Genomic DNA, 57671 nt, shown 5'->3' with positions numbered 1-57671 from the left:
AGGGATGGGTACATCAGTGTAAAGAAAGGATGCACGGCGCGGAAAGTATCCCAGAAACCGTTGTCAGTAAACATATAACCGGGCAATGTTTGACCATTGAACGGACTGTAATGCACTATTTCATTTTTTGCATTGATTTCATAGAACTTGCGCGGGAAAAGCATTACACGATACAAAGAAGAATAGAAAGTGCTTACCTGTTCAACAGAACCACCTTCCACAGCCAATCTGCCGAGTTCTTTATTCCAGATATCTTTTGCTTTTTTGCAGGTTACATCAAACGCATCTTTTCCTATTTCGCGTTGCAGGTTTAATTCCGCCTGTTCAAAGCTGATGAAGGAAGACGCAGTTTTGATACCTACCTGCTCACCCTTTTTAGTTTTAAAACCTACGATGGCGCCCGTGTGATTAGCCTGTAGTTCCAGCTTTCCGTTTACCAGTACGGAATCATGCCAGGTACTGGCTACTGTAAAGGCTTTATCAAAAGTGATGATGAAATAATTTTTGAAGTTGGATGGTACGCCACCACTGTTTTTGGTAGTATAGCCAATGATCTTCTTTTCTTCCGGTAATATTTTAATGTAGGACCCATTATCAAAAGCATCTACCACTATATATGCACTATCCGTAGCAGGATAGGTGAAACGCAGTTGTGCAGCTCTTTCCGTAGGTGTGATTTCTGTGGTCACATCCGGATCGGCGAGGTATACACTATAATAATATGGTTTAGCTATTTCTGATTTATGCGAAAACCAGCTGGCACGTTTGTTTTGGTCAAACTTGATAGCGCCTGTTACCGGCATAACGGCAAACTGGCCATAGTCGTTGATCCACGGAGAGGGCTGGTGCGTTTGCTTAAATCCCCTGATTTTATCAGCGGTGTATTGATAGGCCCAGCCATTACCCATGGTATTGGTTTGGGGCATCCAGAAATTCATTCCCCAGGGCAGGGCTATTGCAGGATAGGTGTTACCGTTAGAAAGGCTCATTTTTGAATCGGAGCCCATCAATGTATTTACCCATTCCGCTGGTTCAGCTACTTTATTCACCGTCTGGCTCTGTGCACCATGCAGGCATAATAAAGCTGCTGCTAACAATCCAACTTTTTTCATGATTTACTATTATAAAAAAATAAAAAGGGAGTTTCTCGCAAAGGCGCAAAGCAGCAAAGGCACAAAGGTATATTTTTATATTTTCAGCAAAATCTCTTTGCGCCTTTGCGCCTTTGCGCCTTTGCTGCTTTGCGCCTTTGCGAGAAACGCTTATATAAGAAAATTTTACAAAATCGATTTAGCATAGGTACCGAAAAAAAAGATTCTAAGAATCCTTTCTCTTACTATCTCTCACTAAGCTGATTCTAAAAGTATAAATATTTTCCCATCATTTGCAAGTATTTGAATGTTTTTTTGAAACCAGCTGTCCCTACGGGAAAACCGGATTTATGCAGACCCTCTTAAAATAAACCTGCCAGGCAGTTGTATAGCGGGCTTTTTAATGGGACCATTGTTTTTGTCCAGCTGATGCATCAACAGATCTATGGCCGCTTTGGCAATACCTTCAATCGGTTGCTCTATTACAGATATGCCGGGTGGATACAACCGGAAGATGTCATGATCATCAAAACAGATCACAGACAGGTCCTGTGGCATCTTTAATCCAAGCCTGGCGATAACTTCCAGTCCGAGGATACCCAGGTAGTTGGTGGCAAAAAAGACGGCATCAATCTCAGGGTTCTTTTCTATAAACTCCTGCAGCTCATTCAGGGAATCTTCCCGTTGTTTATGGTATTTCAGGTGCAGTACATGTTTCTTTTTCAGTGGTATACGGTGGTCTTTCAGCGTTGTTACATAACCACGCAGCCGCTCTTCCAGCTGTATCAGCTTCACATCTACCGTTACAAAAGCAATTTTTGTGAGTCCTTTTTTGATGAGATGTTCCATGCCTTGCTGTACCCCATCAAAGTTATTGATCAGTACATATGGGGTTTTGATAGCCGGAAAGTAGCTATCCATCAGTACCACGGGCTTATGTTGTTGTAACAGCTGCTGAATTTCCTTTTCCATGCCGGGTGCGGGTGTAATCAGGTAACCATCTACCATCTGCCGGCCCAGCATGCGGATCAGCTCTCCGCCTTTCTGTGCATTATTTTCTGTACTGCAATAAACTACATTGTAGCCCCTCCGCTCTGCTTCGGTTTCAATAGTCTTTGCCAGGCTCGCAAAAAAACTACCGGAAATACTTTCAACAATAAGTCCCAGGGTTTTAGACTGACCCGTACGCAGGTTCACCGCCATGCGGTGCGGTTCATAGCCCGATTTCTCTACTACCTGCATAATCTTCCTGGCTACTTCATCGCGGATACGCATCTGCTTCCCCTTGCCATTCAACACGAATGAAACTGTAGAAGGTGCCACTCCGGCCATTTTCGCAACATCTTTAAGGGTTAGTCTCTTCATTTATAATGATTGGTTTTGGCTTGATTTTCCTGCACCCCGTATTATTACTGGCTCTCCTCAGCGTTCCGGGGATGGAAATTACAAAATAACCTGTAATTACTGACTAAGAAGAAATAAATGGTTACCTTTCAGTCAGCGACATAACCGACGCAATACATTTCTGTAGCATGCGTTTTATGCTTATAGCACATTGTCCGTTCACAACTGGTTGTAACTAATATACACTGGCGTATGAAGCATCTTTCCCAGCTTACTGATCCTGTTTTTGTAAAGCCAATAAAAGAAACGGCTCTTGATCGCCTTTTTAAAGGATGGATCAGAGATGAGCGCGATCTGCCTTTTGTATACCTGACATTTAAGATCACCCTCACCCTCTGGCCATTGGCCATCATTATGTACCTGCCGGGTGTAAATAACTGGCTTTGGTGGGGCGCCGCAATTGCTTACCAGTTCCTCAATAACCTTACATTTAAAGGACCCTTTGGTCTGATGCTGCATTGCACAAGCCATCGCGTTTTATTTGAAAAAAAATATCAATTCTGGAATCATTATCTCCCCTGGGCCATCGGTCCATTGTTTGGACAAACACCGGAATCTTACTATGCACATCATATTGGTATGCACCATCCGGAAAATAATATGCCGGAAGATGATAGCAGTACGATGCGGTATCAGCGCGACTCTTCACGCGACTTTGCACTATATCTCTGGAATTTCGTGACATTGGGCGTATATGATACGGCCCGTTATCATCTCCGTAAAAAACGTAATAAACTATTTGTACGCCTGGTAAGAGGTGAGCTGGTATTTATTGCTGCCTGTGTAGGTTTATCATTTATCAACTTCCCGGCCACCTTCGTGGTGTTCATTCTCCCTTTCCTCATCTCCCGCGTAATCATGATGGTAGGCAATTGGGCACAACATGCTTTTATCAGCACAGAAGAACCCGAAAACTCTTATAAAAACAGTATCACCTGTATCAATACTAAATACAACCATAAATGCTGGAATGATGGCTATCATATCAGTCATCATGTCAAACCCAGTATGCACTGGACAGAACACCCGGTATACTTCCGCCAGACACTGGACGAGTACATTACCAACGATGCTATTGTATTTGATGGCATCCACTTTCTGCATGTATGGGCCTACCTGATGGCCAAGCGTTATGATTTGCTCGCAAAAAATTTTGTGAACATCGGCGACCGCTTCCAAACAGATGCTGAAATTATTTCCTTCTTAAAGCAACGTACCCGCAAAATTGTGCTGGCGCCTGTACCCGCACCGGTAACAGCAGCAAGCTGCTGAAAATTGTCTTTCCCGGGATTAGGCTGATTTTGATGATTACCCCGATTTTGATTTTTTTTGATTAAAAAAGATGAGGGGAGATAAGAGCGGGTATATCTGCTTTATCTCCCCTCATCTTTTTTAAAATCAGTAAATGGAAATCGGGATAATCATCAAAATCAGCCTGATCCTGGGAAAGACAACTGTCAGATAGTTAGCTGAAAAACGCGAAAAACAGCCTCCACACAGCTTTTCAAAGCAAAACATTCAAAGTTATATTATATTATCTTAATGAATATGCTTAATCATAACAATGATTAACTAAATTTGCGCTCTAACTTTTTTTATTAAAGTAAAAAATATGCGTACTGTTACACTGAAAAGGGTTGTGGTTACCGGCTTGGGAGCATTAACACCTATCGGGAATGATGTAAATACTTTTTGGAACAATATGAAGGCAGGCGTGAGTGGCGCCGGTCCCATCACTAAATTTGACACCACAGAGTTCAAAACAAAGTTCGCCTGTGAGGTTAAAGGGTTTGAGGTGGAAAAATATATGGAAAAGAAGGAAGCCCGCAAGATGGATTGTTTCACACAGTACGCCATGGTGGCTGCTCAGGAAGCCGTTATTGATGCAGGTTTAGATAAAGAAGGTATTGATAAAACTAAAATAGGCGTGATCTGGGCTTCCGGCAATGGCGGGATGCTTACGTTCGAAGAACAGATAGTTGAATTTACGCAAGCTAACTTTGTCCCTAAATTCAATCCGTTCTTTATTCCTAAATTAATCTGTGATATTGCTGCCGGCCAGATTGCTATGAAATATGGCTTCATGGGCGTCAACTTCTGTACTGTTTCCGCCTGTGCTTCTTCTACAAGTGCACTGGTAGATGCGTTCAACTACATCCGTCTTGGTAAAGCCAATGCTATCGTAGCCGGTGGTTCTGAAGCTCCCGTTACCCGTGCAGGTATTGCCGGATTCAACGCGTTAAAAGCATTATCTACCCGCAATGAAGATCATACCTCGGCTTCCCGTCCTTTTGATGTGGACCGTGATGGATTTGTTATGGGCGAAGGTGCAGGTGCTATTATCCTGGAAGAATACGAACACGCTATCGCCAGAGGTGCTACCATCTACGGCGAAATGATTGGCGGTGCTATGACCTGCGATGCCTACCACCTCACTGCTACCCATCCGGAAGGCATGGGCGCAAGATTAGGCATGGAACAGGCATTGGAAGATGCTGAAATTGCTACGACCGATGTAGATTACATCAATTCACACACCACTTCTACACCTGTAGGTGATCTGAGTGAGCTGAAAGCGATCGTAACTGCCTTTGGTGATCATGCACAAAAACTCAATATCAGCGCTACCAAATCCATGACAGGTCACCTGTTAGGTGCTGCCGGTGCTATTGAAGCCATTGCATGTATCAAAGCAACACAGGAAGATATCATTCCACCTACTATCAACACTACTGTACTGGGCGAAGGTATTCCAACTAACCTGAACCTGACTTTAGGTAAAGCACAACACCGTACTGTAAATGTTGCGATGAGCAATACTTTTGGCTTCGGTGGTCACAACGCAATTGTGATATTCAAGAAATACAAAACAAACTAAAAAAGGAATAAGCAACGTTTGTCTTTCCCAGGATTAGACTGATTATGCTGATTACCCTGATTTTATTTTGATTTATAAAGATTTAAAAAGATTAGCGAAGATCGGAGCGGACATACTCGCTTTAATCTTCGCTAATCTTTTTAAATAAAAAAATAAAATCAGGGTAATCAGCATAATCAGTCTAATCCTGGGAAAGACAAAGGCCGAAAGCCTTCCGTATTTCGCAATTATGCCGTAGCTTAGTAGTTTAATATTATGGCAAAGAAAAAAGAGAATGTACCCGCAACCTCCGTCGCGCAAGCCCCGACAGATGAACAGATAGCCATCTTTGGCGCACGGGAGCATAACCTGAAAAACCTGGACCTGCAGTTGCCCAAAAATAAACTGGTAGTCATCACCGGCATCAGTGGAAGTGGTAAATCATCACTGGCCTTTGATACTATTTATGCGGAAGGACAACGCCGTTACATGGAAAGCTTTTCTGCTTATGCCCGACAGTTTATTGGTGATATGGAAAGACCTGATGTGGACAAAATCACCGGTCTGTCTCCCGTTATTTCTATAGAACAAAAAACCACCAATAAAAACCCACGCTCTACTGTAGGCACCATCACAGAGATATACGACTTCCTGCGTTTATTATACGCACGCGCCGGTACTGCCTATTCTTACAATACCAATAAGCGCATGACGCGCTTCTCGGAAGAAGAAATACTGGCACATCTCTTCAAAAATTATAATAAGAAAAAACTGGTCATACTGGCACCATTGGTGCGTGGTCGTAAAGGTCACTACCGGGAACTGTTTGAACAGGTACGCAAACAAGGCTACCTCAAAGTACGCGTGGACGGAGAAGTACAGGACCTGAAAGAAAGAATGCAGGTAGACCGTTACAAGATCCACGATATTGAACTGGTGATAGACCGCATCCAGGTACAGGAAGATGCCCGTGCCCGCATTAGCCAGAGCGTGCAAAAAGCCCTCACCATGGGCAAAGGATTGTTGTTTGTAATGGATCACGATACCAACAAGGTAAACCAGTACAGCAAACAGCTGATGTGTGAAGAAACCGGTCTTTCGTATGAAGAACCCAGTCCCAACACCTTCTCCTTTAACTCGCCCTATGGTGCCTGCCCACGCTGTAAAGGACTGGGTAGCATCTACCAGATCAATATGGACGAGGTGATCCCAGACCATAACATATCTATTAATGAAGGTGGCCTGAAACCTCTTGGTGAAGCCCGCGATACCTTCACCTTTAAACAGGTGCAGCAACTCGCTAAAAAATATAAATTCTCTTTAACGGCGCCTATTTCCGGTATCCCGCAAAAAGCAATGAACGTATTATTGTTCGGCGATGAAAACGGTAAACTGGAAGTGGATATGGCCTATGAAGAAGGTGGCAGCACAGAATATGCCACTGAATATGAAGGTGTGGTAAACATGGTACGCCGTTATTTCAACGATACCTCATCCGATCACGTACGCAGCTGGGCAGAAGGCTTTATGCAACTCAGCACCTGTCCGGAATGTAACGGCGCACGTTTAAAAAAGGAAAGTTTATTTTTTAAGATAGATGAGAAAAATATTTCCGAACTCGGAAACATGGACCTCGATAAACTCCTGGCCTGGTTTGGAAATATAGAAACCAGACTGGAAAGTAAACAGAACGCTATTGCGAAAGATATTCTGAAAGAAATACGCGAGCGACTGGGATTCCTCCTCAATGTAGGCCTGAATTACCTGACCTTAAATCGCCCTACGCGAAGCCTCAGCGGAGGCGAATCACAGCGTATCCGCCTGGCTACCCAGATAGGATCACAACTGATGGGGATCACTTATATCCTCGATGAGCCCAGCATAGGACTGCATCAGCGCGACAACATGCAACTGATTGCAGCACTGCGCAACCTCAAGGAAATGGGCAACACCGTCATTGTTGTAGAGCATGACAAAGACATTATGCTCCACGCAGATCACCTGGTGGATATTGGTCCGGGTGCCGGTAAACACGGTGGCCAGATCATTGCACAAGGCACACCTGCAGCCATACTGAAACTTAACACACCTACTGCCGGCTACCTCAATGGTAAAACGGCAACAGAAATACCTGCCGAACGCCGCAAAGGCAACGGCAACTCCTTAGAGCTGAAAGGCGCTACCGGCAACAACCTGAAGAATGTAAACCTGAAACTGCCACTGGGCACTTTCATCTGCGTAACCGGCGTTTCCGGCAGCGGTAAATCTACCCTGATCAACGAAACGCTGTACCCCATTCTTTCTAAACATGCCTACGACTCCAAGATGGTGCCCATGCCTTACAAGAGCATCAAAGGACTGGAGTTTATTGATAAAGTGATTGAAATTGATCAGTCGCCCATAGGCCGCACCCCCCGCAGCAATCCGGCTACTTACTGCGGTTTTTTCACAGATATAAGAACCCTTTTTGCATCGGTACCGGAAGCCAAGATCAGGGGCTACAACGCCGGCCGTTTCTCCTTCAACGTAAAAACCGGCCGCTGTGACGTTTGTGAAGGCGGTGGTATGCGTGTAATAGAAATGAATTTCCTCCCGGATGTATATGTGCATTGCGAAAAGTGTAACGGTCGCCGTTACAACCGCGAAACACTGGAAATCCGCTATAAAGGAAAGGGCATCTCCGATGTGCTGGATATGACAGTAGATGAGGCCGTAGAATTTTTTCAGCCGGTACCATGGATTTACCGGAAGATAAAAACCTTGCAGGACGTTGGTTTGGGATACATCACCCTCGGACAGTCAGCAGTCACCTTATCAGGAGGAGAAGCCCAAAGGGTAAAACTGGCCACTGAATTGTCTAAGAAAGATACCGGGAAAACCATCTACATCCTCGATGAACCCACTACCGGGCTGCATTTCCAGGATATACAGCTGCTGTTAAAGGTGCTGAATAAACTGGTAGACCGCGGCAATACGATACTGGTGATAGAACATAACCTGGATGTGATCAAGATGTCCGACTACATAGTAGATCTGGGCCCAGAAGGCGGCGGTGGCGGTGGTAATATCTTATGCACTGGTACCCCTGAAAAGGTAAGTACCTGCAAAGACAGTCATACAGCCATATTTCTCAAAAAGGAACTGGGAATTTAATATATTGCCAACTGTAAACAAGGAATGAAAAGCATCTATCAAATATTACTCATCGGTTCATTACTAGCTGGCATCGCTGCCTGCGAAAATGAAACAAAGGTATGTGACCAGACGTTGAGCACAAATCTGCATATCAATTTCAAGCGCGATAGTGCGGGTATTGTACGGGACACGATCATGCCTAAAGTAACGGCATTCGCACTGGGACATGATTCTATCTACAAGGTTCAGCCACTGAGTAATGTATTTTTTCAGCTCTCACCGGTAGCGGATACCAGTAGGTTTTATCTGAAAGTAGACTCTACACTCACTCCCGACACACTAACGTTCAGGTATAAACGTACAACACATTTTATATCAGCCGGTTGCGGCTTCGGTACCTACTTTTTACTGGATACCGTTATCGCTACCAGGCATACAATTGATTCCGTTCAGATTAATATTAAGTCAGTAACTACCAGTAATGACACGCATCTTACTTTGTATTTTTTTAATCAGTAGTATTTTGTTCAGCGTAGCTGCCACCGCTCAGGTAAAGCCCGCAGCCGCTAAAACAGATATCATACATAAAAAAGCCCCTGTTGATACAACAGTGGCAATAGCTATTCCACATAAGGACAGTATCCTGCTGCTTCCTGGTGGAATAAGGATAGGAGTGGATCTTAGCCGCATCGTTTCCGCCATCTATTATCCTTACAGAAAAGAGATCACGGTAGTGGCTGATGCCCGTATTAATGCTGACCTCTACCTCGCATTTGAAGGCGGTTATGCTAACACGCCCTACAGCGATAGCAACTATACCTATAAAGGCAATGGTGCATTTGTAACTTTGGGACTGGATTATAATTTTCTGAAAAGACAATATCCGTCTGAAAAAAATATGTTCTACGGTGGCTTCCGTTACGGTTTTTCACACTTCAACTACGCGGTACCCTCTTACACTATCAAAAATCCCTATTGGGGAGATCATCTTACCAGCAGCATTCCTAAAACCAATGTTAACGCACATTGGATAGAACTCATGCTTGGCTTAAAGGCTGAAGTCTTCAAAAACTTCTTTATGGGCTGGAATGTACGGGAGCGCTTTTTGATCAACAACGTTAAAACAGATGCCATAACACCACTCGTCATCCCCGGCTATGGCAATGGCGGCAAAAGAACGGTACTGGACGTGCAATACACCGTTTCCTATGTGATTCCTTTTTATCACGTAAAAGAACGTATAGCAGGAACGGAAGTTAAAAAGAAAAAGATACCGAAGCGATAAAAAAGGCCTTCGGCCTTCATCAAAACTCATAGCCACTAATTATTTCCTCACCATCTCAATATGAGGAATCCCATCTTCCAGGTATGTATCGCTCGTCTGCTCAAAACCAAGTGAAGTATAAAACCGCTGCAAATATTGCTGCGCACCAATCTTAATAGGTCCTTTACCATAATGTACCTGCAACATGGCAATAGACTGCTCCATTAACTCCTTGCCGGCACCCGTACCCCGCGCCAGCGAAGAGGTGATCACACGACCAATAGAAGCTTCTGTAAATTTAATTCCCGGCGCAAAAATACGGGTATAAGCCAGTAGCTTTCCTGCATCATCGGTTCCCATTAAATGCAAGGCTTTCTGGTCTGAATAATCCATATCCTGGTACACACAATTTTGCTCCACTACAAATACTTCACTCCGCAAATGCAGTATAGCATAGAGTTCCGACGTAGTTAATTCATCAAACGCTTTTATCTTCCAATGCATATAGGCAGCTTTGATGTAAATTTACTGGAAGCTTTCAAGAATACTGCTAATTTTATAGCCGATAGATGAATATTTAGCCCAATCGTGCATATTATGGCAGACAAACAAACACCGTTCCTCTCATTGGAACATATTACCGTAAGGTATCTCGACAAAACATTATTCAATACCCTCAGCTGGCAGATCACAAAAGGAGAACAGTGGGCTATCACCGGCCCCAGTGGCGCAGGTAAGACAGCCCTCCTGAATACCATCCTCGGTAAATTCAATATTATCAACGGTAGCATTCATCATCATTTTTATGACGAATGGCGCCAGCATAATATTACTACAGATCCCTATTTCAACTACCGTAACCTGGTGGCTATGGTAGGCCATCATCATACCTTCCGCAACCTCTCCAATACCACCACCGACTTCTATTACCAGCAGCGCTTCAACAGCATGGACGCTGAAAATTCTCCCACAGTAATGGAATACCTGGAGATAAAAGATGTGCCGGCACTGGTATCGCCCCTGCGTATAGCACCGCTTATGGAGAAACGGCTCATCAAATTATCCAATGGCGAAACACGCCGCGTAATGATTGCGCGCGCCCTCCTCCAAAGGCCACAGCTGCTGATGCTGGACAACCCCTACATTGGCTTGGATATACAGGCCCGTAAGGACTTCAGCCATATGATCAATGAAATCATTGCCGGCGGCACCACGGTATTACTGGCCACCGCTCCCCATGAAATTCCTGATCATATTACACATGTACTCACACTGGAAGATGGCGCTATAACTGGCAAGCATACACGCAGCGAATTTGCAAAGCTACCCTTGCCGGTACAACCTGATATTGTGTTACCGGAAATAGAAACAGATAAAATTGCGGCACTGGTGCAAAATAGTACCCACACTCATTTTGACAACATTGTGTGCATGGAAGATATCCATGTAAAATATGGCGAAAACACTATTCTGCAAGGCATCAACTGGACCATTCAGCCAAATGAAAAATGGGCACTACTGGGCCCCAATGGCGCTGGTAAATCTACCTTACTCAGTTTAATCAACGGAGATAACCCACAGGCATATGCCAACAAACTATGGCTATTCGGCCGCAAACGTGGTAGCGGAGAAAGCATCTGGGATATCAAGAAAAAGATAGGGTTTGTATCTCCCGAATTACATCAATACTTCACTTCCCGCGATAACTGTTTACAGGTAGTATGTTCCGGCTTCTCCGACATCATAGGCAGCACACGCCCGGCCACACCGGAGCAGCAACAGGTAGCCAAAGACTGGATGAGCATCCTGGGCGTTGCCGCACACGAACAAACACCTTTTAAACAGGTACCTGAAAGCGCTCAACGCCTTACACTACTGGCCCGTGCCCTGGTTAAAAATCCGCCACTGCTCATCTTTGATGAACCTTGCCAGGGACTCGATGCGCAACAAAAACTACATTTCAAAAAAGTAATAGAACAGCTGTGTGACCATATGCCCGTTACACTTATCTATGTAACACATTACGAAGAAGAACTCCCTGATTGCGTTAATAAGTTTATTCGATTGAGTAAAGGGCAAATGGTATAAGTGTATGCGATGGCCTTCGGCCATTGTCTTTCACAGGATTATGCTGATTAAGATGATTATCCTGATTTTATTTTTCTTTACTAAAGATGCTTATCTGATTTTAATATGGTTATTGAAATCGGATTTGAATCTATCTATGAAGAAAATAAAATCAGCATAATCATCTTAATCAGCATAATCCTGAGAAAGACAAAATCGGCCGAAGGCCGCCCAACACAGTTCAGAAATTTTCCCGACATTCGCACTTAATAGTTAATCACCCTAATCTTCTTTCCTAATGCACCTAACAAAACGGCTTTTTGCTGTAGCAGCATTAATTGTTTGTCTGGCCGCCCTGTCGATATTCAGCGGTTGCCGCACCACAAAAAAAGAAATGAACCCCCAATTTGCCAAATACATTGAGGCATATACGGCGGGTATCATCTCCAAACAAAGCGCTATCCGTGTTCACCTTAACGGACAGGTTAACGTAACACATACGCAGAATGAAGCACTGGAAAAAGAAGTGTTCGAATTTTCTCCGTCTATAAAAGGGAAATCATTTTGGGTAGATGCCACTACCATTGAATTCAGACCTGATGAAAACCTACAGCCCGGTAAAACCTACGAGGCTACCTTTAAGCTGGGTAAAATCATGGAAGTGCCCAAAGAACTTAAATCATTTGATTTTGAGTTCAAGATCATCAAGCCTTCCTTCTCTGTAGATAATTTCGGCCTGAAAGCCAGCACCAATACTACACTGGATCGCATGACCTACACCGGCGCTATTTATACCGCTGATGTGGAAAATCCCCAGGCCATCGAAAAAATACTGACGGCACAATACGGCGGTAACAACATTCCCATTACCTGGCAGCACAATGCAGCTGAACGTACATCTAAATTTACAGTCGCCAATATTGTGCGCAACACTGCTTCCCGCAACCTGGAACTGAGCTGGAACGGCGACGCACTAAATGTGAATAATTCCGGTAAAAAAACGATAGAAGTGCCCGCAGTAGGGGATTTCAAAGTACTGGATGTTAAAGCCATGTCAGATCCGGAACAACACCTGCTGGTACAATTCTCTGATCCCGTGAGTATGGCGCAAACACTGGAAGGCCTGATCGGCATCAGCGGACAAAGCGATCTGCGCTATACCGTAGATGGCAGCGAAGTAAAAGTATATACCCCCACCAGACTGGAAGGAAGTTTTACCGCCATCGTAAATGAAGGTGTTATAAACATCACGGATAAGCGCCTGGGCAAAACATTCAGCGCTAACGTAAATTTTGAAAACACCCTGCCAGCTGTAAATATTCCCGGCAAAGGTGTGATCCTGCCGGAAAGCAACAAACTGGTAATGCCGTTTGAAGCCGTCAATCTGAACGCAGTAGATGTTACCATCATTAAAATATACGAAAACAATGTACCGCAATACCTGCAGCGCAACGACCTGGACGGTAACCAGGAATTACGGCGTGTAGGCAGCCCCGTAGTAGAAAAAACAATCCGGCTGGATACCGATAAATCGGTGAACCTGCACAAGAAAAATCGTTTCTTTCTCGACCTCGACAAACTGTTGCGTACCGAACCAGGCGCTATCTATCGCATTACTATCGGCTTCCGTAAAGCATATGCTATGACTGCCTGTGCCGCCGATACCACTAAAGATGGCGAATCAACAGCAAGTGCGGGTGAAGAAGGAGATGAGGAAGGATATTATGGCGGAGATAAGATAGATAGCGATGATGCCTTCTGGCAGCGCTACGACAGCTACTATCCATATGGATACAACTGGGATCGCCGCAATGACGCCTGCTCTAACTCTTACTATAACAAGGATAAATGGGCTTCCCGCAACGTCATCTCATCCAACATTGGCCTCATTGCCAAAAGAGGAAATGATAACAGCATGCTGGTAGCGGTAACGGATATACGCGATACCAAACCATTAATAGGTGTGGATCTTGAATTACTCGATTATCAGAACCAGGTGATCCTGAAAATTAAAAGTGATGGCGATGGCCTTGCTAACTTCGACCTGAAACGCAAGCCCTATCTGCTCATCGCTAAAAAAGGAAATGAAAGGGGATACCTCAAACTGGATGATGGTAGTTCCCTGCCATTGAGTCGTTTTGATGTAAAAGGAGAAGAAGTACAAAATGGTATCAAAGGCTTCCTGTACGGAGAACGCGGCGTATGGCGCCCCGGCGATTCTGTTTACCTTACTTTTATTTTGGAAGATAAAGAGAAAAAATTACCTCCGGACCATCCGGTTTCACTGGAATTATATAATCCAAAAGGACAGTTATACAAACGTATTAATCAGCATGAAAGCCTGAATGGCTTTTACAGCTTTGCTACCGCTACAGCCCCTGATGATCCTACCGGCAGCTGGGTAGCCAAAGTAAAAGTTGGTGGTGCTACGTTTCAGAAAAACGTGCGCATTGAAACAGTGAAGCCTAACCGCTTAAAAATAAAAATGGATTTTGGCAGCAATACTTCTTTGTCCAAAGGCAGCTCCACAGGCAACTTATCTGCCATGTGGCTGTTTGGCGCCACTGCACAGCATTTGAAAGCCAAAGTAGATATATCATTGGTACAGCAAAGCACCAGCTTCAAAAACTTTGCAGACTACTCCTTTGATGATCCGGTAACACATTTTGATGCGGAAAATAAAACCATCTTCGAAGGTGCGTTAAACGACAATGGTACTGCTCCCGTGAATGCCGACATTCAACTGGGCAAAGTAGCACCGGGACAACTGAAAGCTAATTTTGAGGTGAAAGTATTTGAACCCGGTGGCGATTTCAGCATTGATCATTTCTCCATGCCTTACAATCCTTTCACCTCCTATGCAGGCTTACGCATGCCGCAGGGTGATCGCACTACCGGCATGTTGCTCACGGATAAACCACATACCATTGACCTCGTAGATGTAGATGATAATGGCAACCTGACCAAAGGCAGCCGCGAAGTACAGGTAGAACTGTACAAAATAAAATGGAGATGGTGGTGGGATGATGGTGAAAACAACGACTACTCCAACTTCACACAGGATAGTTATAACCAGCTGCTGCGCAAGGAAACCGTAACGCTGCAGAATGGTAAAGGCAGCTGGAATCTGCAAATTAATTCTCCCGACTGGGGCAGATACCTCGTACGTGTAAAAGACCTGCAAAGTGGCCATACCGCTGGTAAAGCAGTGTATATCGACTGGCCGGGATGGGCAGAGAGAATGCAGAAAGATAACCCTGCAGAAGCGGCCATGCTGGTATTTACCTCAGATAAACAGCAATATAAAACAGGCGACGATATCACCCTCACTATCCCCAGCAGCGCCGGTGGACGCGGGCTGGTGAGTATTGAATCCGGCAGCAAAGTGTTAAAAACCTTCTGGGTTAGTACCAAACAAGGTCAAACCACTTTTAAGTTCAAGGCAGAGAAAAACATGACGCCTAATATATACGTCAACGTTAGTTTGCTGCAACCACACGCACAAACGCTCAACGATTTGCCTATCCGCATGTATGGTACCATTCCTATCTCTATAGAAGATCCCGGTACCATCCTGAAACCTGTTATCACCATGGCAGAAAAGCTGAAGCCGGAAACAGAGGCCAGCATCACCGTGAGTGAAAGCAACGGCAAACCCATGACCTATACAGTGGCGATTGTAGATGAAGGCTTACTGGATCTTACCCGTTTTAAAACGCCGGACCCACACAGTTCTTTCTATGCACGTGAAGCATTGGGAGTAAAAACATGGGATCTGTTTGATTATGTAATAGGCGCATGGGGCGCAGATATGGATCGTATCCTGAGCATTGGTGGTGATGAAGGATTAAATAAAAACGCGGGTAATGCCAAAGCCAATCGCTTTAAGCCGGTAGTAAAATACATGGGACCTTTTTACCTGAAGAGCGGACAAAAACAAACACATAAATTTAAGCTACCTCCATACATCGGTTCTGTAAAAGCCATGGTAGTAGCGGGTCAGGAGGGAGCATACGGCTTTACTGAAAAAGCGGTAGCCGTGAAAAAACCGCTGATGCTGCTCACTACAGCACCACGTGTGCTTGGGCCATCTGAAACAATCCAGTTACCGGTAACAGTATTCGGGCTCGAACCCAATATCCGCTCTGCTAACGTAACGCTCAGCACCAGTTCATTGCTGGAGATAGTAGGTGAGCATACCAAAACGGTTACCTTCTCTCAACCAGGAGAACAGATTATATACTTCGATGTAAAAGTAAAACCACAGACAGGTGTAGCTAAAATCAAGGTGGTAGCTACCAGCGGCAGCGAGAAAGCAGAAGAAGATGTAGAACTGAATGTACGTAATCCGAATCCGGTGATCACTAACGTGATCGAATATACGCTGGATGGCGGTAAAAGCTGGAACTCACCATACAGCCCGGTAGGCATGGCAGGCACCAACTCCGGTGTACTGGAAGTATCCACCATTCCTTCGCTGAATCTGGGTAAACGACTGAAGTTCCTCATAGAATATCCGCACGGATGTATTGAGCAAACCACTTCCGGCGTGTTCCCTCAACTGGTACTGAATCAGCTGATGGACCTGAAAGAAAGCCAGCTGGCCGAAGTAGACCGCAATGTAAAAGCTGGTATCAATCGCCTGAAAAGCTTCCAGACTTCTGATGGAGGCTTCAGCTACTGGCCGGGCCAGGGCAATTCAGATGAGTGGGGTACCAACTATGGCGGTAATTTCCTCATAGAAGCACAGGCCCATGGCTATACCCTGCCACCAGGCGTACTGGATCAGTGGAAAAAATACCAGCGTAATAAAGCCGGTACCTGGGCTCCCAGCACACTTAACTTCTACGGCAGCGATCTTACACAGGCTTATCGTTTATACCTGCTGGCACTGGCAAAAGTACCGGAATTAGGTGCCATGAACAGACTGAAGGAATTCAAGTATTTATCTGTTCCCGCCAAATGGCGACTGGCAGCAGCTTACAAACTATCCGGCCAACCGGAAGTAGCCAATTCCCTGGTACATAATTTAAGTACAGAAGTAAAAGCATACAATCAAATGAGCGGCACCTTTGGTTCCGACCTGCGTGATAAGGCCATGATACTGGAAACATTCACCATCCTGGGGCAGCGTAACCAGGCCAATGAATTAGTGAAACAGATTGCAGCACAGCTCTCACAAAACGACCAGTGGTACAGTACACAAACAACGGCCTATTCACTGATTGCAATCGCCAAATATTGCGGCAACAATAAAGGCAGTAGTAAGATGAATTTCTCTTATACATTAAACGGGGTTAAAGGCAATGTAAACGGGCAGTCTTTTGTTACGCAGGTACCAATAACCTTCAACAGCAATACGGGCAATGTAAGCCTTCAGAATAACGGACAAAATGTATTATATGTTCGTCTCATTCTGCAAGGCCAACCGGATGCCGGACAGGAACCTGTTGCCAGCAACAATCCTGATGTACTGGGCATGCAGGTAAGTTACAGTACCCGCGATGGCAAAACTGTTGATCCCGCTACACTGAAACAGGGCAGCGATTTTATGGCAACCGTTACCATCAACAATCCGGGCAAACGGGGCTATTACGAACAAATGGCGCTCTCCCAGATCTTCCCTTCAGGCTGGGAAATTATCAATACAAGATTGATGGAAAACGATAGTGCCTTCCATTCATCACCGGCTACGTATATGGATATACGTGATGACAGGGTTTATACTTACTTCAATATTGAAGAAAACAAAAAACGTACTTATAACGTGTTGCTGAATGCAGCTTACCTGGGCAGGTATTACCTGCCGGCCACTTCCTGTGAAGCGATGTATGACAATACCATACATGCTTTCACACCGGGCAAATGGGTAGAAGTAATAAAGTAACAGATAAGACATAACAAAGAGGTTGGTATCAGATCTGATACCAACCTCTTTTATTTTAACAGTATTTAATAATGTCTATTTAGACAGCTTTGCAAAATATTGCACCGTACGCACCAGCTGAGATACATAGCTCATTTCATTATCATACCAGCTCACTACCCTTACTATTTGTTGGCCTCCGGCAGATAACACCTTTGTTTGCGTAGCATCAAATAAAGATCCGTACGCCATACCTATTACATCGCTGCTTACAATTTCATCTTCATTATATCCGAAACTTTCATTGGCAGCTGCATTCATGGCTGCATTCACCTGATCCACCGTCACCTCTTTATTTAAAGTAACCGTTAATTCTGTCAGCGAGCCGGCAATAACAGGTACTCTTTGTGAAGTACCATCCAGCTTACCTTTCAGGTTTGGCAATACTAAACCGATTGCTTTTGCAGCGCCGGTGCTGGTAGGAATAATGTTTTGTGCAGCGGCTCTTGCACGCCTCAAATCACCTTTGGCATGTGGCGCATCCTGGATATTCTGATCATTCGTATAGGCGTGAATGGTAGTCATTAAACCTGTAGCAATACCAAATGAATCGTCCAGCACCTGCGCCATCGGTGCTAAACAATTGGTGGTGCAGGAGGCACAGCTGATGATACTTTCTGTGCCATCCAGTATGGCGTGATTCACATTAAACACAATCGTTTTCAAATCGCCTGTAGCAGGTGCAGATATCACTACTTTTTTAGCACCGGCTTGTAAATGCGCCGCTGCAGTGGATTTGTCTGTGAAAAAACCGGTGCTTTCCAACACCACATCTATCGCATGTGCTCCCCATGGTATTTCAGCAGGATTTCTTTTTGCGTAAATTTTTATTTCTTTCCCGTTTACTATAATGGCATCCGCAGTAGCTTTTATAGCTGCATCAAATCGTCCCTGCGCGGTATCATATTTCAGCAGATGCGCCAGTACTGCCGGACTTGTTAAATCGTTAATAGCTATAACTTCTATCTCCTGTTGATTAAAGATCTCGCGAAAAAATAATCTTCCTATCCGACCAAAACCATTGATGGCAATCTTAGTGTTAGACATAGTTTATATTTTTATAGCTGCAAATATTGTATGGTGTTAAAATCAAAATCTGTTTAAAAAATCGTCTATTAAAGCAGCTACCGGCTGGTGATATTCTTCCAGCATAAAATGACCGCCATTAAATAGATGTACTTCTGCATTCTTCAGATCTTTTTTATAAGCCTCTCCACCGGGGCCTGTAAAGATCCGGTCGTTTTTTCCCCATACAATTAAAGCGGGTGGCTGATGGGTTTTCAGGTACTGCTGCCATTCAGGATATTTTGGGAAATTAGTGCCATAATTTTGGAATAAGGCAACCTGGATCTCTTTAATACCGGGCCTTGCCACGTAAAAATGAGCCAGCTGGTAGCTATCAGGGCTCACCCTTTCCTCATTTTCAGCGCCAAAGAGATGTTCCCCTTTTATGCTTTCCAAGGAGAGTTTATGCTCAATGGCGGCAAGCAAAGCATTTTCGTCTCCTGCTTTTTGCAGTTCACCTATCCTTTGTACATCAGGGCCCAATCCTTCTACATATACGTTGGCATTCTGAATAATAAGTGCTCTTACCAGTTCCGGTCTTTTGCCTATGATCCTGAAACCAATAGGACCGCCATAGTCCTGCAGGTACCAGGTGAATTTTGTGAGCCCCAGTTTATCAATGAATTGTTCCATGATGATAGCCAGGTTATCAAATGTATAATCAAATGCAGTGAGCGCCGGGCTACTACTCAACCCAAATCCTGGATAATCCGGTGCTATCACGTGGTATTTACCTGCCAGATCAGTAATGAGGTCCCTGTACATATGAGAAGAGGAAGGAAAACCATGCAGCAGCAATATTACCGGTGCATCTTTTGGGCCAGCTTCGCGATAAAAGATATCGAGGTTGTTGATAGCAACTGTTTTAAATAAAACCTGGGTGGAGGATGTTTTCATGCTTCTTTATTTTAATTTTATACTGTACCAATTAGTACATAATATGATAAAAAAATCAGATTTCATATTACAGGCTGGTTAAAGCACTGTAGATTTTTACTTGTTGTCCTCAAAGACGCCCTTGTTTTGTTTGCCATTTGAGTGGTTTGTGATGTAAATATATATACTTTACTGATTGGTACAAAATTATTTTTTAGAATAAAGGAGATAGGGATAAAAAGATGAACGAACAATGCCAAATTGTGCCATCACCGATGGCACAATTATATCTAACTGATCATCAATATCTTCTGTTTCCCATTTCATAAAAATCAGTCAAAAAAGATATACGTTTATGAAATTATTTCATTCTACACAAAAATCCGCACTACATAATATGTGCCTACAGCATATTATATTTTACCACTAAGCCCCCAATAATATATTACGATTTGCTGATAAGCTGTAAATAAGATAACGCTATCTTTGAGCCCATAATAATCACAATCTTTATCTTAAATTGTATCATCAGCAAGGATACAATTTCAATTACCCGAACTCCCTGATGAAGCTATATACACTTAAGCAATGGTGCATAAAAAAGAAATGGTGGCTATCTGCACTATGCGTTGTTGTTATCGCCTATTATTTTTGTTTGCCCAAACAACTCTTTACCAGTCCGACTTCCTTTGTTTTAGAAGATAGTAACGGCGACTTACTCAACGCCAGCATTGCGCCCGATGGACAGTGGCGGTTTCCATACAGTGCCCATGTACCGGAGAAATTTGAAAAATGTATTGTAGCATATGAAGACAAGCGTTTCTATTACCACTGGGGCATAGACCCGGTAGCAATTGGTCGCGCTGTCAATCAGAATCTACGCGGCAAAAAAGTGGTGAGTGGCGGCAGCACCCTTACTATGCAGGTGATCCGTTTGTCCCGCAACCAGCCGCGCAATATATGGCAGAAGATGGTAGAAGCGGTACTGGCTACCCGCCTGGAATTTGCCGCTTCCAAAAAGAAGATCATTGCCTTATATGCAGCCAATGCACCGTTTGGTGGCAACGTGGTAGGACTGGAAGCCGCCTCCTGGCGGTATTACGGCCGCAAAGCAGATCAGCTTTCCTGGGGCGAAATGGCTGCACTGGCCGTTTTACCTAACAGTCCGGCGTTAGTACACCCCGGCCGTAACAGGATAACGTTAATGACTAAACGTAATCAGCTGCTCAATAGATTATATCGTCAACATGTTATTGATAGCATTACCTGTCAGCTAGCCAGGCTGGAACCCTTACCAGATCAACCTTTGCCGCTGCCACAGGATGCACCGCATTTACTGGACCTGTTCCATCGTGATTACCAGCAACAAAAATCAGATGGCCCCACCCGCATCAAAACTACCGTGGTGGCAGATCTGCAACGCAACGCCGCCGCCATAGCAGAAAGATATAACAGTGCATACAAAGCCAACGGTATCAACAATGCGGCGGTGCTGGTACTGGACGTGGAAACTGGTAACACCCTGGCTTATGTAGGCAACATTTACAAGCCTTCAGATCCGGAGCTGGAAAGCCACGTAGATATTATCCAGGCGAGAAGAAGTCCGGGCAGTACACTAAAGCCTGTCCTATACGCCGCCATGCTGAACGATGGCCTCATACTGCCCAATACACTGATACCAGACATCCCCACTCAGATTGCCGGCTACTCGCCGCAAAACTTTGACCTCGGCTATGATGGCGCTGTACCCGCCTCCCGTGCGCTGGCACGATCACTCAACATACCGGCAGTACGCATGCTGCAGCAATATCGCTATGAACGCTTTCATACGCTGCTGCAAAAAATGGGCATCACTACACTCAATAAACCAGCCGACCATTACGGTCTTTCGCTTATCCTGGGCGGTGGTGAAACCACGCTGTGGGACATATGCGGCATGTATGCCAGCATGGCCCGTACCCTGGTACATATGGAGCAATACAAAGGGAAATACGATATGGATGATATTCATCCGCCTAACTATCAGCTCAATATTCAACGGCCTTCTCAATATGGGTTAAGCAAAGAAGGGCTGCTGGACGCAGGTGCTATCTGGTATGCCTTCCAGGCAATGACAGAAGTGATGCGCCCCGGAGAAGAATTATTGTGGCAGCAGTTTTCATCTTCCCAGCGTATAGCCTGGAAAACAGGTACCAGCTTTGGTTTCCGGGATGGATGGGCTATAGGTGTAACACCTCAATATATTGTAGGCGTATGGGTGGGCAATGCCGACGGCGAAGGCCGGCCCGGCCTGATAGGAGTAGCTACAGCGGCGCCCATTCTGTTTGATGTATTTCGTTTACTGCATACCAATAGCTGGTTTAACACACCTTATGCCCAACTTAAAAAAATAGAAGTATGCCGTAAAAGTGGCTTCCGTGCGGGTGAACTGTGCGACGAAAAAGATTCTATTTATGTTCCGGCAGCAGGTATCAGGGCTGGCGTTTGTCCGTATCACCAGTTAATCCACCTGGACAGAACCGGTCAGTGGCGCGTAACGGAGAGCTGCGAATCACCACAATTCATGCAGCATAAATCATGGTTTGTATTACCACCATCACAGGAATATTATTACCGCAGCAAAAACTATTATCAGCAACTTCCGCCCTACAAACCGGAATGCCTGGCGTCTTTGGGGCAGGACAAAGCCCCTATGGAATTGATTTATCCGCGTCCCAATGCGCGTATATTCGTTCCCGTAGAAATCGACGGTAAACCCGGGCAAACCATTTTCACAGCTACTCACCGCAACAACGCAACAAAAATCTTCTGGCACCTGGATAATAATTTCATCGGTACTACTGCTGAATTTCATCAAATGGCATTGCATCCGCCTCCCGGAAAACATACCATTACATTAGTAGATGAAAATGGAGAAAGGATAGAGCAGACGTTCGAAATTTTATCTAAAGAACGCGAGTAGAAGTCTTTCTCAGGATTAGACTGATTATGCTGATTACCCTGATTTTTTTACTGATTATAAAAAGATTAGCGAAGATTAAAGCAAATATATCTGCTTCGATCTTCGCTAATCTTTTTTAATCTTTCAAAATCAAAAGAATAAAATCGGGGTAATCAGCATAATCAGTCTAATCCTGGGAAAGACAAAATCTTAATAGTTATACTTCTCCTTCCACAAATTCTTCAGATACCGCCGCAGCTCATCTTCCCGCGGATTATTCCCCGGATTGTACAATTTAGTTCCTTTAATCGCATCCGGTAAAAATTCCTGCATAACAAAGTTATTCTCATAATCATGCGCATATCCATATCCTTTGCTATATCCCATTTCTTTCATCATTTTCGTAGGGGCGTTCCTGATATGCATAGGTACCGGAAGATCGCCGGTTTGGGCTACAATAGACTGTGCTGTATTGATAGCCATATAAGATGCATTGCTCTTGGCAGAAGAAGCCAGGTAAGTAACGCATTGCGACAAAATAATTCTTGATTCCGGATAACCGATCAGGTTCACTGCCTGAAAACAATTGGTGGCCAGTAATAATGCATTGGGATTGGCATTACCAATATCTTCCGAAGCTAATATGACCAGGCGGCGTGCAATGAATTTCACATCTTCCCCACCATCAATCATACGTGCCAGCCAGTATACAGCGGCATTGGGATCGCTCCCGCGAATGGATTTGATAAAAGCAGAAATGATATCATAATGTTGTTCACCACTTTTATCGTAAATGGCTACACGCTGTTGGGCTATGTCCATTACTTTCTGATCAGTGATCATAATAGGATCTTCCTGTAAAGTAGTCACTACCAGTTCAAACAGGTTGAGCAACTTACGGGCATCTCCTCCGGAAATATTAAACAGGGCAGTTGTTTCTTTTAATTCAATATTTTTGGTGCGTAGCCATTCATCCCGCTCCATTGCCTGCCGCAGTAACTGCATGAGCTCATCGTTACCAAGTGGCTTCAATACATATACCTGGCTGCGCGACAATACCGCCGCATTCACTTCAAAAGAAGGATTTTCTGTGGTAGCGCCTATCAGGGTAATAATACCTTTTTCAACCGCGCCTAACAACGCATCCTGTTGTGATTTATTAAAACGATGAATTTCATCTATAAACAATACCGCATGATGCTGACGCCTCGCCATCTCTATCACTTCCCGTACTTCTTTTACACCGGCCGAAATAGCACTGAGGGTGTAAAAAGGTACCTGCAGTGTATGCGCAATGATATTGGCAATGGTGGTTTTACCAACGCCGGGAGGCCCCCACAAAATCATAGAAGGGATCATACCCTTCTCTATCGCTTTTCGTAAAATACTGTCTTTACCGGTAAGATGTTCCTGCCCCACCAGTTCATCTAACGTTACCGGTCTTAACCGCTCTGCTAATGGTTGCATATGATTAATTTACTGGTCATTGCCCGGGTTAACGAGCGGGATATTTTTATCAGGACCAGGGTGATTGATCTGATTCATTTTCAGCGCCATAATTCCCTTGATGGACCTGGCGCGGGTAACCGCCAGTGTGGCTTTTTCACCGGTGAAATGTTCACCTACAGTAGCCTCAAACAGCTGCAGCCACCTGTCAAAATATTCGGGTTGTAAAGGTATCAGCTTGTTCAGCCGGAAGTGCGGATCCATGGCATTTCGGCCATAGCTGCCGGTATCCAGCAGAAGGTTTTCCCAGAAGTCATACATTATTGGCAAATGCTGCGGCCAGTCTACTTTGGCTACATCATTAAAAATAAAGCCGATCAGCTCATCTTCCTTTACCTTCTCATAGAAACTATCCACCAGGAGGGCGATATCATTTCTGTTGGCAATCTCCTGCTTTTCCATCACCAGATATTTTTATTCTTCTTTATGGTTCTCTTCCTGTTGCTGCTGCTGCCATTGGCGCAGGAAGCGGAAAGATAAATTAGCATTCAGTGTTAACACGATACCTATCAACAAACAGATAGCCCCCATAGATTTGAGTATGGTTGGGTTAATCACAGTTTGTTGATCTGCCGGCATTTGTTTGATTACTTCTGTAATCATTTCCGGCGTTGCTGCCACCAGCAGTAATCCCACAAAAAGCATCAACATAGAAAATACCATAACAATAGTACCCATAATACGGATACCGCCTGGCGTACTCTCTTTTAACGGGATAGCGGGTGCCAGTATACTACGTTGCAGATATAATGATAAAATGCTATGAATAAAACAGGCTCCCCAGGCCATGAGAGATATTATCACCATCAGGTTTATCCCCATAAACAACACCGTTGATAAGCCTATAAACGTGAAGACGCCTGATATCACTAGGGCTAATGCTGTGATTAGCCTGTACAATTTAAACCTGAAATTCATCAATATGTTGTTTTACGAAGCACAAACCTACCTAATTATTTAGAGATTAAAGGATTTGATCAGAAGGGGGATGTCGCTGAACTTGCCGCTCATAAAAAACCTTTTACGCAACATGACCCGTTTTCCATAACTTTAAATACTAAACCTGTTTTATATATGAACAAAACCAATGCGGTAAAACTACCGTTGCTGGCTGCCATGGTTACGTTTGCAGCCTGCAATTCAAACAGTTCCTCGCAGCAGGCGGCGGCAGATACGAGCAAGGTACCAGCCTTCAATCTGAAAGATATTGACTCCGCTCACAAAGCCTGCGACGACTTTGACAATTTTGTCAATGGCGACTGGAAAAAGCACAACCCTATCCCATCTACTGAAAGCCGCTGGGGAGCTTTCAACATCCTCGACAAAGAAAACAAAGAAGTTCGCCTCAAAGGAATCATTGCTGAAATTACCAGCAAAAAAGAGCTGAAAAAAGGTACTGAAGAACAACAGATCGCCGATTACTACACCTCTTATCTTGATTCGGCTACTGTTGAACAACGCGGTATTACCCCACTGCAACCTTACCTCGATAAGATCAACGGCATCAAAACACTGGCTGATTGGGCCGGCGTTAACGGTGAGCTGCAAAAGGTAGGCGTATCTTCCTTCACCGGTTTTGGTGCGGATGCAGATGCGAAAGACAGCAAAATGAATGTACTGTACCAGGGTCAGAGCGGTCTGAGTCTTGGTGAAAAAAGTTATTACGAAAGAGAGGATTCTGCCACTAAAAATGTACGCAGCGAATTTGTTACGCACGTAGATAAAATGTTTAGCCTGGCCGGTTTCCCGGATGCTACACCAGGTAAAACCATCCTCGATTTTGAAACCAAACTCGCTAAAATTCAGTTGTCAAATGTAGAACTGCGTGATCCTGTTAAAAACTACAACAGAGCCGCTTTCTCTGAACTGAAAAAACTGTCGCCTGATTTCGACTGGGATGCTTTCGCACAGAAACAGGATATCAAAACAGATACTATCATCATCCAGAACAAACCATACCTTACTAATGCCAACACGTTGCTGAAAGGTACTCCGCTGGAAACACTGAAAACATACACCAAATGGCAGTTGCTGACCCAATTCGCCGGCTATTTACCTAAATCATTTGACGTAGAAAATTTCCATTTCTTCGGCACTGTAATGACCGGTAAAAAAACACAGAAAACCCGTGCAGAACGCGCTATCCGTTCTACCGATGGTAAACTGGGTATGCCACTGGGCAAACTGTTTGCAAAAAAATTCTTCCCGGAAAGCAGCAAGCAGAAAGTTTCCGAGATGATCGAAAACGTGCGTAAAGTATATGGCGAAAGAATCGATAAGCTCACCTGGATGGGCGATTCTACCAAACAAATGGCACACAAAAAACTGGCTTCCTTTACTTATAAGATCGGGTATCCAAACAAATGGAAAGACTATTCTTCTATTAATATTGAAAAAGGCAAATTGCTGGAAAATGCAGTAGCAGCCAGCCTCTATGAGCACAAAGAAAATATTGATAAAATAGGTAAACCGGTAGATAAAACCGAATGGGGCATGACACCTCAAACAGTGAATGCCTACTACAACCCGTTAAACAACGAAGTAGTATTCCCTGCAGGTATCCTCCAGCCACCATTCTACAACCCTAATGCAGATGATGCTATCAACTACGGCGGTATCATTGCTGTAATTGGTCACGAATTCACACATGGCTTCGATGATCAGGGTTCTCAGTTCGATGCAGATGGTAACCTGAAAAACTGGTGGACCAAAGCCGATCGCGCAAACTTCGATAAGCTCACCAAACGTTACATCGATTACTTCAGTACCCTGGAAGCACTTCCTGGTTTCAAAATCAATGGTGCACTCACTATTGGTGAAAACGTGGCTGATCTGGGTGGTTTAACACTGGCCTATCATGCACTCGTTAAATCTTTCGCAGGTAAAGGCGAACCAAAACCTATCGATGGATATACCTGGCAGCAACGTTTCTTCCTGGGCTGGGCACAGGTATGGCACGGTAACATCACCGATGCTGCACTGCGCAATCAGATCCAGACAGATCCGCACTCTCCGGCAAGATTCCGTATTAACGGACCACTCCCTCACCTGCAGGAATTCCAGGCAGCATGGGGTTGTACTCCCGGTAGTAAAATGGTATTGCCGGAAGCTGAACGTGTAGTCATCTGGTAAAATTTATATAGATTAGAAGGCCTTCGGCCTTTGTCTTTTCTTTAGCATGATTAGACTGATTTAAATGATTTTTCTGATTTTATTTTCTTTTTAAAATTATCTATATCGTTTTATAATATCCTTTTATAAAATCAGTATGGAGTATTAATTAGAAAGAAATGAAATCAGAAAAATCATGATTAATCATCAAAATCATGGTAAAGAAAAGACAAAGGCCGAAGGCCTTCTTATTCGCTTTTACCCCCAATGCCTTAACTTTGCACCCAAAAATTTCATGAAACATATATTCATAGCATGTAGCGCACTCTTTATACTTTCCTGTAACCAGGCTAGCAAGCCGGCAGAAAAGCAGGAAATGCCCGTTGTTAAGGAAACTCCGGTAGGCGCTGTCAGTGATAAATTACCGGATCCTGTATGCAGAATGCCGTATGATACCAGCTATAAAGAATGGATAGTGTACCAGAAAGATACATTACACTTTTGCTCTGTTACCTGTAAGGAAGTGTTCGCAAAAGCACCGGAGAAGTATATGGCGAAGTTAAAAAAGTAGACTAACCTAAACGGTTAAACGAAAACATACATCAAACAACTTACCACATATTCTGTTGTGGCGACTGACGATTGTTATTCATCAGCATATCGAGTGATATATCCAGCTGATAATTACGGTCGTCTTTCCTGTCTGTAGGCGGACAGGCTATCTGAAACAAGTGCTGGCTCTTGTTCATAAACGGTTTGTTATCCTTGTTGCATAGTTCCAGCGAAAAATTGAAGCGCTCTTCTACCTCTTCCTCAAATTCACGCAAGCTCAACGTTTCATCTATCGGAAATTCGATCAGCACCTCCTGCTCAAAACCGGCATCCTGTAACGTATCAAAAGCATTTGCCAGGGAACTGCGTACATACACAGCTACATTGCAAAAGAGCAAACGCTGTATCTGCATTTGCAACAGGGATATCGTCATTAAAGGATGCAACTTCAGTACTTTCATCAGCTGTTTTTCTTCATTTCCAAATGTGTCAATATCGTCACACTTTACTATTACTCTGGCAAACTTAACAGTCTACCTTTAATTTAATATTAAGCGCTTGTTATGATTTTGTGAAAATAATATTAAAATATTAATACATGCAAATTAATTACATACAAAAAAGGGAAATAGCGGCTCAGGAACCAGGGAAAGTAATAATTCTGGCAGCATCCCAGTCGGGAGATGCATCGTCATCATCTTCTGCCAGTACAATTTTTGTTTTGGTAACAGGGTGTTGGTATAGGCTCCATTGCTGATTAGTATATTCGAGAGATGTGAGGCTTTCCACCCAATCGCCCGAGTTTAAATAAGTCACCGTTTTTTCACCCACCTTCATTTCCTTGATCAGCGGCTGGTGGATATGTCCGCAGCACACTACATCAAATTGCTTGTCTACCGCTATTTCCGCTACGGTTTGTTCAAAGTCGGATATAAACTTCACCGCCGACTTCACCCCTTGCTTCACCTTTTTGGAAAAAGACATCTTCTCCCGTCCAAAGCTTTCCAGCACATTATTCACCAATCTGTTTAAAATAATGAGCAGATCATACCCTTTACCCCCCAGTTTGGCCAGCCATTTGGAATTTTTCATGGTCACATCGTACACATCTCCATGGAAAAACCAATGTTTCTTCCCATCTACCTCCAGCACCAGTTTATTATCAATCGTAAAGTTTCCCAGTTCAAAACCGGCGTACTTGCGCAGGGCTTCGTCGTGGTTACCCGTGAGATAATATACCTCGGTACCCTTGCCGATCATCTTCAAAATCTTCCGGATTACTTTGGTATGGGCCTTGGGGAAGTATCGCTTGCTAAACTGCCAGATATCGATAATATCTCCGTTCAGTATAAGGATGCGGGGGTCAATACTATCCAGATATTGTATCAGTTCTTTGGCGTGACAGCCGTATATCCCCAAATGTACATCGGAGATGACGACTATATCTAATGGGCGTTTGTCGGACATTAATAGCTAAGTATGTACAGGTTGTAGGCAGCCTGTTTATGAGTATAATTTTCTATGCAAAGGAAAAATCGCTATATTACTTTTATATTAATCCAGTGTTAAGGAATTATTAATTCGTGTTTTTTACTGGCTGGGATAGATTCTGAAAGCTAATTTTGCGGCAAATTATAAACATCAAACGTATGGGAGGCTTCAATTCTTTTGTTAAACTATTCATGCCGAAAGACCGGGTATTTTATTCTTTGTTTGAAGATGTGGCTTCCAATCTTGTAGAAATGGCAACTGTGCTTAATGAGCTGGTAGCCACTACTGATCTGGCTGTGAGGAAAGATAAAGTGCATCTGATAGAAAGACTGGAACACAAAAACGACGATTATACACACCGCATATTTGTAGAACTCGGACAAAACTTCATCACTCCGTTTGACCGCGAAGACATTCACTACCTGGCTGCTACACTGGATGATGTAGCCGATTATATCCATGGTTCTGCTAAAAGAATGGATCTCTACAAAGTTCATTACATCAACGACAGCATCCGCAAGCTGGCTGAATTGATCCACCTCGGCGTACTGGAACTGGCTAAAGCTATCCCTGAACTGCGTAATATGCAAAATATGCGCATCATCACTGATGCCTGTGTAAAGATCAATAGCCTGGAAAACCACGCTGATGATATTTATGATATGGCCATCGCTGACCTGTTCGACACAGAACAAAATGCAGCAGAACTGATTAAAATGCGTGAAATTTACCAGGCCCTGGAAATCGCTACAGACAAGTGCGAAGACTGCGCCAACGTTATAGAAACCATTATAATCAAGTACTCCTGATAAAGGGGAATCCTGTTCTGAACGCATAATTCTCCCGACATCATGACTTTATTAGTTGTAATTATCATACTGGCCTTCATCTTTGACTATATCAATGGTTTTCATGATGCCGCCAACTCTATCGCCACAATTGTGTCGACCAAAGTACTAACGCCGTTCCAGGCAGTACTATGGGCCGCAGTTTTCAACTTTGCGGCTTTTTTTATTGCCAAATACATCATTGGCGAATTTAAAGTAGCTAACTCCGTTGCCAGCTCTGTATTGCCACAATTTATTACACTGAAAGTGATCCTTTGCGGTCTGGTAGCCGCCATCACCTGGAACCTGTTCACCTGGTGGCTGGGTATCCCTTCCAGCTCTTCCCATACCCTTATCGGTGGCTTCATCGGAGCAGCGGTTACCGCCTCCGGCAGCCTGGAAGTAATTAACTATCACAAAGTATTACCTATTGTGTACTTTATCGTACTGGCCCCGCTGATAGGTATGGTGGTGGCCTTCATTATTACACTCATCATTGTAAATATCTGCAGAAAAGCCAATCCTTATCGCGCAGAAAGCTGGTTTAAACGCCTGCAGCTGGCATCATCAGCTGCATTGAGCCTTGGCCACGGCAGTAACGATGCCCAAAAAGTAATGGGTATCATCTCCGCTGCCATGGTATCTGCCCACTACATCGACAATATCAAAGCCATGCCGGATTGGGTGCCACTGGCCTGCTTTACCTGCATCGCACTCGGTACAATGAGTGGTGGCTGGAAGATCGTTAAAACCATGGGTACCCGTATCACCAAAGTAACACCCCTGGAAGGTGTGGCTGCAGAAACCTCCGGTGCTATCACCCTGTTCCTCACAGAACACCTGGGTATACCAGCCAGTACCACCCACGTTATTACGGGTGCTATTATGGGGGTAGGTGCTACTAAAAGGTTATCTGCCGTTCGTTGGGGCGTTACCGTAAGCCTGTTATGGGCATGGGTACTCACTATTCCCATCAGCGGTCTGCTCGCAGCACTCACGTATTTTATCGTGAATCTTTTTATCTAAAAAAATGATAATACCTGATATTGCAAAAGCGCTCCGTTCATGACGGAGCGCTTTTTTTTGTAAAAAAAGAATGCCATATGAAAGAGAGCCACTATTTTTGTGCGATTTTCATATAATTGAGAAGATAAACTAGTGTCCATCAAAACTTGATTTGACAAATGAAAGGAATTATCCTCGCCGGCGGCTCCGGTACCCGATTACACCCCATTACGTATGCTATCAGCAAACAGATAATGCCAGTATATGATAAGCCGATGATCTATTATCCGCTGTCTACACTGATGTTGGCCGGTATTAAAGATATTCTGATTATTTCTACACCACACGATCTGCCTTCTTTTCAACGCTTGTTCGGAAACGGCAGCCAACTTGGATTAAATCTCAGTTATGCAGAACAGCCCCTTCCCAACGGTTTGGCACAGGCATTTGTAATTGGGGAAGAATTTATTGGCAAGGATAGTGTAGCCCTCGTTTTGGGAGATAATATATTTTATGGCGCCGGCTTAGGTACACAACTGGCCAACAATGCAGCCCCGGATGGCGGTATCGTATATGCTTACCAGGTATCTGACCCGGAAAGATATGGTGTAGTGGAATTTGCACCGGATATGAAAGTATTATCTATAGAAGAGAAACCCCTGCAGCCTAAATCAAACTTCGCTGTACCGGGACTTTACTTTTACGATAACAGCGTGGTGGAAATAGCAAAAAATCTGCAACCAAGCCCACGTGGTGAATATGAAATCACTGATGTGAATAAAGAATATTTGCGCCGCGGAAAATTAAAAGTTTCTATCTTACCTCGCGGAACCGCATGGCTGGATACCGGTACTTTTGACTCCCTGATGCAGGCATCACAATTTGTTCAGGTAATTGAACAACGGCAGGGAATCAAAATCGCCTGTATCGAGGAAATAGCCTACCGTAAAGGTTTTATAAGTGCAGACCAACTCAAAGAATTGGCTAAACCGTTGCTGAAAAGTGGCTACGGGGAGTACCTGGAAACAGTACTCAATCAAAAAACAATCGACAATAACATATAATTGTAAATCTGAAATATCATGAAGGTTCTTGTTACGGGTGGTTGTGGCTACATTGGCGCCCATACTATTGTAGATCTAATCAATCATGGATTTGATGTAGTGTCTGTAGACAGCAACATCAGAAGCACCACTCAATTATTGGATGGGGTAGAAAAAATTACCGGGAAAAAGATACGCAACTACAAAGTAGACCTTTGTAACCTGGAAGATACCAACGCGGTATTTCACGAAAACAGGGACATTGTGGGCGTGATACATTTTGCAGCACTGAAAGCAGTGGGTGAATCTGTAAACGAGCCATTGATGTATTTCCAGAACAACCTGACTTCGCTTATCAATGTATTGAAATGTGTAAAAGAGTATAATGTACCTAACCTGGTATTTTCTTCTTCCTGCTCTGTTTATGGTAATGCCAAAGACTTACCGGTAGTGGAAGAAACACCACTGGGTGAAGCTCAGTCGCCTTACGCACGTACCAAACAAATGGGTGAGCAGATCATTGAAGACTACAGCCGGGTAAATGATACACAGTCTATCCTGCTGCGTTATTTCAACCCGGTAGGTGCGCACCCTTCCGCACTGATCGGTGAACTGCCATTAGGCAAACCAGATAACCTGGTTCCGGTGATCACACAAACTGCGATCGGAAAAATTCCTAAAATGACCGTTTTCGGTGCTGATTATGATACCCGCGATGGTTCCTGCATTCGCGATTACATCCACGTAACAGATATCGCCAGCGCACATACGAAAGCATTGCAATACCTCATTGAACATCGTAATGCCAGCAACTGCGAGGTTTTTAACCTGGGTACCGGCAACGGCGTAACCGTATTGGAAGCGATCAAAGCATTCGAAAAAATTTCCGGCATTAAGCTGAATTATGTGATGGGCCCTGGCCGTGAAGGTGATGTAATCGCCATTTATGCCAATAATACCCGTGCAAAAGAAAAGCTGCAATGGGAGCCTAAAATAGGCATCGAAGATTGCATGCGCACCGCGTGGCAGTGGGAAGTAAGCCTCCGCAATAAAGTGCTGAGCAACTAGGATCATCGCTTTAAATGTTTACTTTTACGCTTCAATTTTAAAAAACCACTATGGTAAAAGATATTCAACCACTGAACGAAAAAGAAACCCGTGGTGGGTTTGGTGAGGGCATACTGGAGGTGGGTCGTAAGAACCCTAATGTAGTTGCACTGACGGCTGATTTGCTCGGCTCTATGAAACTGAATGCATTTATTAAAGAATTTCCCGACCGTTTTGTACAGGTAGGTATTGCAGAAGCAAATATGATGGGCATTGCAGCCGGATTAACCATCGGTGGCAAAATACCTTATACTACTACTTTTGCAAACTTCTCTACCGGAAGAGTATACGACCAGATTCGTCAGTCTATTGCCTATTCCAACAAAAACGTAAAAATATGCGCTTCCCACGCAGGACTTACCCTGGGTGAAGATGGTGCTACCCACCAGATCCTGGAAGATATCGGTATGATGAAAATGTTGCCTGGTATGACAGTTATCGTGCCTTGCGATTTCAATCAAACCAAAGCTGCTACCATCGCTATTGCTGATTACGAAGGACCGGTATACCTCCGTTTTGGCCGTCCGAAATGGCCTAACTTCACTGCAGAAGACCAAAAATTTGTAGTAGGTAAAGCGCAGATCCTTCATGAAGGAACAGATATTACTTTATTCGCCTGCGGCCACCTGGTGTGGATTGCAGTAGAAGCTGGTAAGATCCTAGAAGAAAAAGGTTACAGTGTGGAAATCATCAATATCCACACCATTAAACCACTGGACGAAGCTGCTGTGATTGCATCGCTCACTAAAACCGGTTGTGCCGTTACTGCTGAAGAGCATAACGTACTGGGCGGTTTAGGCGACAGTATTGCACAGGTAGCTGCACGTCATATTCCTGTTCCTATTGAATATGTAGGCACCAATGATACTTTTGGAGAAAGTGGTAAACCACTGGACCTGCTGAAAAAATATGGCCTGGATGCAGATCATATTGTTGCAGCAGCAGAAAAAGCAATCAGCCGCAAAAAGTAACGTTTGTCTTTCCCAGGATTAGGCTGATTATGCTGATTACCCTGATTTTATTTTTAATTTAAAAAGGATTAGCGAAGATCGAAGCGGATATAACGCTTTAATTTTCGCTAATCCTTTTTAAATTAAAAATAAAATCAGGGTAATCAGCATAATCAGCCTAATCCTGGGAAAAAAAAGACAAAGGCCAAAGGCCTTCCATTAAACTTTTCAGGATATAGTATGTCTTATTAAAGGGTTTTTATATAATTATATTTGAATAAAACCTGTCAAGAACCATTTAACCTATGGCCGTTTCACAGGACGATAAAGCATTATTAGCACTATACCGTTTACCCGATACCAGGGAAAAAGGATTTACCTTGATAATCCAGAAGTACCAGGAACGGCTATACTGGCACATTCGCAGATTGGTGGTTGATCATGAAGATGCAAATGATGTGCTGCAGAATGTATTCATTAAAGTGTGGAAAAACCTGGAAGGTTTCCGGGAAGACGCTCAATTGTACACCTGGATGTACAAGATTGCAACCAATGAGAGCCTCACTTTTCTGGAACAACAAAAACGCAAACAGTCTGTTTCCCTTTCAGATGTAGAATCTGGTTTAAGCAACAGGCTCAGAGCCGACCCGCAGTTTGATCCCAATAAACTGGAATGGAAACTGCAAAGGGCGATCCTCAGTTTGCCGGATAAACAACGAATTGTTTTTAACCTGCGCTATTATGATGAGATGCCCTATGAAGAAATGAGCAGGGTATTGGATACTTCAGAAGGAGCGTTAAAAGCCTCTTACCACCACGCAGTTAAAAAGATTGAGGACTTTATTAGAAACGGTTAAAATATAATTTTACTAATATTCATTTTAAGCCGTTTTTAAAGAATTTTGCCAAAAGATTAAAATCCCATTAAACTATTAAACTACCTGGCTGTCTAAAAAGCAGTATATGAAAAAGCAAACCGACATAACAAACGAATTAATGCAGATAGCACCAGCCGCCAACTGGCCTGCTGACGCGCCTTTTACGGTGCCGGCAGGTTATTTTGACCAGCTGCCTGCTGCTATAATAACGCAGATTCGCTTGCAGGAACACCGTTCCGAAAATCCGGTTGCCCACAATAATCCTTTTACTACTCCATCCGGCTATTTTGACCAGCTGCCACAAACCATCCTGCAGCGGATCAAAGCGATGGATGTTAACCCTGTTCAGGAAGAGCTGGCATCGCTGTCTCCTTTTATGGCTGCTATACCACGGCAGGTACCCTTTTCGGTACCGGAAGGATATTTTGATGCCCTGCAGGCGACTATACCTGTTCCGGCAGCACCACTAAAAGTGGCCTATCGGAGTAGTGTGAGCCGGTGGATGAAATGGACAGTAGCCGCTTGTTTAACCGCATTTATGGGAACCAGCGCCTTGCTGTTCCTGGCCAATACCCACAATAACAACATAGAAAGACAACTGGAAAGCTTAAGCGACCAGGATATTGTTAATTACCTCTCAACCCATACAGATGCCTTTGATAATGACGCCATTTTTGCCACAGCAGCCAATGCAGAAGCAGCCCCCGGGGAACAAAGCCAGCTAAACGAAGCTGTGCCTTTGGAAGCCATCGAAAAATACCTGCAACAAACAGATTTATCAAAAGAGGTATTACCTAATAAGTGATGATGAAACGTTATAGCATTATATGGATCGCCCTGTTTACCCTGCTCACCACCGCCAGTGTTAGTAGCGCGCAACAAGGATCCGATGACGCAACAGAAAAAATTAAAGCCATTCAGATACAATATCTGGCCAAAAAACTCGATCTCTCACCGGAAGAAGCACAAAAGTTCTGGCCTGTATATAATAACTATACCCAGGAAGTAGAACAACTGATCGCAGAACGCCATCAAAAGAAAGAGCTGGAAAAATTACCAACAGCCAATCCGGACGATGTGGCCAAAAAAAATATGGATAAGGAACTGGGCTATGAAAAAAGAATGCTCGACATCCGTTCCCGCTATACCACCGAATTTCAACGGGTACTTCCCGGTAGAAAAGCAGGCATGGTATTTAAAAGTGAAAGAGAATTCCGCACAATAATGATTAATCATTTGAATACACAGCGGATGAATAGAATGGGACAGGGTGGAGGACCCAAAAGAAGACCTTGATAAACAATTACGAATTGCGAATTACGTCTACAAGCGTAGATCACGCTGTTTCGTAATTCGCAATTCGTAATTCGTAATTATTTGTAATGTGCCCTCACTTCTGTCACCAACCCCTTTTCATTTAGCACCATCATCTCAGTGCTTAACATGTCATTCACGCTTTTATAATACAACACCACAGAATTTACGCCTTCCAGAATATGATACAGCTCAAAATGCAGCTCGGGATAAGCTATGAGCGCTTTGCTGAAATAAGCCCTTAATGCTTCTTTACCATGTATACATCCCCCCGGATCATTATTAATTCTCCTGATAACCGGGGAATAAAACACCACATCCTTATCATAATGCGATAAAATTTCTTCCAGATCGTGGGCGTTCCAGGCCTGTAGCCATGCCTGCGCAAAGTTTGTCATGCTTTCCATTTTTTTCCACAATGTATGGTTTTGTAACGGGTGGTTATTTGCTGAAAAGCTCAGTTTCTGCCTTCCGCCATTGCAGCGGAGTAACGTGAAAGCTTTTGCGGAACTGTCGATAAAAATGTGTCAGGTTCTCAAATCCTGTACTATAGGCGATTTCAGGGATTGGTTGTGCGGTGGTACGCAACAGAAAACAGGCCATCTGCAAACGTTTCTCCCAGATCCAGTGCATAGGACTGCACTGATATACCTCCCGGAAACGGCGTTTCAGTGTGGCTGTACTCATATGCCCCATGGCAGCTACTTCCTCCAGCAGCCGCACTTCATGTAAATCTGTACACAACGTTTCCATCACCTGCGGTAACGGATATTTCACCGTTTTGTGCAACATGGCACTTATGTGTTCATTTTTATTAACTAAGTCTAATGTTTGGGAGATAATATCATAATAATCGGGAGGCCTTGTTTCGCCAACCGCAAAATGCTGTAAGAGCAATTGTGCAAAAGTATGCCAGCGCTCGTCCCGGGGCAATGTTACTGCTGATTTCGTATAGGCAGCCACGTTATTTTTAACTGCTTTACGATCAGCCAGGATCATATCATCAGGTAAAACCAGGTTGATACTGCGGTAATCCTTTTGCGGACGGAGAATTTCAGAGCAAAGCAATGATCCCGCCGGAATCAGCAGTACATCACCTGCATAAAGGTGATGTACCCGGCTGCCGTCATACATACGTTTTTCTCCCTGTATCACCAGGTTCAGTACTGTATGCGGTATATATAGTTCATGCACTGCCTGCTGACGGTAACGGCTATACGCAGCCCAGTCGCGGCCTTGCTGTTGCCACGTTTCAATATGGTGCTGCCCCTGTAAAGCAAAACTATTGTACAACGTATACATAGCTAATCTACTAATCAGAACTTAGCAAATGGTTCTTTGGTATCATGATAAAAGAGGAATGTCCAGCCTTCCTGCTTGCCCCGCTCCAGGAACTCCTGGCGAAGCTCCATACTGCGTTTGCCATCATAATCATACTTGGCGGCAAAGCGGCTTTTCATCTGTGATATCTGCGGTGCTACATCTCCCCCAAAAAATACTTTATCTTCTCCGTCATCTACCAGGAATACCTGGTGATATGGACAATGGCCCCCGGTTACTTCATAATGAATATACCCGTCGATAGTACCGTTGCCGGTAGTAAAAACCACATTATCACGTTGCCCTAATAACACAATATCTTCAGAATGATATGATTTGCCGGCATGCTCCATAGCATATACCATCTCTTCATTATTCACATAATAAGTAGCATTGGGAAAGGTGAGGGTGCGCTCGCCGGTAATCGGATCAACAGCAGTTACACCGCCGGAATGATCCTTATGCAGATGGCTCATCAGCACTTTAGTGATCTCCATAGGATTAATCCCGTTGTTTATCAGGTGCTGATGTATTTGCAATACGCCATCGGAATTACGAAATCCCAAACCAGTGTCAAATAAAATATAATCACGATCCGTGATCACCAGGAACGGCTGTATTTCTACAAGCAATGAACCATGCGGACGATCCTGCATATGGTCTGTTCCCACTTTAAAAGGAGAAAATTTCTTGGTCCCGTCTACGGTAAATGACCCTTCTGATAATGGAATAATACGTGCCATTTTGCAAAGATAAGCGATTCGGGCTTTTAGCTTTTAGGCAAATGCAGCGAAGATGATCAATACGCTGCATTTACCTAAAAGCTAATTGCTAAAAACTAAAAGCTTATCTCAATACCATTTGCCTGTCTGCATCCAACCGGAGCAGGATAAATATCAGCATGGTAAATGTCATCAGGGAAGATCCCCCGTAACTCACCAATGGCAACGGGATACCGATTACTGGCGCCAAACCGATGGTCATGGCCACATTAATTGATAAGTGGAAAAAGATGACGCCGGCTACCCCATAGGCATAGACTCGCGTAAATGTCGATCGCTGTCGCTCCGCCACAAATATGATCCGGAAGAGCAACGCTACATAAATGCCCAGGAAGATCACACTGCCAAAGAAGCCGAAGTCTTCCCCTATAGTACAAAAGATAAAGTCAGTACTCTGTTCAGGTACAAAATCATAACGGGTTTGAGTACCTTTCAGATAACCTTTGCCCCAAAAGCCACCAGAACCAATAGCAATCATACTTTGGCGGGTATTGTAAGTAGCTTTGGGATCATTTTCTTTACCCAGCATTACTTCAATACGACGCACCTGGTAATCTTTCAGCACTTTGGTAAAGGCAAAAGGCACAATAAACATCACGAACAATCCGCAAAAAGCATACACCCCAAGGATGATGGCCAGTCTCGATCGCTTTCGTTTTATTTCGCGCCGGCTAAAGTATATGACCAGTGCAGTGATTACGGTGAATATGATAAAGAGTATCGTTCGGTCTACTAACAAGGCAGATAATACCAACACAATACCGGAGAAGGCAATCACCAGCAATACACCGGGTAATCCTTCGCGATACATCACCAGGAAGAAAGAGAAATAAACCAATGCCAGTCCGGTTTCAGACTGCAAAATGATGATCCCGGCAGGAACGAGCGCAATCGCTGCTGCAATCAGCCGCGATCGGAGTTTGGTAAAATCTGTTTCCTGCGAGGATATATATTTGGCCAAAGCCAGGTTGGTACACAGCTTCGTCAGCTCTGCGGGCTGAAACTGGAAGCTTCCTACCATCAGCCAGGAATGCGATCCCTTCACATCTTTACCTATCCCTAACACCAATAGTAGCAATAATAAGCCTCCCACATACAGTAGATTGGCGGTGGCTGTAAAAAGCTTACTGTCTGTAAGCCATATTACAGAAGCCAGCACCAGGGATGCACTAAACCAGATCAACTGCCGTGAATAGTTTTTGCCGGGATGTATAATATCCATCCAGACATTATCATCTCCCCGATATTCCGCAGCAAAAATGGACATAATGCCGATGATCACCAATGCGAGGTAAAGACCTACAATAGGCCAGTCTATCCCTTGTGTCAGTTTGGCTTGCGAGCGGTTCATTATAAATTTATCGGTTTATTCGATGATTGGTTAAGGCTTCTTTTTCTTTATGACGGCATTGTTATTCAGGGAATCCAGGTGCGACTTAGCCAGCATGGATGCGTCTAATGTCACCGTTTCCATTACTGATTTCAGCAAAGGCTGACGTTTGGTAGAGATAGTGTCTTTCAGATACTTCTCTATCATTAAGCTGGCAATTGGTGCCGCATACTTGGCGCCAAAACCAGAATTCTCCACTATAACGGCCAGGGCTATACGTGCATGTTCGGCAGGTGCAAAAGCAATAAATATAGCATGGTTCTTCAGTTTGGTCCTTACCCCGTTCACAAAACCATAGTTCTCTGCTGTACCTGTTTTACCACCTATAGTAATGCCTTCAATCTGGGCTATCCGTCCTGTACCACTCTCCACCACATCCGTCATACCGTGGATTACCGCGCTGTAAGCCGTATCAGAGATATGGGCTACATCGTGTTTCACTTTATATTTATCCAACAGATGTGTATTGTCATTATCAATGCTGCTCACAAAGTGGGGAATATAATAAGAGCCCCGGTTGGCTACAATACACATGGCATTGGCCATTTGCAGCGGAGTTAAGAGCAATTCACCCTGTCCTATACCCAGGAATACTGATGTACAGGAGTTCCAGCTGCCTTTATACCTGGCATCATAGTATTTCGTGTCTGGTACCAGTCCTCTGCCTTCACTGGGAATATCAACACCTATTTTATGACCGAAGCCAAAGTTGTTCATATAGTCCGCCCATTTTTGCATACCACCTACCTTAATACCGCCAAACTTGGCCGCATCCACGCTCAAACGATAGACGTGTGAAAAATAGGAGTTACAGGAGTGCGACAGTGCCAGTCTTAGATTGGCCGCATGGCCCGGATCATGGTGCTCACATTTGATAGGTCTGGTACAGCCATAATAGGCTCCTGAGCAGGGATAACCAAAACTTGGTGTGATAACCCCTTCATCCAGTCCCACCAGTGCAATCATAGGCTTAAAAGTAGAGCCCGGAGGATACGTAGCCTGAATAGCACGGTTAAAGAGCGGCTTAGTGGTGTCTGTATATAACTTACTGAAATTTGCACTTCTGTTGGAACCGGTCAGTAGATTCGGGTCAAAACTGGGACCGCTCACCATGGCCAGAATGCCGCCTGTTTGCGGATCTATGGCCACAATACTGCCCGACTTACCTTTCAATAATTTTTCACCCAGTACCTGCAATTCTATATCCAGCGAGAGACGCAGGTTTTTACCTGCTACTGCCGCACTGTCAAATTCACCATTTTCGTAGGCCCCTTGCGGTCTGTTCAGGTTATCTTTTACCAGGTATTGAATACCCCGTTGTCCCATTAAAACAGGTTCATACGTCTTTTCCAAACCTGTAAAACCAAGATAATCACCGGAGCTGTAAGAAGAGTAAACACCTGTATCTTTTAACATGGCAGGAGATATCTCCGCGATATAACCCAATATATTGGCAGCTGCAGAATATGGATAAGAGCGGATTTGCCGGGGTACCAGTTCAAAGCCAGGCTGGAAAAGATACATGCTCTCCTGTAACTTTCCGAATATTTCGGGTGCCAGCAGGGGAGCAAAAACAGATTGTCGCACACGACCATTCTTCACAATCGCAGTGAGGATACGTTTCCGGAATTCTTCTTTATCTATGTTTAAAATATTACAGAGGTAGGCAGTATCAATATTTTTAGCACTGGCAGGTGTTACCACCAGGTCATACAATACGTCATTACCAAGGATACTGCGGTTCTGGCGATCGTAGATGATACCACGACTGGGATATACTACCTTTCTGAGCACAGCATTGGCATCCGCCAGCTTGGCGTATTTCTTTTCTACTATCTGTAAAAAAAATAACCTTGTGATGATCAGAATTACCATCCCAAGTATTATCATCTGTATTACTCTTTTCCTGGGCTGATTAAATACTGACATGCTATTAAGGACGGATATATTTTAAGTTACAAACCTACATGAAAAAGCTAAGAATTATTTCTTCGAGAAGAACAGTAATTCATAAAGCACAATCAGGAATAAGCTGGCGAGTGTAGACGAAACAATCTTCATTATCACATATAACGGATTCCCCATGCCAAACACTTCCAGCGTAAAAAATACGGTGTGATGCAGGAATACCAGGATAGCAGCATAGATCAGAAATTGCGATACGCCCATACTGGTCATAGATGGCGTTTTCTGCGTTGTTTCAAAACCTCCCTGCGGCGATAGGATATTGATAATAAAAGGGCGCAGGTAAGCTATAAACACACAGGCTGCAGCATGCATCCCCGGTGTATTCATAAACATATCCAGCGACAGCCCCATGAATAAACCAAGTAACATCAATACCGGACGAGGCAGGTTAAAAGGTAGCGCCAGTATAAAAAGCATGTAGAGATATGGGCTCACCAACTGGTGCAACAATATTTCATTGAGCACAAATACCTGTATCAGTAACAGGAGCACAAAGCGGATTATATTTCTTAACAGTATACTCATTTAATCAACTTATACGTTGAATCTTCCAATCGTTGTTGTTCGTCTTTCAACAGGTTTTCTATCACGTACACATATTGCAGGTTAAAGAAATTGGTAGCCAATTTCAAACGGATAGTAAACGAGGTGCTGGCTTTATCTCCTACGGCAATGTTTTCCACATAACCAATAGGAATGTTTTCCGGAAACAGGGCAGAAAAGCCACTGGTTACCACGGTATCTCCTTTATTTACTTTGGCACTTTTAGGTACATCCTTTAACAGGGCATATCCCGGATCTTCCCCATCCCAATGTACGGAGCCCATTTCCTTCCCCTGTCCCAGGCGGGCACTGATGGATACGGAATTGGATTTGGAGAGCATCGACAGTACTACTGAATAGTTATCACTCACACTCCTTACTACCCCCACCACGCCGCTGCTGCTGATCACGCCCATATTAGGCCGGATTCCCTGCAGTTTGCCACGGTGAATAGTAATATAATTGACAGGTTTGTTCAGTGAGTTGTTGATCACCTTAGCAGCAAAGTATTCATAATGGCGAATCTGCGTACTGATTACTTTGTGCGCGGTATCATCGCTATACTGGCGGAGGGTGTCTGTTTTTGTACCGTTGGTAGTCACCATGCTATCGTAACTCGTGCGCAATGCATTGTGCAACCGCATGTTTTCGAGCACCAGGCTGTCATTTGTAGATTTCAGGTGAAAGTAATACTGTACGTTGTTATACTTGTCGTATAACTTACCGCTCACATTGTTGGCGGAGCTGAGGTAGGCTGTTCGCTGAAAGTCGTTACGCTGGAATACCCATACCATACAAATCACTTCCAGCAGCAGAAATAAGAAGAAGTTAAAGTATCGCCTAAAGAAAATGATTAAATTTCGCACAAGCGCGCATTGTTTAGAGATGTGAATATTTAGATATTTTGTTATTTGTCAAAATGCAGGCAAGTTGTTGAATAACAAAATATCTAAATCACAAAATAGGTTTATTGCATCAGGAAAGGATACTTACCAACATGCTTTAATGCAATACCCGTACCTCTCACTACCGCGCGCAACGGATCATCTGCTACATGAACAGGCAGTTTGATTTTTTGGGTAAGACGCTTATCCAGTCCACGCAGCAATGCACCGCCACCTGTCAGGTATAAACCTCTGCGATAAATATCTGATGCCAGTTCCGGAGGCGTTGTTTCCAGCGCTTTCAGGATGGCTTCCTCAATTTTAAAAATAGATTTGTCAAGAGCTTCCGCAATTTCCTGGTAAGATACCATGATTTGCTTAGGGATACCGGTAACCAGATCCCTTCCGTTTACCGGAATATCATCTGGCGGGTTATCCAGTTCTTTCAGGGCAGATCCGATGTGTATCTTGATCTGTTCTGCTGTTCTTTCACCGATCAGTAAGCTATGATAACGACGCAGTGCTTCCATGATATCAGCAGTGAATTCATCACCGGCGATACGGATACTCTGGTCGCATACAATACCGGCCAGTGCTATTACCGAAATACCGGTAGTACCACCGCCAATGTCAATGATCATGTTACCCACTGGTTCTTCCACATCAATACCAATACCGAGGGCAGCAGCCATAGGTTCATGTATCAGATATACCTCTTTGGCACCAGCCTGCTCAGCAGAGTCACGTACTGCTCTCTTTTCCACTTCCGTAATACTGGAAGGGATGCAGATCACCATACGCCAGCTTGGAGCAAACAGCGGTTTTTTGGGGTAAATCATTTTTATGAGTTCCCTGATCATTCCTTCAGCGGCATTAAAGTCCGCTATCACGCCATCTTTCAGGGGACGTATAGTACGAAGATATTCGTGTGTTTTTTCGTGCATCATCATGGCCTTCTTTCCAACTGCCACAATTTTGCCACTAGCCCGTTCTATCGCTACAATGGAAGGCTCGTCCACTACCACCTGGTCATTATGAATTATCAGCGTGTTCGCTGTACCAAGATCAATCGCGATTTCCTGCGTTAAAAAATTAAAAAATCCCATTGTTGATACGGTCAAAAATTAGAATGCAAAAATGAATAATTCCAACGAATATACGATGCAAAAAATGGATATTCTTGCAATAATACGGCTAAATATTAAAAAAACTTATTTGTTGTATAAACGGCATAGTAACTGCTCTCTTTATGCTCCGACCAGATGAACGGAATTAACCCGTTTTAATTGTTCCTGACGCTAAAAATTACGCCTTACAAGTCCCGCTTTTCAATTGTCCTGTACCAGTCCTCCCCACTGTAGCTGTTAGCAATTAGCTTTTAGCCCTTAAACCTTAGCGGTTTAAACTTTTATCTGTTAGCAGTTAACCCGCTAAGTTCTAAAAGTTAAACACTAATAGCTAAATGCTAAATGAATTCATATCCGATATCACGACGATACACTTTACCGTCAAACGCAATCTGCTCAGCTGTTTGCACCGAATGTGCCAAAGCCAGCGACAGATCAGCTGCCAGTGAAGTAATCGACAGTACACGACCTCCATTGCTCAACACATCATTGCCGTCCTGTTTGGTACCTGCATGAAATACGATCTGGTCGCGTGTCGGAGCCGGAATGCCGGTAATTACTTTGTTCTTTTCATATGCTTCAGGATATCCTTTTGATACCAGCATCATGGTTGCAGCTACACGTGCATCTGCATAAATAGTTTGTTCGTTCAGTTTCCCCTGTGCAACAGCAGTAAACAATTCCAACAGATCATTTTGTAAACGGGGCATGACAACTTCCGTTTCCGGATCACCCATACGACAATTATACTCAATCACGAAAGGCTCCCCAGCTACATTAATCAGGCCAAAAAAGACAAATCCGTAATACACAATCCCTTCTTTTGATAAGCCGGCAATAGTCGGACGGATAATCTGATCTTCTACTTTGGTCATGAATGCCGCATCTGCAAAGGGAACAGGAGATACAGCCCCCATACCACCCGTGTTAAGACCCGTATCTCCTTCACCAATTCTTTTATAATCTTTTGCTTCAGGTAATATTTTATAAGAATGACCATCTGTGATAGCGAAAACAGATAACTCAATACCTGTCAGAAACTCCTCTACTACAACGGTTTTGCTGGCATCACCAAATTTGGCTGACTTAATCATCTGCTCAAATTCTTCCAATGCATCTTCATGATTGGCAACTATTACTACTCCTTTACCAGCTGCCAGTCCATCTGCTTTCAAAACAATTGGTAAGGAGTGCTGCTGAAGATAAGCTATTCCTTCTTCATAATTTTTTTCATTAAACTCGCGATAAGCAGCAGTAGGAATATTATTACGTTGCATAAACAACTTGGCGTAAGCCTTGCTGCCCTCCAGCTGTGCACCTTCCTGCGAAGGTCCCATTACCGGAATATGTTGCAAAGCCGCATCCTTACTGAAAAAATCATAAATACCATTCACCAGCGCTTCTTCAGAACCCGGTACAACAAGGTCTATGGCATGTTCCAGGCAAAAGGTTTTTATCTTTTCAAAATCACTTACACCCATGTTCACATTCTTACCGCATTGTGCGGTACCGGCATTACCAGGGGCAATAAACAATTGACCACACTGTGTGCTTTGCGACATTTTAAGAGCCAGTGCGTGTTCCCGGCCACCACTTCCAAGTAATAATATGTTCATATGATTTGCCTAATAAATGCAGATGCGAAAGAAAGTGCAAAGAAAGAGCAAAAAAGCACAAAAAGTGAGCATTCCCACCATTTTTTTACGCAGATTACCGATTTTATTTAACTTGCCACATTTAGAGGTTAACAAAATCTTAAAACAACTATTGCTAAAACTAACCAATTTATGATGCAAACTGCTGTTGCACAAGAGTCCCCTATTGCCTCGCAGACGGGCCACCCTAAAGGGCTCAGAGTGTTATTTGCCACAGAAATGTGGGAACGATTTAACTTTTATGGAATGAGGGCGTTATTAACGCTCTTCCTGGTAAATGCACTTTCTTTCTCTGAAGCAGATTCTTCTTATATCTATGGCGGTTTCCTCGGGCTTTGCTATCTGACCCCTATGCTGGGTGGATATATTGCTGATCGGTACCTGGGCAACAGAAACTGTATCATATTAGGTGGTTTTGTAATGGGCATCGGGCAGCTATTAATGGTGTTCAGTGCTACTATCTACGCCTCCAACGTAGAACTGGCCAAAACAATCGTATGGGTCGCCCTCCTGGTGATCATCTTCGGTAATGGCTTTTTCAAACCCAATATCTCTTCCATGGTAGGCCAGCTATATCCTAAAAACGACGGCCGCCTGGATTCTGCTTTCACCATCTTTTATATGGGTATCAATATGGGCGCATTCCTCGGTATGCTCATTTGCCCTATCCTGGGTGATAAAGTAGATTTAAACGGCTTCAGAATGGTAAGCGCCTTCAAATGGGGCTTCCTGGCTGCCGGCCTGGCTATGTTCACGGGAACGATACTCTTCTACTTCCTGAAAGATAAATATGTGGTTACCCCCGAAGGCAAGGCCATCGGCGCTAAACCAGACTTCAGCAAACCATCTTCCATCGAAGGGGAATCAGATAAAGCCAAATTCACTCCCGGCGCTATCCTGGGTGTACTGGTATTAATGGTGGTGTTATTCATCGGCATCCACTACCTGTCACTGGATCCCAATCCTATTAAAGCATGGCTGTATCCTTTCATCTATGCAGCTGGTATCAGCCTCGGTGTGTTGATCCTGACAGATAAATCTATTACCAAAGTAGAAAGACAAAGAATTATCGTGCTATACTTTGTAGCCTTCTTTGTTATCTTCTTCTGGGCTTGTTTTGAGCAGGCTGGTTCTTCCCTCACGTTTATTGCGGACTACCAGACAGATCGTCGCCTCCTCGGCTGGAACATGCCGCCAAGCTTCGTACAAAACGCTAACTCCATCTTCATCATCGTATTTGCATTGCCTTTCAGCTGGTTATGGCTGAAATTGCAGCAACGTAACCTGGAGCCTATCTCCCCGGTTAAACAATCATTAGGCCTGGCATTGTTAGCCTTAGGATTTTTCATCATCGCTATACAGATGAAGAACCTCGGCCCTAACGAAAAACTGGGTGTAAGCTGGTTGATCCTGATGTATCTGTTCCATACACTGGGCGAATTATGTTTATCACCAATCGGTTTATCCCTGGTGGCTAAACTGGCGCCACGCCGCTTTTCTTCTTTACTGATGGGCGTATGGTTCCTGGCTAATGCTGCAGGATATGCACTGGCAGGTACTTTGGGGGCTTTACTGCCGCCAACTATCGATAAATATGAACTGGCATCTAAAAATGGCATTAACCTGAAAGGGGTATTGGATGGTACTATTAGCGCTACCGCCCAGCAACTGGATAAATTGAAGGAACTGAAACTGGCTACTCATTATCCAACTTTTGCAGGGTTCACCATTCACAACCTCTATGAGTTCTTCATGGTGTTTGTAATCTTACCAGGAACTGCTGCTGTAATATTATTCCTGCTCTCCGGTTTCCTGAAAAAATGGATGCACGGCGTTAGATAAAATAATTACGAATTACGAATTGTCAATTACGAACGAAAGCGAGTGAATGAAGCGGGTATTATACGCTTACATCACTCGCTTTCGTTCGTAATTCATAATTATTTCTACTTATATTTAATCTACACCAAATTTAATCTGCATCCTGTAATACAAACTTATGTCTGACAACAATTTCAAACCATTTGTTCCACCCGGCGTACAAATGAAGGAGTTTACCCTCAAATCCATTTTACTCGGTTGTATCTTCGGTATTATCTTTGGCGCCGCTACCGTATACCTGGCGCTGAAAGCAGGTCTTACCGTTTCTGCGTCTATCCCTATTGCCGTTATTGCTATTACTTTGGGTAGAAAGTTTTTCAAGACAACTATCCTGGAAAACAACATCATTCAAACCACCGGCTCTGCAGGTGAATCAATTGCTGCCGGTGTGGTATTTACGTTACCAGGCTTTTTATTCCTCAGCGATGGTGGCGGAACACAGTTCTTCAACTACTTCACGATCCTGATCCTGGCCATCTTTGGTGGTATCCTGGGTACACTGATGATGATCCCCCTAAGAAAATCATTGATTGTAAAGGAACACAAAACCCTGCCATACCCGGAAGGTACGGCCTGCGGCGATGTACTCATAGCTGGTGAGAAAGGGGGCGATTTTGCTAAGACTGCCTTCTACGGACTGGGCTTTGCCTTTTCCTATGCTATCCTGCAGAAGATCCTGCATGTGATTGCGGAAACACCGGAATACATGACCAAACAAGCCAGTAAATTTTTCCCTTCTGCCAAGATCAGTGCCGACATAACGCCGGAATATATGGGCGTAGGTTACATCATAGGCCCCCGTATTGCGGGCGTACTGGTGGCAGGCGGAGTATTATCCTGGCTGGCGCTCATTCCGTTGCTGGCCTCTTTGTTACCAGCAGATACCATTGCCACACAACTGGTGAAAATAGGATACCTGGCCAATCTTCAAACACCTGGCGGACAAGGCAACTGGAATCCGTTAACACATACTTTCACTGATTATTCTTCCGCAGTATATTATGCCTATGTACGGCAAATTGGCGCGGGTGCTGTAGCTGCAGGTGGATTTATTACCCTCTTGAAAACAATTCCTACTATCATCTCTTCTTTCAAAGGTAGTTTGGGCGCTATCAAAGATGGCTCAGAAACCGCTGGCAGCAATGGAAGCGTACCAAGAACAGAAAGAGACCTCAGTTTGAAAGTAGTACTGTTCGGAAGTCTTGCGCTCATCCTGTTGATGGCTTTTCTGCCACAATTACCCGGCGATTCCATCGGCAAAAAATTACTGATAGGCTTACTGGTAGTCGTATTCGGCGCATTCTTCGTAACGGTTTCCAGTCGCATCGTAGGACTGATAGGCTCTTCCAACAATCCCATTTCTGGTATGACCATCGCTACACTGATGGGTACCTGTCTGGTATTTATAGCAGTAGGCTGGACTGGTAAGGTATATGAACCTATGGCACTAATAGTAGGTAGCATGATCTGTATTGCAGCAGCCAATGCCGGCGGCACTTCGCAGGATCTGAAATCCGGCTATATTGTTGGCGCTACACCTATGTATCAGCAATTGGCGTTGTTTATTGGCGCTATTGTATCCTCTATAATAATAGGTTTAACGGTAAAGTTTTTAGATAAGCCTACGGCAGACATGATACGCCACGGTGTAACAGAACATGCTATCGGCAGTGTATATTTCCCGGCTCCGCAAGGCACTCTTATGGCTACACTGGATAAAGGAATTCTGTCAAACAACCTCGACTGGCAATTTGTACTGGTAGGTGTATTCCTGGCTGTTACAATGGAATTATGCGGTGTAAACTCTCTCTCTTTTGCAGTGGGAGCCTATCTTCCTTTATCCACTACGTTGCCCATTTTTGTGGGTGGTGCTATCCGTGGTGTTGTAGACTATAAAAAGAAAAAGGAAAAACAGGCAGCTGAAGAAGATGAACTGGGCAAAGGCAATCTCTTTGCTACCGGCCTGGTGGCGGGTGGTGCAGTAGCCGGTGTTATCATTGCTATCCTGGCCGGATTCGACTGGTCGGCAGCTATTCTTACCAAACTAAACAATCAATCTCTCCTCACCGGCATCATGGGCGAGGGTGGCTATCTGATATTAGGTTGCGGCTTCTTTGCCTTTATGGGCTGGTACCTGTACCACACGGCGCGTAAAGATTAAACGGTCAACTTTTCAAGCTAATAATGATGCCGGTAGCAGGATGTAACAATCCTATACCGGCATCCGTTTTTGTATTTGAAAATGCTTAATTTAGCCGCGGAATTTATTACAGCTATTTATAATACATACCTATGCGCATATTTGTAACCGCATTGCTCAGCGCTGTTGTGCTGCTGAGCGTGTCCTGCGGAAAAGATAAAGACGATAGTCGCCAACGAAGATTTGTATCATTGAAACTGGATAACAAAATCTATCTTTCAGAGAATCCTAAAGGCATTATTTATCTGCCCAATTATACAGATGAAAATCCATTGAATGATTATCCAAGAATGGAAATCACAGCTCAAAGCTATACTGGTGATGTAATCACCTTTACACTGACAGCACCTGCCATGCCTTTCACACCAGGTGTATATCCTGCCAGAATAACGGGTAATAATATGCTGATTGCCTTAAACGGCCTCTTTCCATCTACACTTACATCAACAGGAAGCGCTGATTTTTATATCACAATTACCAAAATAGACAATACGTCGGTTGAAGGCACTTTCTCCGGTACACTCACGGATATAAATGGTATCGGTGGCCCAAGAGGGGTGAAGGACGGGGCTTTCAGAGCTATTACCACACAGGTAAGCCAATAATCTGAACTGTGATTTTTATGATTAATATGATTATCCTGATGAGCGAAGATTTCAGGGAAGATGTTTGCGTATATCTTCGCTCATCAGGATAATCATATTAATCATAAAAATCACAGTTCAGACGAATTCCAAATGTTTATATTGCTCTTTCAGCACCGCCTTATCATCTGCTCCCAGCCACTTGTTTAACAAGGTGGCATACACACTTTTAAAGTCTACTTTATATTGCAGATCCCCATCTCTCAAATTAAACAGGTCTGGCCCTTCATTGAGAACACCCTGCTGCTTTAATCCGCCACCAATGAGGAACATATTATTAGCAGTGCCATGATCAGTGCCACCACTCGCATTCTGGCTCACCCTGCGTCCAAATTCAGAGAAAGTCATTACTACTACATCCTGAAAACGGTTATTCTTTTTCAGATCGCCGGTAAATATGGTGAGGGCATCACTCAATTGCTGAAACAGCCGCTCCTGTTGCCCCTGCTGGTTTACATGGGTATCAAAACTACCGTGTGATACATAATATACTTTGGTATTGATGTCCGACATTACCAGGTTGGCAATGGTTTTCAGGTTCTTACCCAATTCCGTATTGGGGTAGGCTTCCTTAGACTGATACGTTTTAAACTGTTGCTGGATATAAGCTGCAGAAGAAATAGTTTCTCCCATTGTCTTATACAGATAATCCACATTATGATGTTCATCGTGCTGTGGATGCTGTTGTAAAAGGTCTTTAAAATATTTATCATTGCTGGTACCGAAAAGCCGCGCGGGATCAGCAACTGCGAGCCCATTGGCATGATCTCCCTTTAATGCGAGGCTCAGGGTATCATCTATTTCCAGTGCCTGTGTAGGTTTGTCGCAACCATTACATTGTGCATCGAGATAGCGTCCAATCCAGCCATCAGACCAGAATTGGTTGGATTGACTAGCTGAATGCCAGATGTCCATAGAACGAAAATGTGAACGGTCGGGATTAGGATACCCTACATTATTAAGGATACCTAATGCCCCGTCATCGTACAGTGCTTTCAGGCCTTTCAGCGCCGGATGGATACCCAGGTTATCTGTGAGTGCCAGTGCATCTGCTTTTTTTATACCTAAAACAGGGCGTGCACGGTAATATATATCGTTGCGATAAGGAATAATTGTATTGAGGCCATCATTACCGCCGGATAGCTGAATTACCACCAGCACTTTATTTCCGGGAGGTACCAGTTCTCCTCTTTCCAGTGCTTTCAGGAATTTAGGCATCATTACTGCCGCTGAAGCCAATGATCCCACCTGTAAAAAACGGCGCCTGTTAAGAATTAGCATGAGAAAGAATTTTAGTTTTTAGGTAGATGATCAACAGTTGTTAACACAACTGATATTCCGGTGTACTCATTACATCAATAGTCACCGTTTGAATGTAACTGTCCCTCGTAGTGCTATCTGCATATTTTTCCAACAACTTCTTATCTATGTTATTGGTGTTTTGCAGCAATGCACCAGCTATTTCATTAGCAAGGTTTTCACGCGGAACAGGATCGTAACCCCGCAAATAAGGAGTCCAGTCGATGCGCGCGTTCACTTTCTTTGCGTATTGCCGCTTCAGAAAATCATTGATCTGCAGCGTCATTTTATAGCTGGCACCTTCTCCCATTTCCGGCGTTATTTCTTTCGGCATCACATTCAGTGTCTGAGAGTATAAGATCACCTGTGGTACACGCAGGCGGAACATAAGACTGGAGCTATCTATCCAGTTACGTCCACCGGGCCAGCCGGCTACATTAGGCGGATAAAAAAGTACCTGTCCCAGTACCCGTTGAAATACCAACATCACTTCTTCCTGTTCAAAAGCCATGGGTATAGCTTTGCGGATACCTACCAACAATTCTACCGGCGACTTGATATGGTTACCTACATACTTGCTGTCGTAAAACCAATCGGACATAAATATCTCCTTCATTAATGCCTTGATATCATAGCCGGAATCATAAAACCTATCCGCCAGCATCGTGATATGCCCTTCATCGGGAGTATCATCTACAAAATATTTATAGATTTTTGTGGTGATGAATTTTGCAGTTTGTTTTTGATCCAGCAGGATCTTTAATACATCATCACCATTAAAACTACCCTGTTTTCCTAACAGTGATTTCACTCCATCATCATGTTGCTTATCCCGGAATATAAAATTACCATCGTCATCAAAACCCCAGCCTGTAAAGGCGCGCGCAGCTTCCTTCACATCATCTTCGGAGTAGTTGCCTCTTCCCAATGTGAATAACTCCATTACTTCCCGCGCAAAATTTTCGTTGGGATGTTGTTTGCGGTTTTGTTGATTATTAAGAAACTGCAACATGGCTGTGCTTTTGGACACTCCGCTGAGTAAATCACCAAAGTTGCCCAATGCATTTTCACGTATCACCGTCAGTAACTGCTGATTATATAATACATCCTGTGTGCGGCAGGCAAAATGTCCATGCCAGAAAAGGCTCATTTTTTCGCGTAGCGGGTGTTCGCTTTTTATCATCATATTCAACCAGGCTACGTTGAGATCTTTGATACCCTGGTTATTCATCTGCTGCACATTTTTCTTTTCATCCGGGGTCATACCTTTCATCTTCTTGTAGTCGGGAAGATCAGTCACGTTAATGACGTTCACGGATTCTATCTCCGCTCTTTTAGGTCCTATCAGGACTTTGTTCACAATATCTTTACGCCTTTTGTTTTCCCAATCAGAGATAGTAGGGAAGGTTTCTCCAAAGCCGGCACGCCAGGCAAGATGTTGCATTTGGATTTTCTGGGCAACGACAGCCATATGCAAATAATTTAATGTAAGACTCCTAATTGCCTGCCAGGTTTAACGGAATTTCCAAACGGGATAACAACTTCCTTTTTCAAAAATGGTTGCATCAACAGGCAACACTAAAAATGCGTCGGCCTTTAACAAACTGGCCAGATCACCTGAACCCTGGTATGGCTGCGGGATAGCGGTCATTGTACCATTGGGTTTCGATTGTAATTTCACCGGCAAATAATATTCCAGTGCTGCTTCAAAAATCACTTTCTCTGCGAGCACTGCATAGGAAGGTTCCTGTTCTCTCGCGCCCATGGCGGCTTGTAGCCAGGGCTGCACATATCTGTAAAAACACATAAAGCCTGATACCGGGTTGCCAGGTAATGCAAACACTACTGGCCCCTCGCTGAAACGGCCGAACAGGAAAGGCTTTCCGGGCCTTTGCTGCACTTTGTGAAATACAGTTTGCATACCCAGCTGCTGCAATACAGCAGGCAGGTAATCAAATTTTCCGGCAGACACTGCACCCGAACTGATCCATACATCTGTTTCATGTAAGAGTAGCTGCAACCGGGTATTCATCTCTTCTTTATCATCATTCAGATGCACATAACTGGCAGTAATACCCAGCTGTTGCAACGATGCTACCAAACTATATACATTGGACATCCGCACCTGGTGCGCTTCCGGCGTAGTATGCACGGGCACCAGTTCATTACCTGTGGCAATCACCGCCACGCGGGGTAACTTACTCACCAACACAGTTGTTTTACCTACGGTAGCCAGTACACCCGCTTCCGCAGGACCTATCAGCGTACCGGGCGCTATCAGCAGGGCGCCTTCCGCTACATCCGAACCTTTCCTGTGAATATGCTGCCCTTTGGTTACTTTGGCATTAATCATAAACCGGCGGAAACCTTCATGCTCCGAAGCGGCCAGCTGTTCATACGGAATGATGGTATCCGTCATTTCCGGCAACACAGCGCCGGTCATCACTTCTATACAATTGGCTGTATTAGATAACTGTAGCTGCGGTGCACCGGCAGCCTGTATATCTTCTACTCCAAAAATATGCTGACCGCGGGCAAAGCTGTCGTAGTTCAACGCAATACCATCCATTGTTACACGGTCAAAAGGAGGAAAAGGCCTGTCTGCCGTCACCGGTTCCCGCAAAATACGGCCGATAGCAGCTTCAAATGGCACTTCTTCGGTACCCATATCCCGCACAGTTTGCATAACAGCGGTAAATGCAGCAGCAACAGTCAACATCATTTTAAATTACTTTTGTAAAAGTGAAGATGATTAAATTTATGCTTTTATGTCCAATCAGTCAAGTAGCGATTTTTCACATTTGAATGCAGCCGGTCAACCGGCGATGGTAGATGTGAGTGGTAAAGACAATACTTATCGTATAGCCGTTGCCGAGAGTCGTATTTTTTTACCGCAAAATGTACGTGACCAGTTTCAGGGGCACGACATTCAAACCCGCAAGGGTGGCGTATTTCAAACAGCCATCATTGCGGGTATCATGGCAGCAAAAAAAACACCGGAACTCATTCCGTTGTGTCATACCTTACTGCTGGATGGCTGCGACCTACAGATACAACTGGAAGCAGATGAAGCAGTTATACGCTGCACTGTTAAAACTACCGGTAAAACAGGCGTGGAAATGGAAGCCCTCACCGGCGCCAGTGTAGCTGCCCTCACTATCTACGATATGTGCAAGGCACTCACACAGGACATGATTATCCGGGAAACAAAACTGATCAGTAAAACAGGTGGTAAACATGACTATGCAAGATAATATTGCACCCTTAAAAGGACTGGTATTGTGTGGCGGCTTCAGCACACGTATGCAGGAAGATAAAAGTACCATCGCTTATCACGATATGCCGCAGTGGCAATACCTGACTACTTTATTGCAGTCTTTTTTAGGAGAAGTTTATATTTCCTGCAGACAGGAACAACAGGATATTTTTGCACATTATCCGCATCTTATTCCAGACAGCGTTCCCTATGGTGGCCCCTCTGCGGGGTTGCTCAGCGCACATGCCCTGCAGCCGCAAACAGCGTGGCTTGTGCTCGCCTGCGATCTGCCATTGGTAGGCAAACAAAGCCTGGAATTACTCATTAATGCCAGAGATATACATAAAGCGGCCACTTCATTTATCAGTCCGGTAAATGAGCTACCGGAGCCATTAATAGCTATCTGGGAGCCCGCTGGTTTGGAAGCACTGTTACAAAATGTAATAGCAGGAAAAAATTGTCCGCGTAAAACTATGCTAAACAGCGACATTGCATTGCTGCAAAACCCTTACGCAGCAGAGCAATTCAATGCCAATACACCGGAGGAAAAAGCGGAAGCGATGAAGGCCTTCGGCCTTTAATTTTGTCTTTCTCCCGATTAGACTGATTTAGATGATTTTTCTGATTTTATTTCATTCTAATCTTTAATCCTACTGATTTTCTAAAAGCATATTATAAAAAGATATAGGTATTTTTTGAAAGAAAATAAAATCAGAATAATCATCTAAATCAGTCTAATCATGGTAAAGAAAAGACAAAGGCCGAATGCCTTCCCGCTCAAATAATTTCCCCATCTGCAAAAAACTCTTTCTTCCAGATAGGTACTGTTTCTTTCAGGGTATCAATCACAAATTCACAGGCATCAAAAGCAACGCCCCTGTGCGCAGATGCTACGGCTATCACAACGGCCAGGTCACCAGGATATTTATCACCTATCGCATGCAGCATGGCCAGTTTTTGCACAGGCCACTTCTCCTGCACCTGTTGTGCAATCTTGTGCATTTCGGAAACAGCCATTGCTTCATAACATTCATAAAACAGCTTTAGTACACTCCGCTGTTTGGTATGATTACGTACCGTGCCGGCAAAGATCACTTCCCCGCCACATTCCGGCGCCTGTATAAACTCCAGCGCTTCCTGCACGGTAATAATCTCTTTAATTTTTATTAATACGTCCATCTCTGTTAATTACATTAAAAGGGTCATCATCCGCCGCTTACCGGTGGTATTACGGCAATTTCATCGTCGCTGCTGATCAGTTGCCCATCACCGGCATACTCCCGGTTAACCGCTATCATCAAGGATTTGAGCTGCTGCAATGCAGGATAGCTATTATACAGCCAGGCTTTTAATGCAGCTACATCCGTAATATGTTCCGGTATATCAATTACCGGGACACCAGCTATATCCTTAGCCACACCAAACAACAATACACTCATATACCATTAAAATTGTTGGATAAAACTACAATATAGCCCTGATAATGTAGTAATTTTAATGTGGCAGATAAATCATTTTTTTATGAAGATACGGCTAAGAGGCAACAGCATCAGGTACCGGCTGGACAAAACGGATATTACATTACTGGAAACCACCGGGAAAGTGGAATCTATTACGCACATAGGCGCGGGTACCCTGCATTTTTGCATTCGTGGAAAAGAGATCACCGATCCGGTGATAAAAATGGAACATGATGGCGTTCATCTGCTGCTGCCGGTTACACTACTCACACCCTGGTATGCACCGGACCAGGTAGGTTTTGAACTCATCCTGCCTAATACAGATGGATCAGAGCTGACAATACTCGTGGAAAAGGATTTCAAGTGCCTCACAGAACGTGAGGAAGACGACAGCCAGTCATTCGATAACCCGATGACAGATAAAAACTGCTAAAACAAATGCTCACAGATGCGCATCATCGTATAATCGATTACGTTAGATTGTCGGTAACAGACCGGTGCAATTTACGTTGCACTTATTGTATGCCGGAGGATATGCATTTTGTACAAAAAAACGAATTGCTCACAGATAATGAAATACTCACCCTGCTGCAATTATTAGCCGGCACAGGCATTTCCAAAGTACGCATTACCGGTGGAGAACCCTTTCTACGAGCCGGTTTGATGACGTTGCTGGAAAAAATTAAAAATATTCCGGGCATCCGCGAAATTGCTATTACCACCAACGGTATATTAACACAACCACATATTTCTGCACTCCGGCAACTGGGCATTACCAACATCAATCTCAGTCTGGATACACTACAGGCAGACCGGTTCCTGCAAATCACCCGCCGCAACAAATTCGCTACT

General features: G+C 44.0%; 49 protein-coding genes (2 of these 49 only partly in view). 25 read left to right on the top strand and 24 right to left on the bottom strand.

Annotated elements, in window-relative coordinates; translation table 11 throughout:
• Both CLV51_RS05840 and CLV51_RS05830 read right to left on the bottom strand, forming a co-directional pair.
• A protein-coding gene (locus tag CLV51_RS05840; RefSeq protein ID WP_106527046.1) for a GH92 family glycosyl hydrolase crosses the window boundary here: on the bottom strand, nucleotides 1-1112 show its 5' end (the start). It extends 1180 nt beyond the left edge of the window; only the first 1112 of its 2292 coding nucleotides appear in the window; its start codon is at nucleotides 1110-1112; its stop codon lies beyond the left edge, outside the window.
• A 327-nt stretch (nucleotides 1113-1439) separates the two neighbouring features.
• Nucleotides 1440-2456 carry a LacI family DNA-binding transcriptional regulator gene (locus CLV51_RS05830; protein WP_106527044.1) on the bottom strand — a complete coding sequence of 339 codons (1017 nt, stop codon included), beginning with the start codon at nucleotides 2454-2456 and terminating at the stop codon, nucleotides 1440-1442.
• A gap of 231 nt (nucleotides 2457-2687) precedes the next feature.
• Here CLV51_RS05830 and CLV51_RS05825 point away from each other — a divergent pair, with 231 nt between their 5' ends.
• The 5 genes from CLV51_RS05825 to CLV51_RS05805 all read left to right on the top strand — a co-directional run bounded on the left by CLV51_RS05825 (nucleotide 2688) and on the right by CLV51_RS05805 (nucleotide 9772).
• Nucleotides 2688-3767, top strand: coding sequence for a fatty acid desaturase family protein (locus tag CLV51_RS05825; protein WP_106527043.1), 1080 nt, complete (start codon nucleotides 2688-2690; stop codon nucleotides 3765-3767).
• A 340-nt stretch (nucleotides 3768-4107) separates the two neighbouring features.
• A complete protein-coding gene (gene fabF, locus CLV51_RS05820; RefSeq protein ID WP_106527042.1) occupies nucleotides 4108-5373 on the top strand; it encodes a beta-ketoacyl-ACP synthase II in 1266 nt (421 codons plus the stop codon).
• Nucleotides 5374-5628: 255 nt separating this feature from the next.
• Nucleotides 5629-8505 (top strand): excinuclease ABC subunit UvrA, encoded by a 2877-nt coding sequence (uvrA, locus tag CLV51_RS05815; protein ID WP_106527041.1) that lies wholly within the window; start codon nucleotides 5629-5631, stop codon nucleotides 8503-8505.
• A 24-nt stretch (nucleotides 8506-8529) separates the two neighbouring features.
• Nucleotides 8530-9006 (top strand): DUF6452 family protein, encoded by a 477-nt coding sequence (locus tag CLV51_RS05810; RefSeq protein ID WP_106527040.1) that lies wholly within the window; start codon nucleotides 8530-8532, stop codon nucleotides 9004-9006.
• Nucleotides 8969-9772 (top strand): DUF6048 family protein, encoded by an 804-nt coding sequence (locus tag CLV51_RS05805; RefSeq protein WP_158266939.1) that lies wholly within the window; start codon nucleotides 8969-8971, stop codon nucleotides 9770-9772. Before CLV51_RS05810 ends, CLV51_RS05805 begins: the two co-directional genes overlap by 38 nt.
• A 39-nt stretch (nucleotides 9773-9811) precedes the next feature.
• Here the strand turns inward: CLV51_RS05805 and CLV51_RS05800 are convergent, their stop codons facing one another.
• Nucleotides 9812-10255, bottom strand: a complete 444-nt coding sequence (locus CLV51_RS05800) for a GNAT family N-acetyltransferase (protein WP_106527038.1) — start codon at nucleotides 10253-10255, stop codon at nucleotides 9812-9814.
• Between the two features lie 93 nt (nucleotides 10256-10348).
• On the opposite strand from CLV51_RS05800, the gene CLV51_RS05795 reads away from it, so the two are divergent.
• A complete protein-coding gene (locus CLV51_RS05795) occupies nucleotides 10349-11839 on the top strand; it encodes an ATP-binding cassette domain-containing protein (protein WP_106527037.1) in 1491 nt (496 codons plus the stop codon).
• Between the two features lie 277 nt (nucleotides 11840-12116).
• Nucleotides 12117-17705: an alpha-2-macroglobulin family protein gene (locus CLV51_RS05790; protein ID WP_106527036.1), complete on the top strand. Its 5589-nt coding sequence runs from the start codon at nucleotides 12117-12119 to the stop codon at nucleotides 17703-17705.
• 75 nt (nucleotides 17706-17780) lie between these two features.
• On the opposite strand, the gene gap is transcribed toward CLV51_RS05790, so the two are convergent.
• Together gap and CLV51_RS05780 are read right to left on the bottom strand one after the other, a co-directional pair.
• Nucleotides 17781-18791 carry a type I glyceraldehyde-3-phosphate dehydrogenase gene (gene gap / locus CLV51_RS05785; RefSeq protein ID WP_106527035.1) on the bottom strand — a complete coding sequence of 337 codons (1011 nt, stop codon included), beginning with the start codon at nucleotides 18789-18791 and terminating at the stop codon, nucleotides 17781-17783.
• 42 nt (nucleotides 18792-18833) lie between these two features.
• Nucleotides 18834-19706 carry an alpha/beta fold hydrolase gene (locus tag CLV51_RS05780; RefSeq protein ID WP_106527034.1) on the bottom strand — a complete coding sequence of 291 codons (873 nt, stop codon included), beginning with the start codon at nucleotides 19704-19706 and terminating at the stop codon, nucleotides 18834-18836.
• Nucleotides 19707-20250: 544 nt separating this feature from the next.
• Here CLV51_RS05780 and pbpC point away from each other — a divergent pair.
• Nucleotides 20251-22647, top strand: a complete 2397-nt coding sequence (pbpC, locus tag CLV51_RS05775) for a penicillin-binding protein 1C (RefSeq protein ID WP_106527033.1) — start codon at nucleotides 20251-20253, stop codon at nucleotides 22645-22647.
• Nucleotides 22648-22836: 189 nt separating this feature from the next.
• Here pbpC and CLV51_RS05770 read toward each other — a convergent pair whose 3' ends face one another.
• Genes CLV51_RS05770 through CLV51_RS05760 form a run of 3 tightly spaced genes read right to left on the bottom strand, consistent with a single transcriptional unit; the run spans nucleotide 22837 to nucleotide 24939 of the window.
• Nucleotides 22837-24093, bottom strand: a complete 1257-nt coding sequence (locus CLV51_RS05770) for a replication-associated recombination protein A (protein ID WP_106527032.1) — start codon at nucleotides 24091-24093, stop codon at nucleotides 22837-22839.
• A 9-nt stretch (nucleotides 24094-24102) separates the two neighbouring features.
• Nucleotides 24103-24534 (bottom strand): group III truncated hemoglobin, encoded by a 432-nt coding sequence (locus CLV51_RS05765; RefSeq protein ID WP_106527031.1) that lies wholly within the window; start codon nucleotides 24532-24534, stop codon nucleotides 24103-24105.
• Nucleotides 24535-24546: 12 nt separating this feature from the next.
• Nucleotides 24547-24939 carry a hypothetical protein gene (locus CLV51_RS05760; RefSeq protein WP_158266938.1) on the bottom strand — a complete coding sequence of 131 codons (393 nt, stop codon included), beginning with the start codon at nucleotides 24937-24939 and terminating at the stop codon, nucleotides 24547-24549.
• 267 nt (nucleotides 24940-25206) lie between these two features.
• On the opposite strand from CLV51_RS05760, the gene CLV51_RS05755 reads away from it, so the two are divergent.
• Both CLV51_RS05755 and CLV51_RS05750 read left to right on the top strand, forming a co-directional pair.
• Nucleotides 25207-27264 carry a M13 family metallopeptidase gene (locus CLV51_RS05755; RefSeq protein WP_106527029.1) on the top strand — a complete coding sequence of 686 codons (2058 nt, stop codon included), beginning with the start codon at nucleotides 25207-25209 and terminating at the stop codon, nucleotides 27262-27264.
• A gap of 274 nt (nucleotides 27265-27538) precedes the next feature.
• Nucleotides 27539-27814, top strand: coding sequence for a YHS domain-containing protein (locus CLV51_RS05750; RefSeq protein WP_158266937.1), 276 nt, complete (start codon nucleotides 27539-27541; stop codon nucleotides 27812-27814).
• Between the two features lie 40 nt (nucleotides 27815-27854).
• On the opposite strand, the gene CLV51_RS05745 is transcribed toward CLV51_RS05750, so the two are convergent.
• Both CLV51_RS05745 and CLV51_RS05740 read right to left on the bottom strand, forming a co-directional pair.
• The gene (locus CLV51_RS05745) at nucleotides 27855-28256 is read right to left on the bottom strand and encodes a hypothetical protein (RefSeq protein WP_106527027.1); all 402 of its coding nucleotides are present in this window, start codon (nucleotides 28254-28256) and stop codon (nucleotides 27855-27857) included.
• Between the two features lie 175 nt (nucleotides 28257-28431).
• Nucleotides 28432-29262 (bottom strand): UDP-2,3-diacylglucosamine diphosphatase, encoded by an 831-nt coding sequence (locus CLV51_RS05740; RefSeq protein ID WP_106527026.1) that lies wholly within the window; start codon nucleotides 29260-29262, stop codon nucleotides 28432-28434.
• Between the two features lie 182 nt (nucleotides 29263-29444).
• Here CLV51_RS05740 and CLV51_RS05735 point away from each other — a divergent pair, with 182 nt between their 5' ends.
• From CLV51_RS05735 to CLV51_RS05700, 8 genes are all read left to right on the top strand, one after another.
• On the top strand, nucleotides 29445-30095 hold the full coding sequence (locus CLV51_RS05735) for a DUF47 domain-containing protein (RefSeq protein WP_079469694.1): 651 nt from the start codon (nucleotides 29445-29447) through the stop codon (nucleotides 30093-30095).
• Nucleotides 30096-30137: 42 nt separating this feature from the next.
• Nucleotides 30138-31139, top strand: a complete 1002-nt coding sequence (locus CLV51_RS05730; RefSeq protein WP_106527025.1) for an inorganic phosphate transporter — start codon at nucleotides 30138-30140, stop codon at nucleotides 31137-31139.
• 158 nt (nucleotides 31140-31297) lie between these two features.
• A complete protein-coding gene (rfbA, locus tag CLV51_RS05725) occupies nucleotides 31298-32182 on the top strand; it encodes a glucose-1-phosphate thymidylyltransferase RfbA (protein WP_106527024.1) in 885 nt (294 codons plus the stop codon).
• 18 nt (nucleotides 32183-32200) lie between these two features.
• A complete protein-coding gene (gene galE / locus CLV51_RS05720; RefSeq protein ID WP_106527023.1) occupies nucleotides 32201-33229 on the top strand; it encodes a UDP-glucose 4-epimerase GalE in 1029 nt (342 codons plus the stop codon).
• Between the two features lie 50 nt (nucleotides 33230-33279).
• Complete coding sequence (locus CLV51_RS05715) at nucleotides 33280-34239, top strand: transketolase family protein (protein WP_106527022.1); 960 nt, start codon at nucleotides 33280-33282, stop codon at nucleotides 34237-34239.
• 284 nt (nucleotides 34240-34523) lie between these two features.
• On the top strand, nucleotides 34524-35075 hold the full coding sequence (locus tag CLV51_RS05710; protein WP_106527021.1) for an RNA polymerase sigma factor: 552 nt from the start codon (nucleotides 34524-34526) through the stop codon (nucleotides 35073-35075).
• 106 nt (nucleotides 35076-35181) lie between these two features.
• On the top strand, nucleotides 35182-35901 hold the full coding sequence (locus CLV51_RS05705; RefSeq protein WP_106527020.1) for a hypothetical protein: 720 nt from the start codon (nucleotides 35182-35184) through the stop codon (nucleotides 35899-35901).
• Entirely contained in the window at nucleotides 35901-36392 is a 492-nt protein-coding gene (locus tag CLV51_RS05700; RefSeq protein ID WP_146151228.1) for a hypothetical protein, read from the top strand. The genes CLV51_RS05705 and CLV51_RS05700 overlap by 1 nt, the downstream gene beginning before the upstream one ends.
• A gap of 77 nt (nucleotides 36393-36469) precedes the next feature.
• Here the strand turns inward: CLV51_RS05700 and CLV51_RS05695 are convergent, their stop codons facing one another.
• From CLV51_RS05695 to purD, 9 genes are all read right to left on the bottom strand, one after another.
• Nucleotides 36470-36808, bottom strand: coding sequence for a nuclear transport factor 2 family protein (locus tag CLV51_RS05695; RefSeq protein ID WP_106527596.1), 339 nt, complete (start codon nucleotides 36806-36808; stop codon nucleotides 36470-36472).
• A 43-nt stretch (nucleotides 36809-36851) separates the two neighbouring features.
• Entirely contained in the window at nucleotides 36852-37712 is an 861-nt protein-coding gene (locus tag CLV51_RS05690; protein WP_106527018.1) for a helix-turn-helix transcriptional regulator, read from the bottom strand.
• 14 nt (nucleotides 37713-37726) lie between these two features.
• Complete coding sequence (locus CLV51_RS05685) at nucleotides 37727-38473, bottom strand: MBL fold metallo-hydrolase (protein ID WP_245898628.1); 747 nt, start codon at nucleotides 38471-38473, stop codon at nucleotides 37727-37729.
• Nucleotides 38474-38576: 103 nt separating this feature from the next.
• Nucleotides 38577-39863: a rod shape-determining protein RodA gene (gene rodA / locus CLV51_RS05680; protein WP_106527017.1), complete on the bottom strand. Its 1287-nt coding sequence runs from the start codon at nucleotides 39861-39863 to the stop codon at nucleotides 38577-38579.
• Nucleotides 39864-39893: 30 nt separating this feature from the next.
• Entirely contained in the window at nucleotides 39894-41831 is a 1938-nt protein-coding gene (mrdA, locus tag CLV51_RS05675) for a penicillin-binding protein 2 (protein ID WP_106527016.1), read from the bottom strand.
• A gap of 54 nt (nucleotides 41832-41885) precedes the next feature.
• Nucleotides 41886-42395 (bottom strand): rod shape-determining protein MreD, encoded by a 510-nt coding sequence (gene mreD / locus CLV51_RS05670; RefSeq protein ID WP_106527015.1) that lies wholly within the window; start codon nucleotides 42393-42395, stop codon nucleotides 41886-41888.
• Nucleotides 42392-43279, bottom strand: a complete 888-nt coding sequence (mreC, locus tag CLV51_RS05665) for a rod shape-determining protein MreC (protein ID WP_106527014.1) — start codon at nucleotides 43277-43279, stop codon at nucleotides 42392-42394. Before mreC ends, mreD begins: the two co-directional genes overlap by 4 nt.
• Nucleotides 43280-43380: 101 nt before the next feature.
• Nucleotides 43381-44418, bottom strand: a complete 1038-nt coding sequence (locus CLV51_RS05660) for a rod shape-determining protein (RefSeq protein WP_245898627.1) — start codon at nucleotides 44416-44418, stop codon at nucleotides 43381-43383.
• Nucleotides 44419-44762: 344 nt separating this feature from the next.
• A complete protein-coding gene (gene purD, locus CLV51_RS05655; protein WP_106527012.1) occupies nucleotides 44763-46040 on the bottom strand; it encodes a phosphoribosylamine--glycine ligase in 1278 nt (425 codons plus the stop codon).
• Between the two features lie 171 nt (nucleotides 46041-46211).
• On the opposite strand from purD, the gene CLV51_RS05650 reads away from it, so the two are divergent.
• The 3 genes from CLV51_RS05650 to CLV51_RS05640 all read left to right on the top strand — a co-directional run bounded on the left by CLV51_RS05650 (nucleotide 46212) and on the right by CLV51_RS05640 (nucleotide 50765).
• Nucleotides 46212-47921: a peptide MFS transporter gene (locus CLV51_RS05650; protein WP_170115321.1), complete on the top strand. Its 1710-nt coding sequence runs from the start codon at nucleotides 46212-46214 to the stop codon at nucleotides 47919-47921.
• A gap of 157 nt (nucleotides 47922-48078) precedes the next feature.
• The gene (locus tag CLV51_RS05645; protein ID WP_106527011.1) at nucleotides 48079-50121 is read left to right on the top strand and encodes an OPT family oligopeptide transporter; all 2043 of its coding nucleotides are present in this window, start codon (nucleotides 48079-48081) and stop codon (nucleotides 50119-50121) included.
• Between the two features lie 131 nt (nucleotides 50122-50252).
• Complete coding sequence (locus tag CLV51_RS05640) at nucleotides 50253-50765, top strand: hypothetical protein (RefSeq protein WP_106527010.1); 513 nt, start codon at nucleotides 50253-50255, stop codon at nucleotides 50763-50765.
• A gap of 117 nt (nucleotides 50766-50882) precedes the next feature.
• Here CLV51_RS05640 and CLV51_RS05635 read toward each other — a convergent pair whose 3' ends face one another.
• Genes CLV51_RS05635 through CLV51_RS05625 form a run of 3 tightly spaced genes read right to left on the bottom strand, consistent with a single transcriptional unit; the run spans nucleotide 50883 to nucleotide 54825 of the window.
• On the bottom strand, nucleotides 50883-52085 hold the full coding sequence (locus CLV51_RS05635) for a DUF1501 domain-containing protein (RefSeq protein WP_106527009.1): 1203 nt from the start codon (nucleotides 52083-52085) through the stop codon (nucleotides 50883-50885).
• 40 nt (nucleotides 52086-52125) lie between these two features.
• Nucleotides 52126-53574, bottom strand: coding sequence for a DUF1800 domain-containing protein (locus CLV51_RS05630; RefSeq protein ID WP_245898626.1), 1449 nt, complete (start codon nucleotides 53572-53574; stop codon nucleotides 52126-52128).
• A 42-nt stretch (nucleotides 53575-53616) separates the two neighbouring features.
• Entirely contained in the window at nucleotides 53617-54825 is a 1209-nt protein-coding gene (locus CLV51_RS05625) for a molybdopterin molybdotransferase MoeA (protein WP_106527008.1), read from the bottom strand.
• Between the two features lie 46 nt (nucleotides 54826-54871).
• On the opposite strand from CLV51_RS05625, the gene moaC reads away from it, so the two are divergent.
• Both moaC and CLV51_RS05615 read left to right on the top strand, forming a co-directional pair.
• Nucleotides 54872-55357 (top strand): cyclic pyranopterin monophosphate synthase MoaC, encoded by a 486-nt coding sequence (moaC, locus tag CLV51_RS05620; RefSeq protein WP_106527007.1) that lies wholly within the window; start codon nucleotides 54872-54874, stop codon nucleotides 55355-55357.
• On the top strand, nucleotides 55341-55940 hold the full coding sequence (locus CLV51_RS05615; RefSeq protein ID WP_106527006.1) for an NTP transferase domain-containing protein: 600 nt from the start codon (nucleotides 55341-55343) through the stop codon (nucleotides 55938-55940). The genes moaC and CLV51_RS05615 overlap by 17 nt, the downstream gene beginning before the upstream one ends.
• A gap of 196 nt (nucleotides 55941-56136) precedes the next feature.
• Here the strand turns inward: CLV51_RS05615 and CLV51_RS05610 are convergent, their stop codons facing one another.
• Both CLV51_RS05610 and moaD read right to left on the bottom strand, forming a co-directional pair.
• Nucleotides 56137-56538 carry a molybdenum cofactor biosynthesis protein MoaE gene (locus tag CLV51_RS05610; RefSeq protein WP_106527005.1) on the bottom strand — a complete coding sequence of 134 codons (402 nt, stop codon included), beginning with the start codon at nucleotides 56536-56538 and terminating at the stop codon, nucleotides 56137-56139.
• Between the two features lie 26 nt (nucleotides 56539-56564).
• Nucleotides 56565-56798 (bottom strand): molybdopterin converting factor subunit 1, encoded by a 234-nt coding sequence (gene moaD / locus CLV51_RS05605; protein WP_106527004.1) that lies wholly within the window; start codon nucleotides 56796-56798, stop codon nucleotides 56565-56567.
• Nucleotides 56799-56880: 82 nt separating this feature from the next.
• On the opposite strand from moaD, the gene CLV51_RS05600 reads away from it, so the two are divergent.
• Complete coding sequence (locus CLV51_RS05600; protein ID WP_146151227.1) at nucleotides 56881-57252, top strand: DUF7009 family protein; 372 nt, start codon at nucleotides 56881-56883, stop codon at nucleotides 57250-57252.
• Nucleotides 57253-57257: 5 nt separating this feature from the next.
• Nucleotides 57258-57671, top strand: the start of a protein-coding gene (moaA, locus tag CLV51_RS05595) for a GTP 3',8-cyclase MoaA (RefSeq protein ID WP_106527002.1). It continues 564 nt past the right edge of the window; the window shows 414 of its 978 coding nt (coding positions 1-414); it begins with the start codon at nucleotides 57258-57260; the stop codon falls past the right edge of the window.

The sequence above is a fragment of the Chitinophaga niastensis genome, assembly GCF_003014755.1.
GTDB lineage: Bacteria > Bacteroidota > Bacteroidia > Chitinophagales > Chitinophagaceae > Chitinophaga > Chitinophaga niastensis.
The sequence above is the reverse complement of the archived record's forward strand: the minus strand, read 5'-3'. Positions and strand labels throughout refer to the sequence as shown.

Excerpts from the sequence above, each read along its gene's own strand:
- CLV51_RS05830 (WP_106527044.1), bottom strand. The coding sequence starts at position 2,456 with ATGAAGAGACTAACCCTTAAAGATGTTGCGAAAATGGCCGGAGTGGCA.
- CLV51_RS05825 (WP_106527043.1), top strand. The coding sequence starts at position 2,688 with ATGAAGCATCTTTCCCAGCTTACTGATCCTGTTTTTGTAAAGCCAATA.
- fabF (WP_106527042.1), top strand. The coding sequence starts at position 4,108 with ATGCGTACTGTTACACTGAAAAGGGTTGTGGTTACCGGCTTGGGAGCA.
- uvrA (WP_106527041.1), top strand. The coding sequence starts at position 5,629 with ATGGCAAAGAAAAAAGAGAATGTACCCGCAACCTCCGTCGCGCAAGCC.
- CLV51_RS05810 (WP_106527040.1), top strand. The coding sequence starts at position 8,530 with ATGAAAAGCATCTATCAAATATTACTCATCGGTTCATTACTAGCTGGC.
- CLV51_RS05805 (WP_158266939.1), top strand. The coding sequence starts at position 8,969 with ATGACACGCATCTTACTTTGTATTTTTTTAATCAGTAGTATTTTGTTC.
- CLV51_RS05800 (WP_106527038.1), bottom strand. The coding sequence starts at position 10,255 with ATGCATTGGAAGATAAAAGCGTTTGATGAATTAACTACGTCGGAACTC.
- CLV51_RS05795 (WP_106527037.1), top strand. The coding sequence starts at position 10,349 with ATGGCAGACAAACAAACACCGTTCCTCTCATTGGAACATATTACCGTA.
- CLV51_RS05790 (WP_106527036.1), top strand. The coding sequence starts at position 12,117 with ATGCACCTAACAAAACGGCTTTTTGCTGTAGCAGCATTAATTGTTTGT.
- gap (WP_106527035.1), bottom strand. The coding sequence starts at position 18,791 with ATGTCTAACACTAAGATTGCCATCAATGGTTTTGGTCGGATAGGAAGA.
- CLV51_RS05780 (WP_106527034.1), bottom strand. The coding sequence starts at position 19,706 with ATGAAAACATCCTCCACCCAGGTTTTATTTAAAACAGTTGCTATCAAC.
- pbpC (WP_106527033.1), top strand. The coding sequence starts at position 20,251 with ATGAAGCTATATACACTTAAGCAATGGTGCATAAAAAAGAAATGGTGG.
- CLV51_RS05770 (WP_106527032.1), bottom strand. The coding sequence starts at position 24,093 with ATGCAACCATTAGCAGAGCGGTTAAGACCGGTAACGTTAGATGAACTG.
- CLV51_RS05765 (WP_106527031.1), bottom strand. The coding sequence starts at position 24,534 with ATGGAAAAGCAGGAGATTGCCAACAGAAATGATATCGCCCTCCTGGTG.
- CLV51_RS05760 (WP_158266938.1), bottom strand. The coding sequence starts at position 24,939 with ATGGTGATAATATCTCTCATGGCCTGGGGAGCCTGTTTTATTCATAGC.
- CLV51_RS05755 (WP_106527029.1), top strand. The coding sequence starts at position 25,207 with ATGAACAAAACCAATGCGGTAAAACTACCGTTGCTGGCTGCCATGGTT.
- CLV51_RS05750 (WP_158266937.1), top strand. The coding sequence starts at position 27,539 with ATGAAACATATATTCATAGCATGTAGCGCACTCTTTATACTTTCCTGT.
- CLV51_RS05745 (WP_106527027.1), bottom strand. The coding sequence starts at position 28,256 with ATGAAAGTACTGAAGTTGCATCCTTTAATGACGATATCCCTGTTGCAA.
- CLV51_RS05740 (WP_106527026.1), bottom strand. The coding sequence starts at position 29,262 with ATGTCCGACAAACGCCCATTAGATATAGTCGTCATCTCCGATGTACAT.
- CLV51_RS05735 (WP_079469694.1), top strand. The coding sequence starts at position 29,445 with ATGGGAGGCTTCAATTCTTTTGTTAAACTATTCATGCCGAAAGACCGG.
- CLV51_RS05730 (WP_106527025.1), top strand. The coding sequence starts at position 30,138 with ATGACTTTATTAGTTGTAATTATCATACTGGCCTTCATCTTTGACTAT.
- rfbA (WP_106527024.1), top strand. The coding sequence starts at position 31,298 with ATGAAAGGAATTATCCTCGCCGGCGGCTCCGGTACCCGATTACACCCC.
- galE (WP_106527023.1), top strand. The coding sequence starts at position 32,201 with ATGAAGGTTCTTGTTACGGGTGGTTGTGGCTACATTGGCGCCCATACT.
- CLV51_RS05715 (WP_106527022.1), top strand. The coding sequence starts at position 33,280 with ATGGTAAAAGATATTCAACCACTGAACGAAAAAGAAACCCGTGGTGGG.
- CLV51_RS05710 (WP_106527021.1), top strand. The coding sequence starts at position 34,524 with ATGGCCGTTTCACAGGACGATAAAGCATTATTAGCACTATACCGTTTA.
- CLV51_RS05705 (WP_106527020.1), top strand. The coding sequence starts at position 35,182 with ATGAAAAAGCAAACCGACATAACAAACGAATTAATGCAGATAGCACCA.
- CLV51_RS05700 (WP_146151228.1), top strand. The coding sequence starts at position 35,901 with ATGATGAAACGTTATAGCATTATATGGATCGCCCTGTTTACCCTGCTC.
- CLV51_RS05695 (WP_106527596.1), bottom strand. The coding sequence starts at position 36,808 with ATGACAAACTTTGCGCAGGCATGGCTACAGGCCTGGAACGCCCACGAT.
- CLV51_RS05690 (WP_106527018.1), bottom strand. The coding sequence starts at position 37,712 with ATGTATACGTTGTACAATAGTTTTGCTTTACAGGGGCAGCACCATATT.
- CLV51_RS05685 (WP_245898628.1), bottom strand. The coding sequence starts at position 38,473 with ATGGCACGTATTATTCCATTATCAGAAGGGTCATTTACCGTAGACGGG.
- rodA (WP_106527017.1), bottom strand. The coding sequence starts at position 39,863 with ATGAACCGCTCGCAAGCCAAACTGACACAAGGGATAGACTGGCCTATT.
- mrdA (WP_106527016.1), bottom strand. The coding sequence starts at position 41,831 with ATGTCAGTATTTAATCAGCCCAGGAAAAGAGTAATACAGATGATAATA.
- mreD (WP_106527015.1), bottom strand. The coding sequence starts at position 42,395 with ATGAGTATACTGTTAAGAAATATAATCCGCTTTGTGCTCCTGTTACTG.
- purD (WP_106527012.1), bottom strand. The coding sequence starts at position 46,040 with ATGAACATATTATTACTTGGAAGTGGTGGCCGGGAACACGCACTGGCT.
- CLV51_RS05650 (WP_170115321.1), top strand. The coding sequence starts at position 46,212 with ATGATGCAAACTGCTGTTGCACAAGAGTCCCCTATTGCCTCGCAGACG.
- CLV51_RS05645 (WP_106527011.1), top strand. The coding sequence starts at position 48,079 with ATGTCTGACAACAATTTCAAACCATTTGTTCCACCCGGCGTACAAATG.
- CLV51_RS05640 (WP_106527010.1), top strand. The coding sequence starts at position 50,253 with ATGCGCATATTTGTAACCGCATTGCTCAGCGCTGTTGTGCTGCTGAGC.
- CLV51_RS05635 (WP_106527009.1), bottom strand. The coding sequence starts at position 52,085 with ATGCTAATTCTTAACAGGCGCCGTTTTTTACAGGTGGGATCATTGGCT.
- CLV51_RS05630 (WP_245898626.1), bottom strand. The coding sequence starts at position 53,574 with ATGGCTGTCGTTGCCCAGAAAATCCAAATGCAACATCTTGCCTGGCGT.
- CLV51_RS05625 (WP_106527008.1), bottom strand. The coding sequence starts at position 54,825 with ATGATGTTGACTGTTGCTGCTGCATTTACCGCTGTTATGCAAACTGTG.
- moaC (WP_106527007.1), top strand. The coding sequence starts at position 54,872 with ATGTCCAATCAGTCAAGTAGCGATTTTTCACATTTGAATGCAGCCGGT.
- CLV51_RS05615 (WP_106527006.1), top strand. The coding sequence starts at position 55,341 with ATGACTATGCAAGATAATATTGCACCCTTAAAAGGACTGGTATTGTGT.
- CLV51_RS05610 (WP_106527005.1), bottom strand. The coding sequence starts at position 56,538 with ATGGACGTATTAATAAAAATTAAAGAGATTATTACCGTGCAGGAAGCG.
- moaD (WP_106527004.1), bottom strand. The coding sequence starts at position 56,798 with ATGAGTGTATTGTTGTTTGGTGTGGCTAAGGATATAGCTGGTGTCCCG.
- CLV51_RS05600 (WP_146151227.1), top strand. The coding sequence starts at position 56,881 with ATGAAGATACGGCTAAGAGGCAACAGCATCAGGTACCGGCTGGACAAA.